This window comes from Kribbella catacumbae DSM 19601 (assembly GCF_000372465.1).
Taxonomy (GTDB): Bacteria; Actinomycetota; Actinomycetes; order Propionibacteriales; family Kribbellaceae; genus Kribbella; species Kribbella catacumbae.
Map to the genome: position 1 here is coordinate 55,391 of NZ_AQUZ01000013.1, position 54,037 is coordinate 109,427.

The window sequence follows — 54,037 nt, forward strand, 5'->3', positions numbered from 1 at the left end:
CTCGGCGACCGCGACCGCAAGATCCTGGCGCTGCGATTCTGCGGCGGTCTCACTCAGGAGGAGATCGGCAACGAACTCGGCGTCAGCCAGATGCAGGTCTCCCGCCTGCTCCGAGGAATCCTCGAACGCCTGCGGGAAGACCTGACCAAGCCAAGGGACTAGCGGCCGACGGCCTTCTCCAGTTGGGCTTTGGTCATCTTCGAGCGGCCCTTGATGTTCTTTTCCCTGGCCTCGTTGTAGAGCTGGTCCCTGGTCCGGCCCTGCGCACCGCTGTGCGACCGCAGGCCACCGCGCCGGGCCGACGAGATGTCGTGGGTGGAGCTCCGGCTATTCTGCTTCGCCTCGCCGGACCGCGCGCGTTCCTTGTTGACGGTGCGCGCCGCGATCTCCTCGGCGGTGTCCTCACTGCGACCGCTCTTCTTCAGACCGGCCTTGATGTGCTGGTACTGCCGTTCACGTTTCTTGCTGGATCCCGCGGGCATACTGAACTCCTTTCGGCCCTGGGCCGGTACCCTGCGAATCCAGCCGGAAACTACCCGTCGATCTTCAGGCGGAAGACGTCTCCGTTGCCGAGGGCATGCTGATCCGCGGTGTCGCCGGCCGTCAGGCCCGAGACGTACGTCGTGCCGCGCTGCGCCGCGACGTACAGGTTGGCCTCCGCGAACGCGTCCGCGCCGTCGTCCTCGGTGGTGCCGAACTGCCGCAGCCAGCTGCGCGTCTGGTCCGCGCCGTACCTGACCAGGACCGCGTCGAACTTGCCGACGCTGGCCTGGAGTTGCCCGTCGGTGAAGCCCGCGACGGAGAAGCCCTCGGCGTCCCGGGCGATCGCCGCGCCCTTGTCGTTGCCCGGCGTACCGAGCTGGTCCTTCCACACCACCGCACCGGTCGCGTCGACGCGGGCGACGATGAGGTCTTGATCGCCGACCAGATCAGTCGCGAAGTTGCCTGCGGTGTAGCCGGTGAGGAGCACTCCGCCAGATCCGTCGGCCGTCATCGCCCAGAACTCGTCGGCCTGCTCGGCGCCGGCCTGCTTCAGCCAGCTGCGCTTGCCATCGCTGTCGAAGCGGGCGACAAAACCATCAACGCCACCGGCCGGCTCGCCGAGAGCACCCGCGGTCATGCCGGCGAGGTAGATCCCGTCCCCACTCACCGCCAGCGCCATGCCCTTCTCCTCACCAGCGCTGCCGAACTGCCGAAGCCAGACCTGTTTGCCTTCCTGATCCAGCTTGGCGAGGAAAACGTCCTTGTCACCAGCATTCGTCCCGGCCAGAGCACCCTTGGTGTAGCCGCCGACATAGACCGACCCATCCGCGCCAGTCGCCAGCGCATAGCCCCGATCCGCCGCACTGGTCGCCAAGTGGGTGAACCACCTTTGATCCCCCTGTCCGTCGTACTGGACCACGAACGCATCATCCGAACCACTACCCGTCGAGTAGCCGACGATCGTCGGGCGCCCCTGCGCATCCAGCGAGACGCCGTACGCACGCTCGGTTCCCGGCGTACCGAATTCCCGGGTCCAGAGCCTGACGCCATCCGGCCCGTACTTCGTCAACGCGACGTCCTTGCCCCCGGCGTACGGCTGCCCCTCGACCGCACCCTCGGCGGCGATGGCCTCATAGGTGTTGCCCGCGTCGTCGACGGCGATGCCTCCGGCGCGGTCCTCGCCCGGCGTACCGGAAAGGGTGGCCTTCATCGGAGTCGCGGGTGGCCTGCCGATGAACTGGAAGACGTACTTCGCGCCCTCGGCGAACGTCGGTCCCCACACATCCCAGTCATGTCCGCCGTCGACGACGCGCAACTCACTCGCCAGCCCTGGCACCCTGACCGCCTGGTTGAAGACCACATGCGCCTCGAAGTCGAGGTCGTGCTGGTAGTCCTCGGGTTTGGGGTTCTTGTACTCATCGTCGCCCACGGCAACGAACAGATGTGACGGCATCCCCTTGGCAGCAAAGGTTTTGAAGGCTGCCGGGTAGTTCAGCCTTCGGTAGACCGCCTCGCTGAAGACCCTCCTACCCTTGCCAAAGGCACCGAACTCCCGCGCGCTGGAGTCCTTCGGCGGCTGCGGCGAATAGACCGCCGGACTGAGGACGACCGCCGCCCCGAAGATCTCCGGGTAGGTCATCGAGTAGCGCAGCGCACCCGCGCCACCCATCGAGTAGCCGGCGATCGCCCGACCAGTCCGATCGGCCATGGTCCGGTACTTCGAATCGATGTGGGGAACCAACTCGCGGATCATCGCCGTCTCGACCGGCCGCCCCGGATCCTTGCCCCGGTACGCCGAATCGACGTAGTAGCTCGCGCGACTGCTCCAGGGCGCATCGGGCATGATCGCGACCGTCGGCGGGATCTCACCGGCTGCGATCATCGCGTCGAGTCGTCCCTTCACCTGCGTCCACGCGGACATCGAGTCGCCGCGACCGTGCAGCAGGTAGAGCGCCGGGTAGCGAGCCGTAGAAGCGTCGTACCCGGCCGGCAGGTAGACGTTGTAGGCGAGATCCTCGCCGAGCGTGTTCGACCGGAAGCTCGCGGCTGTGATCGTCCCCGGCTCTGGAGCCTTAGACGGGGTCGCCGGCCCGGCTGACGGCAGCAGGAAGTTGACCAGGAGGGCGGCGGCTAGCGCCGGGACAGTCATCCGCATAAAGTGCTTTGTAATCGCTTACGTAAACGATTACAAGAGGTCGACGGTTGAGAGCGGTTCTGCGGGGCACCGGAGGCGGGTCCAGATCCACCCGCACAGAGGAGGCGAACCCCATGGGTATCGGCGACAAGGCCAAGAACGCCGTCGACGCGGCCAAGGGCAAGCTCAAGGAGAAGACCGGCGACGCGACGGACAACGAGGACCTGCAGGCGGAAGGCCAGGCCGAGAAGTCCGTGGCCGACCTCAAGCAGGCCGGCGAGAAGGCGAAGGACGCGTTCAAGGACTGATTCCGGGCCGGCACCGACCCGGCGAAGGACTGATTCCGGGCCGGTGGTCCGGTAGCGTCGGGCTGTGGACTTCGAGGAGGCGGCTGACGCGTTGTACGCGGCGCCGTCGGCCGACTTCATCACCCGGCGCAACGAACTGGCCAAGGAGCTGAAGGCAGCCGGCGACCAACTCGGCTCGACGCGACTGAAAGCGCTGCGCAAGCCGACGGTCGCCGCCTGGCTGACGAACCTGGTGGCGCGCGAGCTACCCGACGACATCGACGACCTGCTGGCACTCGGCGACGAGTTCCGCACGGCGACGGCCGATCTCGACGGCGAACGCCTCCGCGAGCTGACGCCGAAGCGGCACAAGCTGCTCGACCAGCTCACCAAGTCGGCAGCCAAGCTGGCCGACCGCGAAGGCCAGAAGGTCAGCGCGGACGTAGGCCAGAAGCTCCGCGAGACCCTCGACGCCGCGCTGGTCGACCCGGCCGCCGGTGTAGCGGTCCAGGAGGCGCGGCTGAGCAGCGCTCTGCGGCATGTCGGCTTCGGCGTCGTCGACGAGAGCGGCGAACCGTCCACCGTGACACCGCTGACCGACGAGCGCCGGCAACGGGCACAGGAACGGCGCCGGGCCAAGGGCACCGCGGCCGTCGCCGAACCATCCCCGGAGCCGGAGCCGGACGGCGAGACAGCCGCGGCGAAGGCGAAACGCGAGAAGGCCGAGCGCGAACAAGAAGAACGTGAGGCAGCCGAGAAGGCTGCTGCCAAGAAGGAATTCGAGGCTGCGGTCAAAGCGGCGGAGGCGGCCGAGGCGACCGTCGCCGATCTCGACACCCAGCTCACCGACGCCCGGGACGCCCTCATCGAGGCCCAGGAGACGGTGCACCGGATCGGCGAGGAGCTCGACGAGGCCCGAAAGGCCGCGCGGGAAGCCCAGAAGGAGAGCCGGGAAGCCCGCAAGCGGTTCAACCGCCTCTGACTCACCCCACCTGGCGAAAGGACACCGGCGATGGCGCGGGCGATCTGGAACGGCTACATCAGTTTCGGGCTGGTCTCGGTCCCGGTCGGGCTCTACAGCGCGCCCCAGGAGCACGAACTCGACTTCCACCAGTTCCAGCGCGGTACGCCGGACCGGATCCGCTACAAGCGCGTCAACGAGCGCACCGGTCGCGAGGTCGCCTACGACAAGATCGTCAAGGGCCACGACGTCGGCGGCGGCGAGTACGTGATCGTCGAGCAGGAGGAACTCGCCGACATCGCACCAGGCCGGTCCCGCTCGCTGGAGATCTCCCGGTTCGTCGACCTGGACGAGATCGACCCGATCCACTTCCAGAAGACCTACTACCTGGCGCCGGCCGATCGGGAGAACGCATCGTCGTACGGGCTGCTCCGGGACGCGCTCGCGAAGACCAACCGGGCCGGGATCGCGTCGTTCGTGATGCGCAGCAAGGAGTACCTCGCCGCGATCCGGGCCGATGGCAACGTTCTCGCCCTGGAGACCTTGTTCTTCGCCGACGAGATCCGCGATCCGGCCGACGAGCTAGGTGACCTGCCGGCCAAGAAGAGCAGCGGCAAGCAGCTCTCGATGGCGGTGGATCTGGTCGAGGCGATGAGCGGCAACTGGCGGCCGGGCGACTACAAGGACAGCTACACCGAGCGGGTGAAGAAGAAGGCCGCCTAGCCCAGCGCTTCGAGGAGGGTCGCGCGCAGGCGGCTGGCCGGACTACGCGGTCCCGCATCGGAGCGGATCGCCAGATAGCCGGTGTTGAGCGGCGGCAACTCCGGCTCGGCCAGCAACCGCAGCCCCGCCCGCCGCGAGATCCTCCCCGCACAGATACAGCGGCAACACACTCGCACCCGCCCCAGCCAGCACGGCACTCAACACACCCCGCAGATCCGGTACTACGACCGCAACGCTCCTCGTCAGCCGTACTCCGAAGACGCTTCGCCAGTACCGGCGGATGATCGGCGCCTCCTCCCCGAACGCCACCAACGGCCGCCTCGTCACCGGCCAAAACCCGGCCTCGGCCCGCAGCACGGCCGTCGCGGTCGCAGCGGTTCTCAAGGGCTAGCGGACCGCCACCACTACCGAACCCGCCCTGGCACCTCGACACGCCGAGGGGAAACGATTGCTGGCGAGGTTCGGTAGTGGTGGCCGTCCGGGGGCCCTAGGCCAAGAGGTAGGTGCTGGGGTCCGGGGGTGCGCCGGCGTCGAGCCAGCGGCGGAAGCCGTCGGGGTTGCGGCGCTCGAACTCGTCCAGGCAGATCCGGCGCACCTCGGCGACCGCCTGGCGATCCCGCAACCCGGCCCCTTGCGCCAACGTCGTGGTCGTCTCGCCCCAGACTCCGCAGAGTTCCTCGATCGAGAGCGGGCACTGGAGCGAGGCGATCAGCTTCTCGTCCTCCTCGTCCTGCTCGACCTGACTCAAACGCATCAGTCCGCCGTACTCCGGTTCGCGCCTGCGGCTCCGGCGCGGCCGCCGCTCGCGACGGCTGTCCGGCAGGGCCAGGTCGACCAGGACGAAGACGACCGCCGCGACCAACGCGGTCAACACCCCGAGCGCTCCCCAACTGAGCAGCCGGACAATTCCCGGCACGCAAAGCACCCCACCCGCGACACAGACCGCGACCAGCAACGGCGACCGGTACGGCGGCTCGTCGGCGAGGTGCTTGATCACCACGGCCAACGGCCAGACCAGCACGAACACCACGACGAGCAGGATCGACGCGGCCAGCGGCCCGAGCATGATGACCCCGGCCAGCAGCCCCGCCGTGGCGATCCCCACGCCGGCGGAGACCGCCGTACGCCGGAGCCAGGGGGAAACGTGCATGTCGCCGTACTCACTTCATCGCCGATGAAACAACCTGATATCTCAACGAACTGCCACCACTATCGGTTCCGGCCGGCATGGAAGGATGGCGCCGTGACGAGCACCGCACTCCGGCCCCGCACGGCGGCCGACCTTGACGACTGCGTCCGGCTACTCGCGGAGGTTCACAAGTCAGGCGGCTACCCGGTGAACTGGCCGGCCGACCCGGCCGCCTGGTTGACACCGGAGAACGCCCTGGGCAGCTGGGTCCTCACCCTCGACGGCGAGATCGCAGGCCACCTGATCGTCACCGCGGAAGGGCCGGATGAGGCCCTGGTCGAGCGGTTGTTCGTGGATCCGCGGCGGACTCGTGCGGGGCTCGGCCGACGACTGCTCGAACACGCCGTCGCCTTCGCCGAGAAACAAGGGCGGCAACTGGCGCTCGAGGTCGTGGACAACCACGGCGCGGCGATCAGCTTCTACCGCAACGCCGGCTGGCGCGAGTCCGGCCGTACGCCGATCGACTGGGGCGGCGATCAGGCGTCGGCACTGATCCGCTTCGAGGCGCCGTCGTCCGTCTCGTCCTGAGCGCCGGAACGCTTCGAGTAGTCCGTCTCGTCCTGAGCGCCGATCCGCGTCGAGTCGCCCGTCTCCTGAGCGGTGAGCTGGTCCGGGGCACCTTCGTCCTGAGCGATGTCCAGTGGGTTGGCGAGTTCGTCGGTGAGCATCCGGCCGAACCAGATCACCACGAAGCAGACCAGGACCGGGCCGACGCCTGCGACGATGAAGACCGCCGTCACCCCGAACAGGCTGCCCGCCGGCCCGGCCAACGCCATCGAGACCGGCATCAGCAGGAGCGAGACGAAGAAGTCCAGGCTCGCGATCCGGCCGCGCAGGTGGTCGGGCACCCGGCGCTGCAGGAGCGTCCCCCAGATCACCATCGCCGCGGACCCGGTCGCCCCAACGATCGCGGCGCCGACGGCCATCATCCACAGGTCCCTCGCGAAGCCCAGCACCATGATCGGCGCCGACCCGACGCCCCACATCAGGGTCATGATCGTCAGGTACCGCCGCGGCAGGCTCCGCGACGAGATCAGCAACGCGCCGATCGCACCACCGACCCCGAAGGCCGCGAGCACCAACCCGAAGTCGCCAGGCCCGCCACCCAGGTGATCCCGTACTGCGAACGGCAGTAGCACCTCGAGCGGCCCGAGAATCAGCAGAACGTAGGCGGTCCCGAACAGCAGCGACGCCAGCAACCACCGCGTGGCCCGGACATATCCCCAACCCTCACGCACATCCGCAACCATCGCCCGGACCCCAGTCGGCCCCTCGCTGTCGACTGCGGCACTGCCCTCCGGGCGAACCCGCATCGCCATCACACAGGCCGCGGAGAAGAAGTAGGTCAACGCCGCCACCAGAATCGCCACCCCCGGCGACAGTGCTGCGATCGCCAGCCCACCGAGCGCCGGACCGGTCGCCTGCTGAGCCAGCGGGCGCAGCGTCCCTTCCAAACCGTTCGCTGCCAGCAACTCGTCCGCGGGCAGCAGTTTCGGCACCAACGCCGTGTACGCCGGAATGAGGAACGCCTCGCCGGCCCCGATCAACACGGCGCCGACCGCAAGCTGCCAGATCTCCAGGTATCCGGTCAGCGCCAGCCCCGCGACCACCAGGAGGACAGCACCTCGCACCGTGTCCGCCGCGATGATCACTGACCGTTGCGGGAGCCGGTCGGCCGCGATGCCGCCGAACAACACACAGACGACCAGACCGATGCTGTACGCCGTCGTGACCACCGACAACTGCACGGGACCGCCGCCGAGCTCGATGACCTGCCAGGCCAGCGCCACCAGCCACAACCCACTGCCGAGCAGGGCGACGGCCAACCCGGTCCACAGCAGCCGGTAGTCGCGATGCCGCAACGGCCGCACTGCTTTCCAGCGAACTTTGTTCATTCCGCAACCCTACACAAAGCAACAGTTCACGTGTCAACTGTTTTCTAGTAGACTGAGCCGCATGCCAACGACGAAGCTGAGCGAGGATCACCTGGACGCCTGGCGGGCGCTCTACCGGGCGGACACGCTGTTGTACGCCCACCTCGACAACACCCTGCGCGCCAAAGCGGACATGCAGTACTTCGAGCATGAGGCGCTCCGAGCCTTGGATCTGGCCGGTGGACGGCTCCGGATGGCACCGCTGGCGAAGGAGCTGATGATGTCCCGCAGTGGCGTCACCAGGCTGGTCGCCAAGCTGGAGGACAAGGACGGCTGGGTGGTCCGCACCTCCGCCCCCGACGACCGCCGGGCGACCTGGGCGGAGCTGACACCGGCCGGCCGTGAGCAGCTCGAACGCGCCCGACCCGTGGTCGACGCTGTGGTTTCGACGTTCTTCGCGGATCATGTTGCGAGTGAGGATCTTCGACGCGCGGCCCGGATCCTGGAAAAGCTGGCCGACGCCAACCCAGACGACGAAGGCTTCGACTGCGGACTCTGAGCTGTGACCGCGGTCGACGAACTGTTCGCCGAGCGCGTCCGGGCACTCAAACCAGTCGCCTGTGAACACCGTGCCGACGTCCTGCTCAGCCTGTACGACGCCCAGCTCGGCAGCCGCCACGCAGACCTGGCTGCCAGGTGGCTCCAGTCGCAGGGACACGGCTACTACACGATCGGTTCCGCCGGGCACGAGGGCAACGCGGCAGTCGCCGCGGCGCTGCAGCCGACGGACCCGGCACTGCTGCACTACCGGTCCGGCGCCTTCTACCTGGCTCGCGCGGCGCAGCACCAGGACAAGGACGGGCTGCGGGACATCCTGCTCGGAGTGGCGGCCGCGACCGCCGAACCGATCTCGGGCGGGCGGCACAAGGTGTTCGGCCGGCACGACCTGGCGATCATCCCGCAGACCTCCACGATCGCCTCGCACCTGCCGCGGGCGATGGGCGTCGCCTTCTCGATCGCCCGCGCCGCCAAGCTCGGCGTACCGTCGCCGTGGCCGGCCGACGCGGTCGTGGTGACCAGTTTCGGTGACGCCTCGGCGAACCACTCGACGGCCACCGGGGCGATCAACGCGGCGTTGCACGCGTCGTACCAGGGCATCCCGATGCCGTTGCTGCTGGTCTGCGAGGACAACGGGATCGGGATCAGCGTGCGCACGCCGGACGGCTGGATCAAGCAGGCCTACGGGCAACGTCCGGGCCTGCGGTACTTCGATGCCGATGGCACCGATCTCGCTGCGACGTTGACGATGGCAACAGAAGCGGCGACCTTCGTACGGCGAAATCGGCGGCCCGCGTTCCTGCGGTTGCGGACGGTCCGGCTGATGGGCCACGCCGGGTCGGACGTCGAAGCGGCGTACCGGAGTCCGGCGGATCTGCTGGCCGACGAGGAGCGGGATCCGCTGCTCGGTACCGCGCGATTGCTGCTGGCCAACGGGTTCCAGGCTGACGACGTGATCGAGCTCTACGAAAACAAGCGGGCCGAAGTACTGGCGATCGCACGTGAGGTGGCCGGGCTGCCGCAGCTCTCGTCGACGGCAGCAGTGGTCGCACCGCTGGCCTTCCCGGACCGGGCGATCGTCGAGAAGTCGTTGCCTGGTCGCCGCATCGACGCCGGGACGACCGAGCCGCTGACGCTCGGCCAGTCGATCAATCGTGCGCTCGCGGACGTGCTCGCGTCGTACCCGGAGGCGCTTGCCTTCGGCGAGGACATCGGGCGCAAGGGCGGTGTGTACGGCGTGACTCGCGGGTTGCAGAAGTCCTTCGGGGCGGCGCGGGTCTTCGACACGCTGCTCGATGAGCAGTCGATCCTCGGGCTGGCGCTGGGCGCGGGCGTTTCGGGACTGCTGCCGTTGCCGGAGATCCAGTATCTCGCTTATCTGCACAACGCCGAGGACCAATTGCGGGGCGAGGCGGCGTCGCTGAAGTTCTTCTCGCAGGGGCAGTACCGCAATCCGATGGTGCTGCGGATCGCGGGGTACGGCTATCAGAAAGGGTTCGGTGGGCACTTCCACAACGACGACGCGATCGGCGTACTGCGGGACATCCCGGGGATCGTGATCGCGTCACCGTCACGGCCGGACGACGCCGCGGCGATGTTGCACACGTGCGCGGCGGCCGCTCGCGCGGACGGCACGGTGTCGGTGTTCCTGGAGCCGATCGCGTTGTACCACCGACGCGACCTGCACGCGGACGGCGACGAGCAGTGGCTGGCGCCGTACCCGACAACGCATGTGCCGATCGGGAGTGGGCGGGTCTATGGCGAAGGTCGAGAGCTCACCATCGTCACCTTTGGCAACGGCGTGCCGATGAGCCTTCGCGTCGCTGCCCGGCTGCCCGGCGTACGGGTCCTCGACCTGCGCTGGCTTTCACCGCTGCCGCTGGACGATCTGTTGCGCGACGCAACAACCACCGGCCGCGTGCTGATCGCCGACGAGACCCGCCGCTCCGGCGGAGTCTCCGAAGGCGTCATGGCCGCCCTCCTAGACGCCGGCTACCCAGGCACCTTGGCCCGAGTAACCAGCGAAGACTCCTTCGTCCCTCTGGGCAACGCCGCCCACCAGGTCCTCCTCAGCGAAGCCACCATCGAAACAGCAGCCCGCAAACTCCTGCAGAGCTAGAACAGTCAGCTGAAGAGGCGTTGCCAGAGGCTGCGTTTGGGGGCCGGCTCGGGCTCTGAGGGCCGGGGTGGTGGGGTTGGGCGGTTGGCCTGCCAGTGGGCGACCAGCTCTTCCTCGTCGACTGGGCCTACCGGCACGACGATGCCGGTCGCGTCGCGGATCTGGAGGAGGATTCGGCGATTGAGGTCCTGCAGGTAGTCGCGGACCTCGGGCTCGGTACGCAGTACCGCGAGCTTGTCCTGGATCGCCTGCTTCTCCTTGCGAAGCTGGACCGACGGCGGCAACAGCGCGTCGGTCTCGATCTTCTCCCGGCGGATGAAGTCCTTCACCCACCAGTCCGGATCATGCGGGTCCGCCAGCTTCGGCAGCGGCTTGCCCGCGCCGGCGAGATCATCGAACTCGCCCTGCGCCTGGGCCCGCTTGATCTGCGCCTCGACCCAGTCCTCGGTCCGCATCCCGGGCGGCTTGCGCTCGGTCATGTACGCCCCTCCAGTCAACTCCGACTTGGTTGCTGTACAGCACGTACTTTACCTACTTGTGATTGCATTCACAAGATCACCAAACACACTCGCCACCCCCCACCCCACTTTGAGCACGGGCCAGTCACCCTCCCCGGCGAAACCCGCCCACCCCGTGCCCAAAGGCGCCCTCCCCCAGCCACCCTCAACAACCTTGGGCACGGGGCAGTCACTCGACTGGGGAAGACGTGACTGGCCGGCGCTCAAGGTCGGCGACTCCTCCGCTGGCGGGCTGACGGGCGTCGCAAAGGCGCGCGGTGTCGCTCGCCGCGGTCTCCCGTCGGCGATGGGCAAATCAGTACGACGCCGAAGACCGCAGCGGCCCCGCCGCCAACCACACGCAGCTGGCTCGGCGGGCGGCGCGGCGCCTCCGAGCCACCGGCGACCTTGAGCACCGCGAAGTCGCCCACCCGGGCGAAACCCGCCCACCCCGTGCCCAAAGTCGCCCTCCCCCAGCCACGCTCAACGACTTTGGGCACGGGGTAGTCGCCCTACTGGCGGAGACGTAGCTGGCGCGTGCTCAAGGTTGGGGCGGCGGGGTGGGGGCTGGGCGCACAGGCGCGGGGTGGGGCACACGGGGTGGGGTCGGGCGCCCCAGGCGTGGGGCGCGCGGGGTGGGGTTGGGCGCGTAGGCGTGGGCGCGCGGGGTGGGGTTGGCAAGGGTGCAGGGATGGGTGAGGGTGGGGGCACCGTGGCGTTGAAGCGAGAGGAACCATCCGTGTCTTCTGTCATCTTGTCCGTGGTCAAGGGTGAGCGGGTTCAGGAACCGGTCCGGACTACTCCGTCCACCAATCCGGCCAACACCGCCGACGTGGTCGGGACCATCGGGGTCGCCGGGCCGGACGTCTTTGTTCAGGCCGCCCAGGCAGCCAAGGACGCACAGCCGGGATGGGCGGCGTTACCTGCCCCACAACGCGGGCAGGTGATCGCGAACGTCGGCCGCTTGATGTCCGCCAACAAGGACCGGTTGGCCGCCCTCGTCACGCGCGAGATCGGCAAGCCGCTCGCGGAGGCGCTCGGCGAGGTTCAGGAGATCATCGACACCTGCGACTTCTTCATCGGCGAGGGCCGCCGGCTCTACGGGCAGACCGTGCCGTCGGAGATGCCGGACAAGCAGCTGTTCACCTTCCGTCGCCCGGTCGGCGCGGTCGCGGTGATCTCGGCCGGCAACTTCCCGGTCGCCGTACCGTCGTGGTACATCGTGCCCGCGCTGCTCTGCGGCAACACGGTCGTCTGGAAGCCGGCCGAGTACTCGTCCGTCGTGTCCGAGGCGTTCTACGAGATCTTCGCGCACTCCGGCGTACCGGCGGGGGTTTTCAACCTCGTGTACGCCGACGGCCCCGACACCTTCGCCGGATTGGAGCAGGCCCTCGCGGCCGGGCTGATCGACAAGGTCGGCTTCACCGGATCGAGCGAGGTCGGCACCCGGATCGGCGAGCTCTGCGGCCGCCACCTGCAGACCCCGTGCCTCGAGCTCGGCGGCAAGAACCCGATGGTGATCACCGAGGACGCGGACCTCGATCTGGCCGTCGAGGGCGCCCTCTTCTCCGGCTTCGGTACTGCGGGCCAGCGGTGCACCTCGCTGGGCACGGTGATCGTGCACGCGTCGGTGCACGACGAGTTCGTCAGCCGCTTCAGCGAGGCCGTACTGAACGCCGCGATGGGCGACCCGACTCAGGATGTACTGTTCGGGCCGCTGCTGGACGAGAAGTTCGCGGCCGGCTTCGAGAAGTCGCTCGGCTGGATCGCCGCCCACCACACCGTGATCGGCGCGACCGGCCGGGTCTCGGCGGACAACCCGCGCAAGGGCTTTGTCGGCGATCCCGAGGCCGGGCTGTTCTACCACCCGGTCGTCGTCGACGGCGTCCGGTCTGACGACGAGCTGTTCCTGAACGAGACCTTCGGCCCGATCGTCGGCATCACCACCTACACCACCCTCGACGAAGCGATTGCTCTGGGCAACAAGTCTGGCTACGGGCTGTCCAGCTCGATCTACACGACCGATCCGAACAAGGCGTTCCGGTTCGCGCAGGGGATCTCGGCGGGCATGGTCAGCGTCAACAACTCGACCTCCGGCGCCGAGGCGCACCTGCCGTTCGGCGGGAACGGCAAGTCCGGCAACGGTTCGCGGCAGAGCGGCATCTGGGTGCTCGACCAGTTCACCCGCTGGCAGTCGCTCAACTGGGACTACTCCGGCAAGCTCCAGAAGGCGCAGATGGACACCGTCACGGTTGAGGCGGATTACACGTTCTTGCTGCCATGAGCCTGCCCGCGAAGGCCGACGTGGTGATCGTCGGCGGCGGGGTGATGGGCACGAGCATCGCCTTCCACCTCGCCGAGGCCGGCGTCACCGACGTCCAGCTGCTGGAACAGAACGAGCTCGGTTCGGGATCGACCTCGAAGGCGGCCGGCGGCGTCCGGGCGAATTTCTCCGACGAGCTGAACATCGCGCTCGGCGTGCGCAGCCTGGAGGCGTTCGCCCGGTTCGGCGAGCGTCCCGGGCAGGAGATCGACCTGCACCGCGTCGGCTATCTGTTCCTGCTGTCCACGGACGAGCAGGTCGAGTTGTTCGAGGAGAGCACCCGGCTACAGAACGCCGCCGGGCAACCGACCCGGATGCTCGACGTCGCCGAAGCCGTCCGACTCGCGCCGATCCTGTCCCCCGACGGCCTGATCGCCGCCTGCTTCTCACCCAACGACGGGCACTGTACGCCGGAGTCCGTCGTACTCGGCTATGCGACAGCCGCTCGCAAACTGGGCGCGACACTGGTCACCGGGTGCGAGGTCACCGGAATCGATGCCGTCGGCAACGAGATCCGTGGCGTCCGGACGAGTCGCGGTGAGGTCGCGACCTCGACGGTGATCTGCGCGGCCGGCGCGTGGTCCGGACCGCTCGCGGCGATGGCCGGCGTCGACCTGCCGGTGACGCCGTTGCGCCGCCAGATCGTCGTAACAGAAGCGATTCCTGGCCTGCCAGGCAACCTGCCGATGACTATCGACTTCAGCAGCACGTTCTACTTCCATGCTGAAGGACCCGGCCTGCTGGTCGGTATGTCCGATCCGGACGAGGAACCCGGCTTCCACCTGGGCCGTTCCGAAGCGTGGCTCCCCCGCCTGACCGCCGCGATGGAACAGCGCGCGCCGTCGTTGCTGGACGTCGGACTGGCGAGCGGCTGGGCCGGTCTTTACGAGAACACGCCCGACCACAACGCGCTGATCGGCGAGGCCACCGACGTGAGCCGTTTCCTCTACGCCACCGGCTTCTCCGGCCACGGCTTTCTCCAGGGCCCGGCGATCGGCGAGATCATCCGGGACCTCTACCTCGACCGCCCGCCGTTCGTCGACATCTCACCGCTGGACGCCACCCGTTTCCAGAACTCAGGACTGCGCGCCGAGCAGAACATCGTCTAGGGGCGGCTTGGCTGCTGCGGGTTTTCCGGGTCGTCGGGCCAGTTGTCCGGGTCGCACCAGGCCGGGTCCCAGCCTTGCGAGGCGCAGTACTGGGCGATCATCTCTTCACGCGTCGGCGGCCGGCTCGGGGTCGGGCGGGTCGGCGGCGCCGTCGCCGTCGGCTTGGTGCTCGGCGGCCTGGTCGGCGTCGGCTCGCGCTCCTCGCGCTCTTCCCGCTTCGTCGTCCGCGTCTTGGTCGGCTTCGGAGTTGGCTTGGTCGTCTTCTCCACCGGCGGCGGCGCTGACGTCTCGGCCGTCGTGGTCGTCTTCGGCGGCAGCGTCGGCTTCACCGGCACCGACGGCGTCGCGCTGCGGTCGTCGGTGATCGGCAGCGCCTGCGAGTTCGACGGGCCGCCGTCGAACAGGCCGATCGCGGACAACGCCCAGAAGTTCACGGCCAGGAAGAGCATCAGGCCGGCGCTGCCGAGGGCCACCACGCGCCGCGAGGGACCGCCGTACCGGCCGACGGGACCGCGGACGGCGTTGCCCTTGCCGTCGACCCAGAACTTCCAGTCGTCGGGCGCGGCCGGCCAGGACGGATCGGGGCGCCAGGTTTTCGGCGGCACCCAGCTGCGGCGGGGCGGCGTGGGCCAGCTCGGCGGTACTACGAACCGCTTCACGAATCCTCCACGTCGCCGACGAAACCCGACCCAGGTTAGTGGATCGTCAACCACTACCGACAGTCCGGCCGGTGATCTTTCACCGACCCGCACGACGTCCAACGACCCAACCAGCCGAAAAGCTACTTCCTCTTCGGCGTGTCGCCTTCTTTTTCTGGGATTCGCGGTGGGCCGCTGGTGTCCCGGACGCGCAAGGTCATCGGCAGATAGACGGGCTCCGCATCGCAGTCGTTGACCAGCAGCCGTTCCAGGATCTCCCCGGCGCGCCGGCCGAGCTCTGCGTCATCCCACCCTGGAAGTCGACCGAGATCGACGGCACGCCCAGGCTGGGGATGACCCGATTGAACAACACCATCGGATGCTTACGATCCACCAACTCGATCAGCTCCGCGCGCGGCATCCGGGGCGAGCAGAGCAGGACACCGTCGCAGCAGCGCATCAGATCCTCGACCAGCTCGTACTCGAGCGCGGGATCCTCGTCGGACTCCATCACCATCATCCGGCGGCAGCCGAGGTCCCGGACCGCGTCGTGCACTCGCTTGCCGAGCATCCTTCACCCAGCTAGTCTCCGTTGGCAAACGCTTACCGGGAGGTCTTCCATGCGGCACGGCGCCTTCGCCTACACCTGGGATCTGGTCGGCGATCCGTCGGCGGCCGCGCGGTTCGCCGCCCTGGGCATCGACACCGTGACCGTGCAGGCGGCCTACCACTCGGTGCGCGCCACGACGGCCTGGCATCCGGCGCATCGCGTGGTGCATGCCGAGCACGCGGCGGCGTACTTCCGGATCAGGCCGGAGCGTTGGCGCGGCCTGCGGCCCTTGGCACCAGCTTGGGGCGTCGACGACGAAGACCACTTCGGTACTGCGACCGCCGCGCTCGCCGCCGCCGGGCTGCGATCCGAGGCGTGGGTGGTACTGACCCATTCGTCGGTGCTCGGTCGTTCCGCTCCGGAGCTGGCCGTGCGGAATGCCTACGGCGAGGTCTTCAGCCACGCACTGTGCCCAGCGCAACCTGCCGTCCAGGACTATGCGCTGACGATCGTGCAGGAGATCTGCGAGCAGTACGACGTACCGGCGCTGGTGCTGGAGGCTTGCGGCTGGCTGGGGTTTGAGCACGCGAGCCAGCACGAGAAGACCTCGGGCGCAGACCTCTCCACCTGCGCGCGCGACCTGCTCTCGATCTGTCTATGCCCCGCCTGCGCCGCCCGGCTCACGCTGGACGTTCCCCGGCTAGCGGCCGACATCAGGACGATCGTCGATCGCGAACTCCAGCAGGGGATCCGCGCCGGCGCAACCCTGGCCGACGCGCTCGGCACCGAACGGGCCGACGCGATCTACCAGCACCGCCGCGACGTGATCACCGGTCTCGTCCGTGAGGCCGGCGCGTTGCCGGGCGAGCGCGATCTGTTGCTGATGGCAACTGATGATCCGCAGGTGACCGGGCCCGACGTCGGCGTCGAGCTGGCCGGGTTCGCGCCTGCCCCGGCCGCGTTCGTGCTGAAATGCTGGGATGACGAGGAGTCGGCGATCGCCCGGGTGAAAGCCGCGGCGGCGCGGACCGACGTACGGTTGGTTGCCAATGTCAACGCTCTCGGCGAGCGCCCGGAGGAGCTGTCTGCACTTGCTGCCGGGCTTGTGGCGGCAGGTGCCTCGGAGCTGCGGTACTACCACGCCGGATTGGCCTCGCCCGCACGCCAAGAGGCCATCCGCCTGGCCGTACAGGAGGTGAGCTGATGCTCAACGGGCTCTACGTGATGGACCTGGCCCCCTTCCCCGACGTGTACGGCGAGCAGGAACGCGCCACCCTCGAGAAGCACCTCCGCATCGTCCCTCCGCCGCTCACTCCGGCCGAGCTGACACCGGAGTTGCTCGCCGAGGTCGACGTACTCGTCACAGCCTGGGGCGGGCCACAACTGACCGCTTCGCTGCTGTCATCGGCTCCCCGACTCAAGTTGGTCCTGTACGGCGCCGGCTCGGTGCGATCGATCGTGACGCCCGAGTCGTGGGCGCGTGGTGTGCGGGTGACGACGGCCAACTCGGTGATCGCCGCTTCGGTTGCCGAGTTCACCCTCGGCCAGGTGCTGTATGCGCTGAAGCACGGCTGGCGCTACGTGCTGGGCGCGCGAGCCAGAGGAGAGTCGCTGCCCAGGGCAACCGATGAACCGGGTGCCGCCGGTTCGGTGGTGGGCTTGATGTCCCTCGGAGCTACCGGTCAGGCGACCGCGCGCTTGCTCGCGCGGCACGACCTGACCCTCCAGGCCTACGACCCGTACGTCGATCCCGCCGTGGCGTCGGCGCTCGGCGTCCGGCTCGTTTCGCTGGAAGAGTTGTTCGCCACCTCTGATGTCGTCTCGCTGCACGCTCCCGTGCTGGACGAGACGCGCAGGATCGTCAGCACGGAACTGCTTTCGTCGATGAAGCGCGACGCCACGTTGATCAACACCGCGCGGGGTGCGTTGATCGATGAGGACGCATTGGTCAGCGTGCTGCAGGAGCGCGCGGACCTGTTCGCAGTACTGGATGTGACGGACCCTGAGCCGCCGCTGCCTGGGTCGCCGTTGTTCTCGGCGGCGAACATCGTGGTGACGCCGCATCTGGCCGGCACGCTGAACACCGAGCGACGACGACATGGCCAACTGATGGCCGCGGAGCTGGCGCACTACGTCGCCGGTGAGCCACTGGAGCACGAGGTCTTCGAGTCCGGGCAGGCGAAGTCGGCATGAGCCCGACCTTGGTCCTGGTGCCACCCCAGCGAGACAGTACTGCGGACTGGCCGGCGCGACTGATGTCCGAGGTGCCGGGATTGACGGTGATCCGGCCCGCCATGGAGGACGCCGTCGCGGCCCTCAGAACTGCGGACGCGGCGTACGGCGTACTGCCGGTCGAGTTGCTGGCAGCAACTACTCGTTTGCGGTGGTTGCAGGCGCAGCAGGCTGGGCCGCCGCCTGGGTTCTACTATCCCGAGCTGGTCGCGCATCCGGTGCAGGTAACCAACATGCGCGATACGTATACCGATCATGTGGCGACGCACACGCTGGCCTTGGTGCTGGCGTTGTGCCGTGGATTGCCGCGCTACGTCCGCGAGCAGCAGACCGCGACCTGGAACCCGGACTGGGATCCGGGCGCGGTCATTTCCTTGCCCGATGCAACAGCTCTGATCGTGGGAGTCGGTGCTCTGGGCATCGAGATCGGCCGATTGCTGCACGCTTTCGGCGTCCAGGTGACGGGGATCGACGTACGACCGGAAGATCGTCCTGGTTTTGCCGAGGTACTTCCGGTGGAGGCGCTGGACGATCAGCTACCGGCCGCGGATCTGGTGATCCTGACCGTGCCGCATACGCCGGACACCGAAGGGATGATCGATGCGCGGCGACTCGGGCTACTGAAGGCCTCGGCATTCTTCGTCAACGTCGGTCGCGGCCCAACCGTCAACCTGGATGCACTCGACGCGGCTCTCGCGGCCGGGCGGTTGCGCGGCGCGGCACTCGACGTGTTCGAGACCGAGCCATTGCCTGCTGACCACCCGTTGTGGCGGCGGCCCGAAGTACTCATCACTCCGCATGTCGCCGGCGTCGGGCCGCATGAAGCGGAGCGGCGTTTCGCCGTCCTGCTGGAGAACGCCCGGAGCTTTGTCGCCGGAGACAACCTGATCAACGTCGTCGACAAGTCCAGGTGGTTCTGAGCCATAACTAGGTCGGCTGACCAGCCGGTACTACGAGGAGCCGGCCTCCGAGCGTGACCCAGGGACTCCAGCCGCTGCTGGGGAAAGCCTGGACTCGTTCGCGGAGGGTGCCATCGGGTGACAAGGCGAAGACGTGTTGCCGGCCGGTGGCATCCACGACGACTGTGGGGGTGGTGACGGCGTCGCGGGCGTCGAACACTTCGGCGCCGCTCCACTCGCCGTTCGTGTTGTTCACTTGCCACTTGTGCGTGATCTGCGCACCGCCGGGCGGGATGGTGAACAGCTCGAGCCGGCCGTCCGCGTTCACCGCGGTACGGGACGCCGCGTCGGCCCACGAGTCGATGTTCTGCCACTCGGCCCAGCCCGCGTTGGGCGCCGACTGGGTACGGCGGTAGACGCCAGCGCCGTACGGGGCCATCGCGAGGACGCTCAGCAGGCCGCTTCCGTCACGACTCACGTTGCCGAGGGCACCAGCCGGTCCGCCGAAGGTGTTGTTCCACGGACTCCAGGCACCATTCGGAGTGGTCTGCCAACGATGGGCGATGTACGAGTTGCCGGGACCGAGGGCGAAGACCTCTTGGCGGCCGTCAGCGTGGATGCCCACCACGGGTGGCGCGCCGGCTGGGCCGCCGAACGGCTCCCAGGCGGTCCATGACATTGAGCCAGGACTCGTTTGATGGCATTGCGAGATGGACGAACCACCGGGTCCGAGCAGGAAGGCATGCAGCCGCCCGTCAGCCTGTCGCGAGATCGTCGGCGCGGCCCCGGCCGGCGTTCGGCCGAACTGCTCCCAGCTCCCCCAGGTCCCGTTGGCTCGCTGGACACGATGAAGCACGGTCGCGTTGGAGCCGACAGCGAAGAGCTCCAGCCGCCCGTCCCGGTTCTTGCCGATCGTGGGGACGGCGGCGACCGGATCGCTGAACTGCGACCATGGACCCCAGCCGCCATCCACGTTCTGCACGCTGCGCTGGATCCTGCTCGATTGATCCAGCGCGAACAGTTCGAGCCGGCCGCTGTGGTTCAGGACGGCCGCCGGGTTCTCGCTCGTGTGCCAGATCGGCGGCGTACTGCGCCAGGTCAGCGGCGCGAGGTAGACGCCGTGCTGGAAGGAGCCGGTGTGGGTCGCCCACCAGTTGCCGTCGACCTCGAGGATCTCGGCCGCATGCGACGGCAGATGCCCGGCGTAGTCCTCGACGCGGAAGGAGAACGGGTCCTTGCTGCGGTACACGTCCGTGCCGACGTACCCGCTGCGTGGGCCGATGAAGAGATACCACCAGCCGTCCCGCTGGACGACGTACGGGGACTCGGTGACGGAGGCGTTCGAGTCGGTGCTCGCGTCGGTGAAGACCGTCCGCGGCTCGCTCCAGGTCAGCAGGTCGGAGCTGGTCCGGGCCGCGACGGTGTGGTGCGAACCCCAGCCGGCGATCTCGCAGTAGTACATCACCCAGGCGCCATCGATCCTGGTGACATAGGGGTCGCGGGCAACGAGCCCGCGGAACACCGGGCCGGTCGGAATTCGCCGCCAGCTGAAGAGATCTCGCGAGGTGGCCAGGTTGATCGCACAACCGGCACCACCTGCCGCGTAGTACATGTAGTACGTCCCGTCGTGCTCGATGACGTGCGGCGCCCAGAGATGCTCTTCCTTGAAGTACGCCGGATCGACGGTGAGCACGTGGGGCTGAGTGCGCCATGGGCCCTTCAGGCGTGGTGCCGTGGCGTGGTTGATGTGGATCTCTTTGGCACCATCGGGGAAGCTCCCGACCGGTGCGCAGTCGCCGATGATGCCGAAGAGGTGCCAGCTGCCGTCCTTGCCACGGATCAGGCAATGGTCGTTCATGTACTGGTACGGCGGCCCGGCCGGCGTTGGATCGTAGACGTGCTCGAACGGGCCTGCGCCGACCCAGGACAGCGGCGCCGGAGCAGCCCCCGCCGGGAGTCCGGTCATCCCGGCAGCGGCTACTCCGGCAACACCACCGAGCAGCACGGTACGACGCGTCGGGCCGGCCATCGCCATGCTGCCTCACCTCGGGCTCACGTGGAGGAAATCGATTTCTCAGGCGTGAAGCCCGAGTCTGGGGGCGACGATCCCCGGCTGTCAATGCCTGGTGTCGTCGACCTCGATCTGCTCCTTGCGGACGGTGTCCTTGACCTGCTGCTCGCCGCGCACCGTCTCGGTCTCCAGGCCGACGCGCTCCTTCGCGACCGTCTCCTTGGCGACGACCGGGCGCTCCTCGTGCAGGACGACCTCCTGCTCTTCCTCCTGGATCGAACCGGGGCGCTGCTCACCGTCGCGGACCGGCTCGCGGGTCACGTGGACCTCCTCGTGGCTGACCGGCACGGTGACCTCTTGCTCCTCGGTCACGACGTGCTTGTGCAACCGCACCCGTCCGGTCTCGACCGTCTCGGTCCCCGCCCGCAGCTCCTCCTCGGACCGGACCATCGACTCCCGGCCCGTGCCATCCATGCCACTGGCATGCCTGCCACCAGCATTCCGGTCGGCAGCATCTCGGTCGGCAGCATTTCGGTCGGCAGCGTTACGGCCAGCATTACGGCCGGCATCGCGGCCGGACGGCGCTGCCTGCAGGTGGTAGTGCCGGTAGAGCTCAGCCGCCTGGGCCTCCGTCAGCCGGCCGTTGTCGTCGATCCGCGGCGCGTCCTTGATCGCATCCTTCAGCGCGCCGACATGCAGCCCGTCCTGCTCGGTGTGCGCACCCATCAACGGCACAAAGGACTCCTTGGTCCCGAACATGCCCGTCTTGACCGTCAACCACTCCGGCTGGCCGGTCTGGTCGGAGGCGTACAACTGCGCGGCCGTCCCGACCTTCTGCCCTTCGGCGTCGTAGACCTCCTTGCCCAGGGCCCGTTCCAGCTCCCGCATGGTGCTCATCAGTCTCATCCCCGTTCACTTGTCGTAGGCAACTGCCTTCGACCGGCGGGTACCCGAAGTGACGCCACCCAAACGAAGAGTAGTCAGACTACGTGCTCCAGCAGGCGGGCGAGATCCGCTCCGAAGGGACGATCGGCTTCGATCGGTGGTACGACGTCGGCGACCGCCGCGAGGAAACCGCGCAAACGTTCGGGATTCGGACGTTTCGACAACGCAAAGGCTTGGTGGACCGCCAGGAGTTCACAGGCAATGACCTCGCGGGTCAGGCGAACCGCCTCGGCCAGTACTCCGGCCGCTTCCCAGCTGAAGCTCTGCACATCTTCTTGTCCGTTGGAGGTTTCGAGAGAACCCATTGCCGAAGGCAACGCCAACCGGCGCAGGTAGTGGCTGGTGGCAACGGCTCGCTTGTGGACGGCGACCAGTCCCGCTTGCGGACCCGGCTCAGCCGCCAACTGTGCAGGCAGACCGGTGACCGCGGGATCGAGCAGCCGGTGGATCCTGGCGGTCGACACTTCTGCCGCATGGGCCAGCGCGGCGACGAGCTGGTCGCAATGCGCGGCCAGGTCGATGCCGTGGAAGCCGGCGGTCCCGACGAAGGTGCCGTCGAGGAACGCTGGGGAGTCGGTGACACCGGTCAGTGCGCGATGGACGGCCTCGTCGAGTCGCGAGACCGAACGCCTGAGCTGCGAGATCACCTGTCCCGCCACGCGGAACGAGACCGGTGCTTGCAGCGAACGCGGTTCGCGCTCGGGACCGGCCAGCAACAAAAGCCGCTCCAGCTCGGCTGTCAGCAGCTCGTCTCCCCTTCCACACAAGGGGTTGTAGGGATCGCGATTCGCTCCGATCACCGCGATCGAGCCGGCGGCGACCAGACTCAGGTGATCGGCAAGCCGCCCAGCGATCCCGACCTGCAGCCAGGCCCGCCCGGTCGCCCCAGGAATCCCGGCCAGCAGCGAAATGCCTTCCTTCGGCCCGAGCTCGAAGGGAGGCAACGCCTCCTCGGCAGAGACGAGCCGGCCGGACGGCATCCCGCCTTCGACGGACGCCGGGGCGAGCAGGTGGCCGATGCCGACGAGCGGCCCGAAGGCATGCGCGAGCGGGATGATCTCTCCCGCCGACCCCGCTCCACCGACGGGGATCGCCGGCACCATGCCGCTGTTCAGCAGGGCGACCAACTGCAGACACAACTCCGGCGATACGCCCGCGTCGCCAAGGAGGAAGGTCTTCAAGCGAGCGATCACGACCGCACGCGCCTCAGGTGCCGGTAGCCAAGGCGCGCCACCGACGGCGCGAGCGAGGAGCAGGTTGCGCTGATGGACCCGCTGCTCAGGCTCACTCAGCCGGACCTTGCTCATGGCCCCCATCCCGGTGTTCACGCCGTAAACCGGATCGCCGGTGGCCAGCGCCGCCAGAACGGCGTACCGGCTGGTGGTGAGGCGGTCGAGCAGGTTGCGGGACAGCTCGATCGGCTCAGTGTCGAACAGTTGCCGAGGGCCCAGGTCGGCCGGGTGGTCGATCAGCATGTCAGTGGAACCTGAGCATCGTGCCGACGTCGGCCGCCTCGGCCCGCCGCAGGATCAGATGCGCGATCGCGACGTCCAGCAACGACAGTCCGCGATGCCAGAAGAGGTTGCGTTCGGCATCGTTCTCGCGGCCGGGTTTCTGGCCGGCGACGATCTGGCCGAGTTCGGCGTACAGGGTCTGCGGGGAAAGGCGACCGGTGTCGACGTGTCGGCGGAGTGCGCCGAACCGGCCGGACTGCGCCTCGCGCCAGTCGTCGACGACCACCTTGTCCATGACGTCCAGCAGATCCAGCTCGACCGCACTGACCGTGCCGTACGGGACGACGAAGGCACCGGGTTTCACCGCGGCTGTTCGCAACAAGGGCTCGGGCTCCATCAGCCGGGTCGCCTCGACGATCACGTCGGCGCCTTCGAACGCCTCCTCAGCCGTGGCAAAGACCCGCACCGGCGTGGACAGCTCGGCTGACAGGTCGGCAGCGAACTTCTCTCGCGACTCGGGTCGTCGCGACGTCACCCGGATCTCGTCCAGCTCGAAGAGGTCGTCGAGCATCGTGACGTTCCACCACGCAGTACCGCGAGCGCCCGCATGGGCAAGCACCTTGCTGTCCCGGCGCGCGAGGTATCGCGCCCCCACCGTCGTCATCGCGCCGGTCCGCGCGGCGGTGATCATCGTCGCGTCCAGCACCGCCAGCGGTACGCCGGTAGTCGGGTCGAAGAGCGTCGCCATCGCCAGCTCGCTCGGCAGCCAGAGCTGGTAGTTGGGCACGAAGTCGCCGACCACCTTCACCCCGCTGACGCCGTGCTCGCCGAGCCGGTTGAGGTGGCCGCGGAGGATGTTGAAGTGCCCGATCCCGCCGTTGTCCGGCATCAGGTGCACCCGCGGTTCGAAGCTGGTCTGCCCTTCGCCGTGATCCCGCACGGCCGCTTCGACCGCGTCGACGATCTCCAGCCGGGTCAGCCCGAGCGAGTCGATCTCGGGGCCGGACAGGAAACGGAGCCAGATGCCATCAGCCATGGACAGCATCGTGCCAGGCGCCCGTGAACCCACCCCGGAACGACCAAAGAACGGTCAGCCCGCTACCAAAGTTCGGCCGCTGGACCGCAGCTCGCGCTAATTTCAGGCCATGCGCTGGGAGCAGGAAATGAGCACGGATTCGTCCACCAAGACGGTGATCGGCCACTCGACCACCGACAAGCTGGTCCTGTACGGCGGGCTGCCGCTGCTCGGGCTGGTGCTCGGATTCTTCCTGCCCCGGATCGCCGACTGGGCGGTCGACCAGCCGTGGGTGCCGCTGCAGAAGCCGCTCGAGTTCATCGCGCAGTGGGATGGCTGGTGGGTGGTCGCGATCTGCATCGCGCTCGGCGTCATCGCCGGGATCCTGCTCGCCGCGATCGCGCTCGAGGACACCCTGAAGACGACGATCAGCAACACCGAGGTGGAATTCCTCAAGAACCAGCGGACCACCCGGGTACCGCGGGACAAGGTCGCGATCGCCTTCCTGGACGGCAAGGAGATCGTGCTGCAGGACTCCCGGTCGGCCGAGCTGGCCCGGGAGCGGCACGACCAGCTGGCCGGCGAAGCCAAGAAGATCCCCGCCGCCTTCCGCACCCACGGCTATCCGTGGTCAGACGCCGGCGACCCGCACGAGAGCAAGTTCCGCCGCTGGGTCGAGGACGACCCGGAACTGTCCCCCGCGGCGAACGCAGTACTGCGGGCTCGCTCGAAGGCGTTCGGCCAAGGCGACAAGGGCAAGGCCGACCTGCGCGAACTCCGCGACGAACTCGCCAAACTCGGCCACGTCGTCCGCGACCGGGACAAGAAGCAGTACTGGCGGTCCGTCAGCTGAACAGCTGGTTGAACGTTTGCTGATCCGGGGCACGATGGAAGGGTGATCACGGTTGAGCAGGCGCGGAGGTTGCGGAAGGCCGGTGCGTTGTGGGTGCCCGGGGCCGGTGACCGGTTCGTCGTACCGGACCGGGACATGGACGACGACGTGTTCGTGGTCAGCGACATGACCGTCGAGGTGCACGACTATCCCGGCGGCAAGGTGATCGGGTTCAACGGGACGACCGAGTGGGCCCTCGACAGCATCGAGCAGCGCGAGGTGATCTGGATGCCCCGCGAGGATCAGCTCCGTGCCCTGCTCGGCTCGCATTTCGAGCGCCTGGAAGCGGTCCCCGGCGGCTACGCCGTCGTCCTCACCGACGGCCGCTACCCAGCCGAAGACGCCGAACAGGCTTACGCCAAAGCCCTCCTGGCCCTCCTCAACGGCTGACACCAAAGCCGGCTGGCCAACGCCGGCAAGGAATCCGGCCATCGACAGGATCCGACCAGCTCGCCCCTCACCCAGTCCCGTCGTCCGGCTTCGCACCGACTTGGGGAGGTTCCTACCCCCGACGCGGGCGAGTTGGCTGGGGGGCCGGACCGCCAGCACACACCAACCTCGGCTGGTGGCACCCGGCCAGGCGTGCGCAGGCGTGGGTGGGCCTCGTTCCCGGACGCAACGGCTGGTTGGTGAGTGGTGGCGGTCCGGGGATACCGCTCACAGTCTCACCAGTTCGTGCTTCAGCCGGCAGATCGCCCCAATCAAGTCCCGAGCCAACGACCACAGCGGGACCCCGCAGGTCGGGCGGCTGGCCGGCCGTCGGACCGATAGCCGGTTGTAGGGGGCTAGCCGTCGTACAGGGCGCTAGCCGACCCCGCCGGACGTCCATCACCACCAGCCATCCCCCGGGCCGAACTCGTCCTGAACCAACTGGCGTTGGGAGCTGGTGCCTAACGGTGCACGGCCGGCCAGGTGTGGACGGCGGCCCCTCAGCAGCGTCCGTACCTGGCCGGCCGTCGCCGGTGGCACAACCCCCTCCTTTCAGTGATTCGTTCGGACTGTCTGGGAGAGAAAGCGTCTGGTCAGCGGGTCAGTGCCGCTCGGAGCTCGGCCGCGCGGTGCGCGACGCGATCGCGGGACGCGGTGCTGAACCCCTGCGCCTGAAGCTCGAGAATCGCGGTCGCCTGCAGCTGACTCACGTCGAGCAGGTCGCGGATCCGGCGTACGGCGGAGGCCCGGTCGGCGGAGGCCGCGATCGTCTCCTGCACCTCCGCGCGCCGCTCGAACGCGGTCAGCACCCCGTCGTAGATCTCCAGCTGGGTGACCGCGGACCGGTCCGGCTCGGCCGGCGCGGGCTGCTCGTCCTTCGCGGCACCCCGCACCACCTGACGCCACAGCGCCGGTACGACGAGGCGGTTGCGGCTGGCTCGCCGGGTGATCGGCTGGGCATATGTCATCGTCATCAGTTGCGCTCCTGATTCGGTGGTGGGTCAGCCGAGATCGGCGACCGCGCTAGCCTTTCGGGGAGGACACTTCTTGCCCGGCGTGGTGAGCGCCTCGAAGTGCCATGGCTCGTTGGCGTAGGGCCGGCAGATCCCGTACTCCCAGCCGTTCTTGTTCAGCCAGACCATCGCTGCCTGCGGGGCGATGTCGACGGCCTTGCCCTGCACGTGCGCGGACTTGTCCGGCGGCAGCACCCAGCGCGTCGCGGCTTCGTACGAGCCGTACTTCTGGATGGCTTCCCGCAGCAGTCGGCGCTGCTTGGCGGCACTGCGGCGGCCGGAGTTGATCCGGAGGGTGACGCCGTCGGCTCTCGCGGCGGTCATCGCCTTCTTCAGCCGGGATCTCAGCGTCGGCGACAGCCCGTCGATACTCTCCTCCGAGTACTTCGTGTCGTCGCCGGCGCGGGTGGACTTGGGCGCCTTGGTCGGCGTCTTCTTCGGCTTCGGCGTCTCGGACGGCGTCGTCTGCTTGACCGGAGTGCTCTTCCGGACGGCCGGTGGCGGCGAACCGCTCGGCCCGCCGGCGACCACCGGCTGCTTGTCGGCAGCGGAGTCGAAGGACAGCAAGTCGGCCACCTGCGAGTGCCAGATCAGCAAGGAAGCGACCAGGGCCAGACCTGTCACGGACAGCAACCGCGCTGGCACCGAGAAGGTGCGGCGCGGTCGCAGGTGGTTGGTCATGGGGTACAGCCTCTCGGTTCGGCGGGTTCGCCACATCGGTCCCAGGGACCGTCTCTGGCAGCCGGAAGTCGGACCTGGGTATGGGGTCGGACGTCTCAGCTCATCCAAAAGTTGGAGACCGCGCCCGTTCGGGCGCAGGAGCCGTAGATTGTCATGGACGACTACGCTCAGCAAAGTGACCCGTCGGCGACGTAGCTCGAGCGATGCTCGTGCCCAGGTGCGTGCATCGTGGCATTGGAGCAGTGCCCTCGATGCGGAGCATCGTGGGTGCTGGGCCAATGCCGCGAGGTGCGTGCCTGGGTGCGAGCAGCGCCGAGCTACGTCGCCGACGGGTCACTAGGGTGATGGGGTCCTGGCGTCGGCTGTCGGCCTTGCAGCAGGACGTGCTGCTGGCCGCACTGGTCGGCGTTGTCTGGTTTTCAGGGCTGGCGCTGATCAACAACAGCTGGTTGCGGCCGGCGAATCCGAGCGTCTCCGTCGTCACCGGGATGTTCCTGGTGCTGACGGTGGCGCTGGTCCGCCAGCTCCCGCGGATCACGCTGGTTTTCGTGTCGGTGCTCTATCCACTCGTCTACGCCTCGGCCGAGACCGGTCTGGCCGAGCAGCTCGGGCTCGACATCTTCCGTGCTCCCGCGATCAGCGACGCGGCGCTGCAATCGGAGCTGCACCTCGTTCCACTCCTGGTGGTCGGCTATCTCGCGGCATCGAGCGGAGTACGCCGGTTCACCTGTCTGTTCTTCACCATGGGCAGCCTGGCGGGGCTGATGATCGGTCTGCCGACCGTGGTCGCGATCGTGTTGAGCAACAGTCCTCGCGAAGTCTTCTACGGCGATCGGTACGCGAACCTCCCGCGGAGCATCTCCAGCCTCTACGACTACATCGACCTCTCGCTGTTCGTCTTCGCCGAAGCCCTGATCTGCGGCATAGTTCTGCTCGGCGCCAACGCACTCCGCCGCCGGAAGAGCCTGCTGGTCCTGGAGCAGCGCAACACGGCACTGGTCCGGCTCCGGACAATCGAGGCCGAGCGCGCGGCGGCGGCCGAGCGGACCAGGATCGCCCGTGATCTGCACGACGTCGTCTCGCACCACATGAGCGCGGTGGTGATCCGGGCGCAGGCAGCGGACCGGGTCGCCGACCAGAAACCTGAGGCACTGCGGGAGGCGGTTCGCTGGATCGCCGCCAGCGGCCGGGAGGCGCTCACCGCGATGCGCGAGACCGTGCGGGTACTGAACAGCGGGACCCCGGGCGCGGGGGCCGAGATGGCTCCGGTGCCCGACCTGGCCGCCGTCGCGCGGATGGGCGACCGGTTGAAGGCAGTGGGGATCAACGTCACCATGCAGTTGCCGACCCGCAGCCGGCAACTCACCTCCGCCACGGACCTGACCGCAGTACGGATCATCCAGGAGGCGCTGACCAACGTGATGGTGCATGCGAAGGCCACTGCCGCTCATGTGAGCTGGCAGAGTGGGCCGCAGGGCGAACTGCTCACCATCGACGACAACGGCAGTGGCGGGCCGCCGCCGGTGAACGTGCTGGAAACCGCCCGGCGGCAGGAGAGCGGCCGCGGCAACGGACTGATCGGAATGCGCGAGCGCGCGCACGCGAGCGGCGGCACACTGGCCGTCGCCGCCGGACCACTGGGTGGATGGAGAGTGCAGGCATGGTTGCCGCCGCAGAGGTGACGGAACAGATCCGGGTCCTGGTCGCCGACGACCAGGGCGTGATCAGGATGGGGCTGGCGATGATCCTCGACCACGAGCCCGATCTGACCACGGTCGCCCAGGCCGGCGACGGCGAGGAGGCGCTGCGGATGATCGCGCAGTACGACCCGGACGTCGTGCTGATGGACATCCGGATGCCGGTGATGGATGGGCTGGAGGCGACCGAGCGAATCACCAAAGCCGCCAAGGAGTCCGGCCGCGAGCGGCCCGCTGTGTTGGTGCTGACGACGTTCGACGACGAGGCGTACGTGCTGAGCGCAGTACGGGCCGGTGCGTCGGGCTTCTTGCTCAAGGACACCGATCCGGACCTGCTGGTATCAGCCGTGCGGGCGGTGCATCGGGGAGACTCGCTGGTCGACCCGGCCTCGACGCGGGTGCTGCTAGAGCGTTGTGTGGAGCTGGAGCGGCAGGTCGGCAACGGCCCGGCCGAGTCGGCACCGGCGTCCGCGGGGCGCTGGACCGGGCTGCTCGCGCAACTGAGTGAGCGCGAGCGGGAGATCCTGGTCTGGATGGCCCGCGGCCTGTCCAACCGCGACCTGGCCGCGAAGCTCTTCGTCAGCGAGACCACCGTGAAGACCCACGTCAGCAGCGTGCTGTCCAAGCTCGGGCTGTCCAGCCGGGTGCAGGCGGTCGTCGTCGCCTACGAGGCAGGAGTCGTCCGGCCGGGCGAAGCCGAGGTGCGCTGGGAGAGCTAGCTCAGCAGGTACCAGCCGCCGGCCGCGGCGGCGATGAGAAGAACGACGGTCAACAGCTGAGTACGAATCGACGCCTGGCGGCGGCGTGGCAGAAAGTCCCCGGTCATACCTTCAAGCCTGCCTGGCGAAACCTCGCTGCCCATCCTTCTCAGGAACGGTTCCCGCGTGACGCAAGTCGCCCCTGGGTAGGCCCCGAATCATCCCCAGGGATGACAACCGGTCCAGATTGTTGCTGTCGGCCCCTGTCTGGCTACTCGCCGAAGTACTCGGCGCGGACCTTCTTCGGGACGCACATCGCCCAGGCGTCGAGGATCAGCTCGCGCAGTTCGGTCTCGTCGATGGCGGCCAGGTTCACTTCGATCCACTTGTAGCGCTCGTCGGCCTTGCTCGGAGGCAGGAACTTGTCCGGGTACGTCGCCAGTGCGGCCGCACGCTCTTCCTTCGGGAAGCCGATGCCCATCGTCTGCTCGTCGCGGGACATCGCAAGGTAGACGATCTGGCCGACCCGGAACTTGATCCGGTCCCGCACCAGCACCTCGTAGCTGCGCGGCAACCCCTCGGTCACCGCCCGGATATCCGTCAGATCGACCACCCGGCGACTCTACCGCCGGACGGCGACAGGTCCTGTCAGTCCAACCCCACCTGATCATTCGCCCCTTTTTGACCCTCTGTGGATAAGGCCCGGCGTTGAGGCGTCGGTCGGGAGCGTCAAAAAGGGGCGAATGATCAGGTGGGTTGGCGGACTCCGCCAGACCAGTCTGTACCGTGGACTGATGCCCGAAGCAATGGTGAGCGCGGTCGAAGGCGCTGAGGTGGTGTTCCGCCTCAGCGACTCCGGACATGCCTTCACGGGAGTGCGGCTGTGGGAGGAGCTCGGGCTGGCCGCCGAGCAACTGGAGTTCAAACCGGTCGAGTACGGCTGGGAGCTGCGGCTGCCCCGGCCCTCGGTGCACCGGATGGAGTACATGTTCGATATCGCCGGCACCGGAATGCGGACGGACCCGACCAACCCGCGGGTCGTCGGCGGCGCGTTCGGCGAACACTCCTGGCTACCGCTACCCGGGTACGTCGAACCGGACTGGATCACGATCGATCCGATCGCGTCGAGCCTGACCCCGCTGACCGTCGACCCGACTCCGGTCGGCCCGATCGACGTCCACGTCTGGGCACCGGACGGGATCGGGCCGGGGTTCGAGTTGCCGTTGCTGCTCAGCCATGACGGGCCCGAGTTCGCGGCGTACGCCGGGCTGACCCACTACGTCGGGGCCATGGTCGCCGACGGCACGCTGCCCCCGCTGAGGCTCGCGCTGATCCGGCCGGGTTCACGCAATCTCTGGTACGCCGCCAACCCGCAGTACGCCGAAGCCCTGACGCGACACGTGCTGCCGGCGGTCACCTCGTCGTACAAGAGCAGGCGGCCGGTGCTGATGGGCGCGAGTCTTGCCGCGCTCGCCGCGCTCTATGCCGAGTGGAACCACCCGGGCACCTTCGCCGGGCTGTTCCTCCAGTCGGGGTCATTCTTCACGCTCGACACGGACCCGCAGGAGTCCAAGTTCGAGTACTACGCCGAGGTCACCGCCTTCGTGAACTCGGTGCTCGCGGCGACCACCACCCCCAGCACTCCGGCGATCGCGATGACCGCCGGGACGCCGGAGGAGAACGTGCACAACAACCGGGTGATGGCCGCCCACCTGACCAAACTCGGCCTGCGGGTGGCCTTCGACGAAACCCCCGACATGCACAACTACACCGCCTGGCGCGACGTCCTCGACCCCTGCCTGACAGAACTGTTGAACCGCGTCTGGACCTAGGGTCTGGTCGGACTCGGCGCGCTCTTGTCGATGCGCTTCACCCGGCTACCTGATCGAGCTGGAGCGCAGTACACCTCGACAGCACGCTCAGCGCTGCTCCCGCACTCGCCTCCAGCGCACCGGCTGTCTTCGCCGCAGCCGCAGCCGCCGGCCGGATCAGCGGCAACGCCCTCCTGCGCCGCGTCAAGCCGGGCCAGCTCCTAGTCGCCGGCGGCAGCGTCGCAGCTGTCGGTGCGTTCTCCAGCATCTGGTCGTTGCCCACGGCATTGGGCGGCGTCGCAGTACTGGCGGTGGTCGTCGCTGTGCTCGGTCCGGTAGCAGGACGCGCTGGGACGAGGCAGACGACGTAAAGACATGGCAGGGTGGCGAGAGAACCGGACAGGGGTGAGGCTGCATGGAGCGAGAGCAGATCGAACTGGAAGCCCCCGGGCTCGACCGGCCCGGCACACTGATCCGCTATGGCCACTACGGCCGCCCGGTGCTGGTGTTCCCGAGTGAGCAGGGCCGCGCCTGGGACTACGAGAACAACGGCATGGTCGGAGCCGTCGCCGACCTGATCGAGGCCGGCCGGGTCAAGCTGTACTGCGTCGACTCCTACGATCACGTGAGCTGGTCCGACCGCAGCATCCCGCTGGAGGAGCGTGCCCGACGGCACGAGCTCTACGAGTCGTGGATCCTCAACCAGGTCGTGCCGGCGATCGGCAGCGACACCCCTGGCGCCGCGGACATCATCACCACCGGCTGCAGCCTCGGGGCCTTCCACGCGCTCAACTTCGCGTTCAAGCGCGCCGACCTGTTCCCGATCGCGATCTGCCAGTCCGGCAACTACGACGCGGCCAGCTGGCACGCGTGGGGCGACCGCGGCGATGCGACGTACTTCAACAACCCGGCCGACTACCTGCCCAACCTGGCCGGCGATCACCTGGAGTGGTTGCGCAGCAGGCTCTTCCTGGTGCTCACGGTCGGCCAGGGCGACTGGGAGACCCACCCGACCGGTTCCCTGCCCTCGGCCCGCGCCACGGCCGCAGTACTGGCTGCCAAGGGGATCCCTCATGAGCTGGATCTGTGGGGTCACGATGTAGCCCACGACTGGCCTTGGTGGCAAAAACAACTAGCCCACCACCTGCCCCGATTCTGTTAGGAGTCCCACCGTGCCTGACCGCTCTCAGCATTTGATCGGGTTGTTGCTTGGCGCCGAGGAGGACTGGCCGCGGGCGTTCGAGGCGTTGCTGCGGCGGGTCGGACCGGTCACGGCGGGCGACCACACGCACGAGTTCGGCACCGAGCGGCTGACCATCGAGCCGTTCGACCTGAACGACCCGGTCCGCGTCGGCCTGGTGATCGACCGGCTCGCGTACTGGTACTACCACCCGCGCGAGTGGCTGAAGAAGGCCGCGCTGATGAACGGCACGTACCTGCTCAACTCGCCGTTCACCTTCCAGGCGATGGAGAAGCACAGCGCGTACTGCGCGATGCTGCGCCTCGGCCTGAAGATCCCGCGGACCGTGCTGGTGCCGTACAAGAACCCGGTCGACAACGTGCGCTGGGCCTACACCTCGGCGAAGTACAACAAGCCGTTCGACCTGGACGCGATCGCGGACGACCTCGGCTACCCGATGTACATGAAGCCGTTCGACGGCGGCGGCTGGCGCGGGGTGTCCCGGATCAACAACCGCGAGGACCTGCACACCGCCTACGACGAGTCCGGCGAGATGCTGATGCACCTGCAGGCGACGGTCGAGTACGAGAAGTTCGCCCGGGCGCTGTCGATCGGCGCCGAGACGATGGTGATGGACTTCCAGCCCGACGAGCCGATGCACAACCGGTACGCCGTCTCGCACGACTTCCTCAGCCCGTCGGCCGGGCACCAGGCGGTCGCGATCAGCCGGATCGTGAACGCCTTCTTCGGCTGGGAGTTCAACTCCTGCGAGATGCTCGTGCACGGCGACTCGGTGCACCCGATCGACTATGCGAACGCCTGTCCGGACGTCGCGATCACCTCGCTGCACTACTACTTCCCGTGGGCGATCGGCGCGCTGGTGAAGTGGTCGGTGTTCTCGCTCACGACCGGCCGCAAGACCAAGGTCGACCTGCACACCGAGCGGTACTTCGCGATCGCGGACGACGACTCGCTCGACTACGACGCCAAGCTCGAGGGCTATCTCGGGCTCGCCGACGAGTACTTCGAGACCGCGAAGTACCAGGAGTGGTGTGCCACGAACCTCCCGCACTTCGACGAGCAACTGGTCGACTGGGCCTCCGGTGAGGACTTCGACCGGATCCTGCGCGAGACGGTCGCGGCCACCTATCCCGCAGCTGAACAGGAGAAGTTCCTGGCCCACTTCCGCGGCCTGACCGGTTTGTGGGTCGCCGACCAGGCCAAGTAGTTCGTCCTTCCGGACGAGCGGGTCGTCCTTTCCGACGAGATCGGGCACTGATGTGTGCCTGATCGGGGCAGCACCGCGTCACCAGGGGTAGAGACATCCGCTCCCCCGGAGGTTCATGGTGCGCCGCGTGCTGTTACGGCTGTCCGGCTGGTCCCTCGCGCTGTTCTTCGTTCTGGTCATCACCGTCGTCGCCGCGTTTTTCATCGGCTACCAGCGCACCGAGATCCCGCAGGTGAACGAGGAGTTCCGGGCCAACACCACGATCGTGATGTATGCCGACGGCAACCATCAGCTCGGCTCGTTCTACGAGCAGAACCGCAAGTCGGTACCCCTGCAGGAGGTCCCGAAACGGGTCCAGGACGCGGTGATCGCCGCCGAGGACCGCAGCTTCTGGACCAATCCGGGGATCTCGCTGCCCGGGATGGCCCGGGCAGCGCTGGCGATTGCCCGCGGCAAGCAGTTGCAGGGTGGCTCGACGATCACCCAGCAGTACGTGAAGATCATGTACCTGAACCAGGAACGCACGATGGCCCGCAAGCTCGACGAGCTGTTCATCGCCACCAAGGTGAGCCGGACGCAGGACAAGAAGATGATCCTGGAGAACTACCTGAACACGATCTACTTCGGCGAGGGCGCCTACGGCATCCGGGCCGCCGGCCAGGTGTACTTCGGGGTCGACCATCCCAAGAACCTGTCCGTGCCGCAGGCGGCGTACCTGGCCACTGTGCTCAACAACCCGACCAGGTTCGACTCCGACGATCCGGCCGCGGCGGGCCGCACGCTCAGCCGGTACCGGTACGTGCTGGCCGGGATGGTGGAGCTGTCGACGATCACGGCTGCGGAGAACGCGCAGTACCGCAGATCCCTTCCACCGTTGAAGAAACGCCCCAAGGGCAACCGGTACGCCGGTCCGGCTGGGTACCTGCTCGACCTGGCCCGACGGGAGCTGGCGCAGTACGGGTTCGACGGCGATCGGCTCAGCGGTGGTGGATTGCGGGTGATCACGACGTTCGATCACGCCCTCCAGCAGCGGGCGATCGCGGCGGTCGAGGCTGGCTATCCGTCGGATGCCTTGGGACTGCATGTCGCGCTGGCGTCGGTCCGGCCGCGGACCGGTGAGGTGCTGGCCTTGGTCGGTGGGCGTGACTATCTCAAGAACCAGCAGAACTGGGCGACCACCAAGGCCCCGCCCGCGACTCTGCTGCGGCCTTTCGCGCTGGTGGCCGAACCGAGCGAGAAGGGCATCAACAGCACGTTCTTCGATCTGGTCGATGCGCGGCAGGGTGAGCGAATCTCGGCGGCGGCCGAGGCGGCCGGTATCCCTCGCATCCCCAGGGCTGACCGCGGCGCTCCTGGGCTGGGACCGGATCCGTTGGCCTCGCCGCTGGACCTGGCCACCGCCTACGCCACACTGGCGGCCGACGGTGCGCGCGTGCGCCCGCACGTGATCAAGGAGGTCAGGGACTCACACGGGAAGGTCCTTTGGTCTGCCGATCCCAAGCCTGTTCAAGCCATCGACAAGAAGATTGCGTGGTTCGCCTTCGACGCCCTGCTGGGAGGCAAGGGCGGCAATGCCACCGGGCTGAGTATCGAGAAGCGGCGCTTCAACAAGAAGTGCCGCTGCAAGAAGTACAACGACGGGAAGGACACGTTGGCCACCTGGTGGGTCAGCGCGGCATCCGACCTCTCGACCGCAGTGCTCTACCGGGCCGGCAAGGAGGGCGAGTCCGACCTCGCGCAGTACGGTGTCGACGAGTCGAGCCCAGGCGGTGTCTGGGCGGCGTACGTCGGCCCGCTGTCGCTCAGACGAGCAGAGCCATCAAAGCCGCTGCGATGAAAAGCTGGATGCCTCCGGAGACCGCGCGGCTGCGAGGGCGATCGGACCTGAGCCAGCTGAGGTGCGGCCAGACCCAACCGGAGTACGCGGTGGCTGCGGCCATCAGTACGAGGCCGATCAGCCAGAGCCACGGTGGCAGGGCGTGCCAGTCGGTGGTGGCGCGAGCGAAGAGCAGGAAGAGGAAGCCCGCTGCGAGGACTACCAGCAGGTCCAGGCGATCGCGGAGCTTCCGAGTGTGGAGCTGCCAGAGGGCAATCAGTGGGTAGCCGATGGCGAGGGCGACAGCGAAGTACCTCATCACTGCGACGCCAGTAGCTCAGTAGCGAATTCGTCTACGTCGGCGGCGACGTCGGAGAGGACTACCACTGCTCGCTTCCTATCCAGGTCTAGGCCGACGAAGGATCGGTAGCCGCCGGTACCGCCGTTGTGCCAGACCATCTTCCGGTCAGTGCCGGTCAGCGGGCTCGTCAGCCAGAACAAGCCGATGCGGTCGCCCTCCTCGAAGTCCCTACGCGGTGCGAGGGCGTCGACGCCTGTGCCTCGCAGTAGCGACTGCAGGAGTAGTGAGAGGTCACCTGCGCTGGAGACGATCCCACCGGCCGGGGCGTAGCCGTCTTGGATCCACGGCGCCTCCTTGCGTCCGCCGGAGCTGTAGCCCTCCGGAGCAGCCTGTGCCTCAGTGGTGGGCACGTGGGTCTCCTGCATCTCCAGTGGTTGCAGGATCCGCTCGCGCAGTAGGTTCGGGTAGCTCTTGCCGGCCTTCCGGGCCAGCGCTTGGCCGAGCAGAGCTCCACCGACATTCGAGTACGCCGGTTCGCCACGGCCGCCGGCATCCGCCTTGGCCTGGCTGATGAGCTCGTCGACGTCGTACGGGTAGGGGTTGCCGGCGTTCAGGCTGGTCAGCAGGGAGCGCGCTACGGCCAGGGGCTTAGTCGCCGTTCTCGGCAGGCCGGAGTAGTGCGTCGCGAGGTCCTCAAGAGTCGCGGTGGCCGCCTCGGCGTCACCGAGCGGCAGGAGCGTCCCGACCTGCTGGTCGAGCTTCACCTCACCGCGGCGTACCGAGTCGGCTAGCAGCAGGCCGGTGATGGCCTTGCTGACCGAGCCGATCTCAAAAGGGCTGTGCTCGTTTGCGCCGCGGCCGGCGAACGTCATCGAGTTGTCGCCGATCACCACGACTTGCAGGCGGTGCCCGGGAAGGTCGAAGTGCTGGTCGATGTACGCCTGCAGCTTGGCGTCACCTGTCCGCGCCGCCTCCAGCTCCAGCGCCCTCGGCCGCACCAGCCAACCTCCGGCCACGACGGCTAGCGCTATCAGTACGGCGATCCCAGCACTGAATGACACTTTCATGGCTTACCTCTGTAGGGCTTCCAGGATTGCCAGGAGGGCGACCACCCGTGCTGGTGGGATCGCGAACGTACCGCGAGTCGGAGTGTGGAGCCAGCCTTCGGCCGTCAACTGCCGCAGGTGGTGGTAGATCTGCCCGCTCGTCCCCAGCCCTTCGACCTCACTCAAGGCGCTGACGGTCGCTCGCCCCCGAACAATCTCCCGCAACAACGTCAGCCGCACCGGGTTGCCCAGGGCAGCCAGTTCCCCGGCGAGCCCGGCCCACCCTTCGCGCTCCTGCAACCCCCGCAGAGCCTGCTCAGCCTCTGCCGGGTCTGTGTGGGCTGTGGACAACGCAGCGGACTCGAGCGCTGTTATGCGCCTCTCCAGCTCTGCGAGCCGGTTATCCACAGCCTTCTCCACATTGTGGATAGTACGTAGTTACGTAGCTATTGCAAGTACCGGCAGACCGTAGGGTGGCGAGGTGCGTGATGACGAGGTACCTGGGTGGTGGCAGCGGCTGGGGCTCGAGGGGCTGGTGGATGTGCATGTGCACTTCCTGCCCGACCGGGTGATGGATGCCGTCTGGGGCTACTTCGACCAGGCAGCGAGCCACTACGGCACGTCCTGGCCGATCACCTACCGCACGCCAGTGGCCGAGCGACTCGAGACGCTGCGGGCTCTCGGCGTACGCCGGTTCCCCGCGCTGGTCTATCCGCACAAGCCGGACATGGCCGCCGGGCTCAACTCCTGGGCCCGGGAGTTCGCGGCGACCACACCCGGCTGCGTCTCGAGCGGCACGTTCTATCCCGAGTCCGGCGCAGCGCAGTACGTGAAAGAGGCTCTGGAGCTGGGCACGCGAATCTTCAAGGTGCACGTCCAGGTCGGCGACTACGACCCGCGTGACGACGAGTTGGACGCAGTGTGGGGCCAGCTGGCCGACGCCGGCGTACCAGTAGTCGTGCACTGCGGGTCCGGGCCGATCCCTGGACGCCACACCGGTCCCGGCCCGATGGGCGACGTACTACGCAAGCACCCGCACCTCACCGCGGTCATCGCCCACCTGGGCATGCCGGAGTACGCCGAGCACCTGCAGCTCGCCGAGACGTACCCCAACGTCCACCTGGACACCACGATGGCCTGCACGCCCTTCACCGAGGCACTCGCGCCACTCCCGCGAGACCTACTACCCCGGTACGCCGCCCTCCAGGACCGCATCGTCCTCGGCTCCGACTTCCCCAACATCCCGTACGAGTACGCAGTACAGCTGGAATCCCTGGAGCGACTGAACCTGGGCGACGCCTGGCTCCGGGCCGTCTGCTGGGAGAACGGCGTACGGCTACTCGGTGGGTAGCTGAGCGGCGAACCAGGCGAGGGTCAGCCCGGTGAGGATCGCGTCGCGGTCCAGCGACAGGTCGGCCAGTTGGGCGTTCCAGGCCAGCAGTGCCGTGCTCAGGACCAGGGCGGAGACCTGCTGGCGCTCCTTGAAAGCACTGAGGTTCTCGTCGAACCACCTCACCTCCGCCAGCTCCAACCCGTCCAGCCCGCGCTGCTCGGCCTGAGACTCGGTGACCGCCGTGTACGCCGGAGTCGCGGCCAGCCCGCTGCGGTCGTCGCCTATGCGGTAGTCGCCGTACCCGAGCCGGCCCATCAACTCGTCCCACCCGGCCGCAGTACGACGGCTCGGAGATCCCCCAGCAAGACCCGCCAGCGCCGTCCAGGCGATCGACGGGATGACCAGGTGATGGCCGCCCTGAGCTTCGTACGGGACCGCGGTGTCGAGCACGTCCATCACGCCACTCGGCCAGGAGTGGGTCAGGAGCACCGGCCTGGCGTTCGGGTCGGCCGCACGGAGATGCATGAAGTGCACGAACTGCCCGGCGATCTCGGTGGCGTAGTGGTCGTAGGTGTTGAGCCTGCACTCGTGAGCGCGCCAGTCGTAGCCGTCGACCCAGTAGTCCAGCAGGTCGTCGGCGTAGGCGGCGGGCACGATCCGGTCGAGTCCGGCCGCGATGTAGTCGCCGACGTCCCGGAACGCCCGCAACCGCTGGTACAGCGCGTTGAGGTCCGTCTGCGGCACTCGCAGCCGCAGCCGGCGAACCTCGGCCGTGCGCTCAGTAGCCACCCATGGACCTCCACAGTCTTCCCGCCTCGGCACCGTTGCGATCCAGCATGACGCCTACGGCGGGCGGATGGTGTGCCGAGATCAACCCTTGAGCACAGTTGCAGCTTCCTGCAGTCGGCAAGCCCGTTGCTTACGCTCATTCCAACGTTGTACTGTCGTCTGCGACCGCATCCCTCCAGCTCATCGGGAGCCCTCGATGCCCAGCCCTCAGCCCCGCCCCGAGCATCCCCGGCCGCAGTTCACCCGTCCCGACTGGCTCAACCTCAACGGTGAGTGGCAGTTCGAGATCGACCGCTCCGACTCCGGCCTGGAGCGCGGCCTTCGCGACCGCGACCTGGCCGAGCGGATCACCGTGCCGTTCGCGCCGGAGTCGCAACTGTCCGGCATCGAGGACGTCGACTTCCTCGAGGCGGTCTGGTACCGCACGACGGTGACCATCCCCGCCGACTGGGCCGGCAACGACGCCGTGCTGCACTTCCAGGCTGTCGACCACGACGCTACCGTCTGGGTGAACGGCGTCGAGGTGGTCCGGCACCGCGGCGGCTTCACACCGTTCAGCGCATCGCTCAGCGGAGTCGCCGCAGCGGGCGAGGACGCCACGATCGTGGTCCGCGCGCGAGACAGCCGGTACGGCGTACAGGCGCGTGGCAAGCAGTCCCAGCCGTTCTTCAATGCCGATTGCCACTACACCCGGACGACCGGGATCTGGCAGACCGTGTGGCTGGAGGCCGTCCCGTCGGTGCATCTGGACCGGCCGCGGATCACTCCTGACGTCGCGGGCTCCTGCTTCCATCTGTCGGTGCCGATCTCGGCCAACAAGCCCGGCTGGAGGGTTCGCGCCGTACTGTCCGACGCGGCCGGTGAGGTCGCGGCCGCGGCGGTTCGGGCGGACCTGGATCTGGCTCCGCGACTCGTCCTCGCAGTACCGGACGATCGCGTCCGGCTCTGGGACACCGTCGATCCTCACCTGTACGACGTGCGGGTCGAGCTGATCGATGCCGATGGCAACATCGTCGACACGGCCCACAGCTATGCCGGACTGCGGTCCGTGGCCATCAACGGCCAGGCAGTGCTGATCAACGGCAAGCACGTCTTCCAGCGGCTCGTGCTCGACCAGGGCTACTGGCCCGAGAGCCTGATGACGGCACCGTCCGAGGAGGCACTGGTTGCCGACATCGAGATGAGCCTGGCCGCCGGGTTCAACGGAGCGCGGCTGCACGAGAAGGTCTTCGAAGAGCGCTTCCTGTACCACGCGGATCGCCTTGGCTACTTGGTCTGGGGCGAATTCGGCGACTGGGGTGGATCAGTTGCCGACGGCACCCGGGACAACAACCAGCAGCCGTCCGCATCGTTCGTGACGCAATGGCTGGAAGCTGTCGAGCGCGACTACAACCACCCGTCGATCGTCGGCTGGTGCCCGCTGAACGAGACGCACCAACTGCTGCACGACCGGATCACCCAGCTCGATGACGTGACCCGGGCGATGTTCCTGGCCACCAAGGCGGCTGACGCGACCCGGCCGGTGCTGGACGCCTCGGGCTACTCGCATCGGGTGCCGGAGACGGACATCTGGGACTCGCACAACTACGAGCAGGACCCGGTCGAGTTCGGCCGGCAGATGGCCGGCCTCGCCGACGGTACGCCGTACGGGAACACCGGTGGGCCTGAAGGGCGGCCGATCTCGCAGGACTACAGCGGGCAGCCGTACTTCTGCAGCGAGTTCGGCGGGATCTGGTGGAATCCGGAAGCCGTGCAGGCTTCCGGCAAGGACAACACCCAGTCCTGGGGCTATGGGCAACGAGTGAAGGACGAGGCCGACTTCTACGACCGCTTCACCGGGCTGGTCGACGTGCTGCTCGACAACCCGTTGATGTTCGGCTATTGCTACACGCAACTGACCGACGTCTTCCAGGAAGAGAACGGTATCTACCGCTTCGACCGCGGCAACAAACTCGATGTCCCGCGGATCCAGGCCATCCAGACCCGCGCCGCGGCGTACGAGAAGTAGCCTTTCTATAGCACCAACACGGTCCCGTCGGGTGGGACCTTGACGCCCGCCGCCCGGATTCCGGCGTACTGCGAAGTCGCCGGGTCCAGGGCGGGGTTGGTGTTGTTGAGGTGCGTGTAGGCCCAGGCCGTTCCGGGCTGGACCGCGCTGAGTTTGCGGATGCGCTCCAGGCTGGCCTCGATCGGCAGGTGCCCCATCACGGTCTGCGCCTTTGCGGCAGCCTCAGCCTTGTCCGACATCTCACCGGCATCGTGAAAAGTGCCATCCAGTACTACGTACGTCGCGCCGTCCACGAACTCGTCGAAGCCATCCGGCCAAGTCGCCAGGCAGGGCGCATAGACGAGCACGCCGCCGGTCGCCGGATCCTCGAACCGGTACGCGACCACCCACGGATCGCCGGTCGTACTGGTCACGTACCTCGGTCTCTTGTTGCTGACAGCAAGCACCTTGACGCGGAAGCCGGCCAGGAGCTGGTCGGCTCCCACCGTCGACCAGGTCCAGGCGCCGTACCGGCTCACCATCGGCCGTACTGCGAAGTCGTCCCGCAACGCTTGCAGGACGGCCGGTGGCGCGTGCACCTCGAGCCCGGCGCACTCGCGCAGCATCATCAAGCCGAGCGTGTGATCCAGCTCGGCATCGGTCAGGAACACGCCCTTGATCGGTGTCTCCCGCGGCCCCGGCCCGGCGCGAAGCTCTTTGCTGGCAAGGATCTGCGCCCGGATGTCCGGTGAGGCGTTGACCAGGTACCAGTCGTTGCCGTTGGCACTGATCGCCAGGCCGTCCTGGGTGCGTGGCAACAGTCCCGGATCGGAGCAGGTCGGGCAGGCACAGTTCCATTGCGGGAAACCGCCGCCGGCGGCAGTCCCGAGCAGGATCGCCTTCATCGGCGCATCTCGAACTCGGCCGGCTTGAACTCGGCCGGCTTGACTGGCGTCCGCAGGATCAGGTCGACCAGCTCGCGGTCCGGCGACTTCCTGCAAACTGGATCGGTCGCGGCGCCGTCACCCGTCAGCAGGAACGCTTGACAGCGGCAACCACCGAAGTCGATCCCACGCCGGTCACAACTCCGGCAGGTGTCGCTCATCCAGTCCTCGCCGCGATACGCGTTGAACGACTCCGAGCCGTACCAGATCTCCTGCAACGACTTGGTGGTCGCGTTGTCGAGGTTCAGCGTCTCGATCGCGCTCGCGGCCGGGCACGGGAGCACCGTCCCGTCCGGCGCGATAGTGAGCTGGCGAGCACCCCAGCCATACATGCACGGCTTCGGATACTCCTCGTAGTAGTCGGCGACGACATAGATGACCTGCATCCGCCCTTTCAGCCGATCGATGGCCGCCCGTACCACGGGCTGCGCCGCCGCGAGTTGCTCCTTCGTCGGCATCAACTGGTCGCGGTTGCGCAGCGCCCAGCCGTAGTACTGGGTGTTGGCCAGTTCCAGTCGGTCGGCGCCCATCTGCTCGGCGAGGGCGATGATGCCTTCGAGCTGATCGTGGTTGGCGCGATGCAGGACGACGTTGACGCTCAGTGGGAGGCCGGTGCGTTTGATCAGCTCGGCGGCGACAAGCTTGTGGTGGTGGGCGCGGGTACCGGCGATCTTGTTCGCCCGCTCGGCGTCGGCTGCCTGGACCGAGAGCTGGATGTGTGCCAGACCTTTGTCGACCAGGGTGTTGAGCCGTTGCTCAGTGAGTCCGAGGCCGCTGGTGACGAGGTTGACGTAGGCGCCGAGGTCCGCGGTGTGCTCGATCAACTCGGGGAGATCAGGCCGGCCGAGCGGCTCGCCGCCGGAGAAGTGCACCTGGAGCACGCCGAGTTCGCGCGCCTGGGTGAGAATCTCCTTCCACTGCTGGGTTGTCAGCTCCTGATCGCGTTGCAGAAGCTCCAACGGATTGGAGCAGTACGGGCAATGCAGCGGGCAGCGATGGGTCAGCTCCGCCGTCAGCCCGAGAGGTGCTTCCGTCATGACCACTCCACCACCTGTCGATCGGCGAGCCGGGTGAGGACATCGACGACCTGCTGCGCCTGGACGCCGTCGTACTGGTTGCTTAAGGCAAGAGTGATCTCGTCGACGGTGGTGTCGCCGTCGCAGAGCTGGAGGATCGCGGTCGCGGTCGGGTTGGGGACGAGGACGCCTTCTGGGTAGAGGAGCACCTGCAGATCCCTGGTGTGGTCGTAGGTCAGCCGCACGCCACGCTTGAGCCGCGGCTTCATTGCTTGACTGCCGCTCGCATTCACTGCTTGGCCGCCGCTCGCTCGATCCCGTCGAGCATGGACCAGAGCACGTCGCATTTGAAGGACAGAGCGGCGATCGCGGCGACCTGCTGCTCGCGGGTGACGCAGTGCTCGACGACCAGGTCGAGCGTCGCCTGCCCTTCGCCGGACACCGCGTCGATCCGGTTGGTGAAGTAGGCCAGATCCTCGGCCCGGATCCACTCGTACGCCGTGAGCATGTCCACCACGCGTTGCTTCATCAGATGACCGGAGAACATCTCGGTCAGACCGGAGGCGACGGCTTCCACCCAGGGTTTCGTGCGCGCGAACGTCACGTAGGCGTCGACGGCGAACCGTACGCCGGGCGCGAGGTGGCGCTGGTCGAGTACCTCCTCGCGGGTCAGGCCGACCGCCTCGCACAGGCGCAACCAGCGCTCGAGTCCACCGTCCAGACCGGTCTTGCCATCGTGGTAGACGATGCGGTCGAGCCACTGGCGCCGGACGTACGGCAGCGGGCAGTTGCTGATGATCGCCGCGTCCTTCTGCGGGATCATGCTCTGGTAGTACCAGCGGTTGGCGGCCCAGAGCCGCAACTCCCGCTCGTCCAGGTCGCCGGCGTGCAGGCGCCGGTGGAACGGATGCGTTCCCCAGTACCGGTACGACAGCCCGCGTAATGCGGCGGTGAATTCGTCGGCATTCATCGTTGACACGCGCGGCCTCCGCAACCGTTTCACCCACAATGGAACGTCACAAATGGAACCCGGCGGGCAATTGTCGCCGTGTGACGGAACTCGTCAGGGGAAATCGAGGGTGGCGGAGGCCCGCTGGGGCCTCCGCCGGCGGTGTCAGTCGACTCGTGCCGCGTAGGAAGTGACCTCGGTCGGAGTCTCGAACTCCAGGAAATCAGGGGCGATCCAGGCTTCGCGCTGGGTAGTTTCCACCATGGTGTACTCCTTGCGATCGTGACGGGGGGCGCCGTCAGTCGATACCCGGCCCGGCAGGGCCGGGAATCTGCAAGATAAGACTTACGAAGGGATTTTTACCAGCCCTGTCCCGGGATTTGGTATTTCAGGTTTCTTATTTCAGAGCGTGCCGGTGAGCAGTTGCAGACCGAGGCTGCTGAGTGCTACAGACACCCACAGCAATGCCCCCAGCGCCAGCGGCCGCCAGCCGGCTTTGCGCAGCTCACCCGGCCGCATCGAGAGGCCGATGGCAACCAACGCACAGGTGATCAGATAGGTCCCGGCCAGCGACAAGCCTTCCTGCCACGCCTGCGGCACCAAGCCCACACTCCGCAGCGCGGCCGCGACCAGGAACCCGATCAGGAAGAACGGCACCATCCGCCGCCACGGCAACCTGGTCATTCGCCCCCTTTTCACCCTCGCCGCCTCGCCTGAAGGGTGAAAAGAGGGCGAATGATCACCTTGGGATCGGCGGGACTTGAGGATGACCAGGCCGATCACGATCGGGACGAGCATCAGCGAGCGGGTGAGCTTGACGACCAGCGCCTGGTCGCCGGCTTCCTGGCTGTACGTGTAGCCCGCGGCAACGACCGACGAGGAGTCGTTGATCGCAGTGCCGGCCCATAGGCCGAAGGCTTCCGGGCCGAGGCCGAGCAAGTGGCCGAGCGGGGGAAACGCGAGCACCGCGACCACGTTGAAGGTGAAGATGGTGGCCAGCGCGTACGCCACCGACGACCGCTTCGCACCGATCGCGGCGGTGGCGGCGGCAATCGCCGACGCGCCGCAGATCGCAGTACCGACTCCGATCAGCGTCTGGGTGTCGCCGCGTACTCCGAGCAGCCGGCCGAACAGCCATGCTCCGCCGAGCGCAACGGCCAGGGTCCCCAGCATCACGGGCAGCGAATCGCCACCGACCCGGACCACTTGCTGGAGGGACAGCCCAGTCCCCAGTACGACGATCGACAGCTGCAGCAGCGTCTTGGAGGCGAACTCGTAGCCCGGCCGCGACCAGCTCCCGCGCAACGCGGGGACGAGCACTCCGGCCAGGACGCCGAGCACGATCCCGAACACCGGGCCGCCGATCACCGGCACCAACCGCCCGAGCGGCACCGCCGCGGCCGCCAGCGCTAGAACCACCAATAGACCAGGGACCCGCTCAATGAAGTGCGGAGGCTCCGCAGTCACCACAGCGGGTGACCTAACCTCAACGTGCACCACAGACCCGGATCCCCTTTGACTAAAATGTGCGTACATTTAAGTTAAGAGATGACCGGACATTTGGCAAGACGGCATCGACTGGAGAGGTCCGGATGAGCGAGCGCAAGCTGGATCGCAGTGGCGGGCAGCCGCTGTGGAAGCAGCTGCAGCAGGAACTGGTACGCCGCCTGCGGGCCGGCGAGTTCGACGACCTGTTCCCCGGGGAGCTCGCGCTGGTCGAGGAGTACCAGGTCAGCCGTCACACGGTCCGCCAGGCGCTGAGCAAGCTCCGGGCCGACGGGCTGATCGTCGCCGAGCGCGGCCGCCAGCCGCGGGTCGCTACCTCTCCGGAGATCCTGCAGCCGATGGGTGCGCTCTACAGCCTCTTCTCGTCAGTAGAGGCGTCCGGCCTGGCGCAGCACAGCGTCGTACGGGCTCTGGATGTCCGGGCTGACGGGGTGATCGCCACCCGGCTGGACCTGGAGGCTTCGATCCCTCTGGTGTACCTGGAGCGACTACGGTTCGCAGGAGACGAGCCGCTGGCGCTGGACCGCGTCTGGTTGCCCGCTTCACTGGCCGAAGGACTCCTGGACGCCGACTTCAGCCACACCAGCCTCTACAACGAGCTGGCCGAGCGCACTGGGCTCCGGCTCGACCACGGCCGGGAGGACATCCGTGCGGTCAACCCGACGCCGGCAGAGCGTGCACTGCTGCACTGCCCGGCCGACGCCGCCGCCTTCTCGATCAACCGCCTTGGGCACGCCCAGGGGCGCAAGCTCGAGTGGCGCCACACCGTAGTACGGGGGGATCGGTTTGCCTTGGCTGCGGAGTTCTCCGCTCACGACGGCTACCGCCTGGCCCCGGCGACGGCCGGCAGAGGGATTACAGCGTGATCGACTGCAGGTGATCGACCACGGTGAAGGCTGAACCGGTGGCTTCGACTGAAGCGCGGAGTTTGCTCAGCCCGCCCCAGTCGACCGCGGGCTTGTCCAGTGGCTGATCGAAGTCGTCCCAGTGGGTGGCGATCACGGTCTTCACCGGCTTGATCGTCTGGAGCAGCCGGTCGGTGACGCCCGGCTCGCCGCCCGGCGCTGCGAGCACCACGTCGACCTGCAGGTCCCGCAACGAGACCGGGTCGAAACCCGCAGTACTGAGGCTGAGGATGCGCAGGCCGCCGATGGTGATCACGTAGGCGAGCGTGCCCCCCTCGACCAGGTCTGCGATCGTCCGCGGCTTCGGCGGTACGGCGCCTGGCCGCGTCCCCGGGTACGCGAACTGGTGCCGCTTGCCGCCGCAGGAGTGCACCGACCTGAAGACCTCGATGGTGAAGCCGTCGAACGGCAGGTACTCGCCGCCGCTCACCTGAGACAGCTGGTCCGCCGGTGCGCGCAGGGCCCGGAGCAGGTTGAGATGCGTCTCGTTGCCGAGCACTGTCGCCTTGGTCCTCCGCGCGATGTAGGGCACGTCGGGGAGGTGGTCGTAGTGCCCGTGGTGCACGAGGATCGCGTCGGCCTGGCTCACATACCGATCGATCACCTCGGGTTGGCTGACCACCTTCGTCGCCGGATCAGCGCCCGCGGGCGTGTAGGTCCCGGTCTTGAACCGCGTCAACCAGGGATCAGTCAGTACGACGTACTTGCCACACCTGATCTCCCACGCGTGATTCCCCCACCAGGTCATCACCACTGGCTTCCGGTCGACCGCCACCGTCCGGTCGGCATCGGTGGCGGCGCCGGCTGCCCGCAAGCTCACCACGCCTGCGGCGCCTGCAGCAGTCGCCGCAGCCCCCACCAGCAGCCCGCGCCGCCCCACACTCCCTACCGCTTTGCCACGACCTTGAGTCACGCCTTCTCCTTCGTTCGATCCTTCCGGACCATCAGTCAAGGCGAGGCGGCTCTGCTATGTCGAATATGCTCTTACACATGTGGCGATCCCCTGGTGATATCGGTGCAGGTCAGCTGGGTCATGCTGACTGAGCGCTATCTGCAGATCTTTGTCACGCTGGCCGACGAGCAGCACTTCGGCGACGCGGCCCGGGTCATCGGCATCACCCAGCCGCCGCTCTCGCAAGGCCTCCGGCGGCTGGAGGCGATGGTCGGCGCCAAGCTGTTCGAGCGCGGCCTCGGGCGCGTCGAGCTCACCCCAGCCGGCGTCGCCCTGCTCCCCTACGCCCGTCGCGCCCTGAGCGCTATCGACGAGTTCCACGACGCCGCCATCGCCCAGGACCCCGACGGCCCGGAGATCCGCCTCGGGCTGGCGCCTGAGGTCCCTGCGTCCGTCGGCGCCGCAGTGGCCGCCGCCTGTGGTGAAGCTGTCCACGGCAGCCGGGTCACCGTCACCTCCGCACCGACCAGCTCCCTAGTCGGCCAGGTCTCCAGCGGCCGCCTCGGGTTGGCCGTAGTACTGCATCCGGCCGTACTGGACGGGCTCCAGGCGGGGCCGGTGACTCTCCTCAGGAGCTGGGCACTGGTGCCGACGTCCCTCCACCCCGACGACGGCCAGCCACTGCCTCTCCGCAAGCTCGACGGGCTTCCAGTAGCCGTGCGGCCGCGTGCGGAAGCTCCTGCGGCCAGAGACCTGTTCCTAGACACGCTGGGCCTCCATAGACCCGGCGGCGGCACAGTGGTCGTCACCGACGACAGAGCTGGCCTAGCCATGGCTGCTGCTGGGCAGGCGATCGTCGTGACTCCAGACGACTCATTGCAGGCCGCAGGCGTCGGCAGACATCGCCTGATAGACGACCCACTCCCAGTGCGCCTACGACTCGTCTGGCCTCAGCCCCGTACTCCGAACGCGCTCCCGCCCGAGGTCATGGCGCAGCTAACCGAAGCACTGGCGGAACCGTGAGCGCCCGCATCCGCGCGACCTTCGACGACGCCGGCGCCCGCGGCTGGCTCCACGCGGTCTCACTGGACCACCCGGACCAGACAGTCGCCCTGGACCCAGACGTCGTCGTACCGATCGCCTCTGTCTACAAGCTGCCGCTGCTGGCCGCCTTTTGCCACCTGATCGACACGCAGGAGCTCAACCCTCGCGAGCAGGTCACCCTGGCCCCGGAGGACCGCATCCCAGGCGCAACCGGGCTGTCGATCCTCCAAGACCCGGTCACGATGTCGCTCCGCGATCTGGCCGTGTCGATGATGACTGTGTCCGACAACGCCGCCGCGGACGCCTTGCTCAACAGGGTCGGTGTGGATCGCCTGGCCCAGCTACTGCAGTCGTTCGGCTTGGAGCACACGCGAGTACGCCGTGGGGCCGCGGGCAACCTCAGCGAGTTGCGGCGGCGTACAGGTACGAGCGACGTCGACGCTGCGTTCGCAGTACTGGCTGACAACGACCAGACGGATCCAGTAGGCATGTACGACGCTGCCGGGATGTCTGCGAGCTCCGCCAGAGACATGACCACGCTACTGGCGTCGCTGTGGTCTGGGCGGCTGCTGTCGGAGGAGCAGACGGCATTCGCCCAGAGGCTCATGCAGCAGCAGGTGTTCTCGCAACGACTCGCCTCGGGCTTCCCGTACGACGGCGTGCGCGTCGCGGGCAAGACCGGGACCTTTGGCGCATTGCGGCACGAGGTCGGGGTGGTTGTGATGCCCGGCGGCGACGCGTACGCCGTCGCTGTCTTCGCCCACGCCGCACGAGGCGACTACCGCCTCCCCCGCGTCGACGCCGCCATCGGCGAGGCGGCCCGCCTCGCCGTCGACCAACTGCGCTAGACGACCGCGTAGGCCTCGATCTCGATCAGGGCCTCGGGGCGGAACAGCGCGACCACCTGGACCGCAGTACTGGCGGGTGGGCTCGCGGTGTCGATGTATGCGTCCCGTGCGGCCCGGACCTCCGGCAGGAAAGCGATGTCGGTGACGTAGAAGTTGAGCTTCACCACGTCGGCGAAGGTCGCCCCGGCCGCGGCCAGGCAGCGCTCGAGATTGGCGAAGACCTGCCGCGCCTGCGCACCGGCGTCATCCACACCGACCAGGTTGCCATCGGCATCGAATGCGACCTGCCCAGCGATCGCGACCCACCGACCGGGCCCGGTCACGACATGGCTGTATCCGTTACCCGGAGCGACACCTTCAGGATTCAGGTGAGAGAGCTGACTCAAGACTTTCCTCCTCGGAATGAGCCTCCATCCTCACCCCCGGCCGGCCATCGCACCAGCGCATACTCCGCAGCCCTGCCATGCGTCACGGGTATACCTTGCGAGGATGGAACTGACTCCGCTGCGAGCCTTCCGCGAGGTCTGCCGCCTCGGCTCGATCAGCGCCGCCGCCGAGCACCTCGGCTATACGCAGTCGGCGGTCTCACGGCAACTCGCCGGGCTGGAGACGCAGCTCGGGCGGCCACTGCTCCGGCGGCACGCGCGCGGCGTCGAGCCGACCGCGGCTGGGGAGATCCTGGTCACCCACGCGATCGGCATCCTCGCCCAGGTCGACCGGGCCGTCGCCGATGTCGAATCCGCCGAGAGCTGGCCGGGGCCGCTGCGCGTGGGCGCGGTACCGACCGCGAGCGCGAAGCTGTTGCCGTCTGCGCTGGCTGCCTTCACCCTCGAGCGACCGAACGCTCGGGTGACCTTCACCGAAGACGTCACTCCGCATCTGATCCCCCGGCTGACCGATGGCACGATCGACCTCGCGGTGATCACCGACTATCCGCCTGGCCTCCCCGCCGCGGATGGGCTCACCGTGACCCACCTGCTCGACGACCAGCTCCACGTCGCGCTTCCGGCCGATCACCGGCTGGCCGACAGTCCGGTGATCGAGCTTGCCGAGCTTGCGAAGGACAGCTGGGTCGAGGACTACGCGGGCGCGGCCGCAGTACTGACGAGCGTTTGCGCCAAGGCCGGGTTCGCGCCACGGATCGACATCGAATGCGGCAGCTGGCTCGGCAAGCAGGCTTTCGTCGCCGCCGGGTACGGCGTGATGCTGGTCCCGGGGCTCGTCGTCCCCGCCCTACGCGCCGACCTCGTCGTCCGAGACCTGGCCGATCCGCCGACCCGAACCGTGTACGCCGCAACACGAACCGACGACGAACCATGCGGCGCGATCACCACGTTCATCGAAGCACTCCATCAGTCGACTTAGGAGTTTCAGTGCGAAAGCTCTCACCTAGTTGCGCACCGAGACCGAAGTAGTGGCGGAAGTTGTAGATCAACGGCGACCACCGCGCCGGATCGACGTACGAGGTCCCCGGTACGACGATGCGCGCGTCGGCGTGCACCCGGAGTACTCGCGCCTCGACGACGAAGAAGTTGCCACCAGCATCTAATCGGATGTCAGCGGCAACGGCCTCGAACTGCAATGGACATTCGGCGACGCGCGGTGGGCCGACCAGCTCGGACGGCACCGGAGTCAGCCCAGCCGCCTCGAACTTGGCCGGCTCGTAGCGGAACCGATCACCCTTGTGGTCCGGAACGGGGTGGCGACCGGTCAGCCCGGCGATGCGCTCGACGGCGGGCCAGAGATCCGGCGAGGGGAAGTTGATCACCAGCTCCGGCCGGTGCTGCAGGTTGTGCGCTGTCTGGCCGACCGCACCGAAGCCGAGTACCACGATGTCGCCGAGAGCCCAGGCGGACGACATTGGTGCGAGATTGAAGGTGCCGTCCTCGTTCTCCGTACTGACCAGCTCGACCGGCGTTCCGACGTACAGGATGGACGGTTCGATCGTCAGATGCGTCATGAAGCCGACCCTAGGAACGGGTTGATTAGGTGGGCGCCGAAGTGTCGGCGAGGCAAGATGTCGGTGTGAACACGTCGATGGAAGGCCACGAGCTGGCCGCGTGGGCCAAGATGCTGGCTGACGCCACCAGGGCGACGGTGTGCCTCGCGCTGCTCGACGGGCGCGCGTGGACAGCGACCGAACTCGCCAAGCGGGCTGGGGTTTCGCGGCCGACGATCAGCGAACATCTCAACCTGCTGGTCGATGGCGGACTGCTGACCGAGGTGCGACAGGGACGCCACCGGTACGTGAAACTCGCCGGCCCGGACACTGCCGAGTTGCTGGAAGACCTTGCTGCATTGGCTCCTCGCCGGACAGAAGACGTGACCAACCTGTCCGGCGCGTCGAAGCGGGGCGCGTTCGCCCGCGCTCGCACGTGTTACGACCACTTCGCCGGGCGGCTCGGAGTCGCACTGACGGATGCGATGACGGACCGTGGTCTGCTGGACTGGTCGAGTGGAGTCGCCCTCACCCCCGCAGGCGTCAATTGGCTCGATGAGCTTGGCGTTGTGGTCGAAGCGCGACGTGGGCGGCCCGCAGTACGGTCATGTCTTGATGTGACCGAGCGGCGGCCTCATCTGGCCGGCGCGACCGGCGCGGCTTTGTGCACACATGCTTTGCGGCAAGGGTGGGTGACGCGAATCCCTGGCGGGCGGGCGCTCAAGGTGACTGGTTCGATGGAAGGTTTCGGTCTGCCTGCGGGTGTGATGCTGGACCTACTCTCCAGATCGTGAGACCGGAACACGCCTTCGATCTGCAATTGTCGGTGAAACCGCCTAGCCTTCGGCCATGACTGAGTTCGAGCCCGACACCGAGCTGGTGTCTCGTCTCTCGTTGCCCAGCCACGTGATCGTCCGGGTGGACGAGCAGTGGCGGCGCGGCTGGTTGATCGGCCGCGAGCACGAGGAGACGGGATGGATCGGCGTGGTGCAGTACGAGGGCGACGACGGCATCGAGCGGACGGAACGCCTGCCGGCGGACCGGATCGCGCTGCCGGAGTCGGACCGACCGGCTGGGCGAGCGTCGTAGGTAACTAGGAGAGGAAGCACGAAGGCCCCCGGGAGCATCCGGGGGCTTTCGTCTGTAACGACGTCGGGGCGCCTCGAGCGACAGACGAGAACCCCGCTCCAGGCCCTTCGGGCGGTTGACCTGGAGCGGGATCCTCAGTGGCGTTACACAGGGTGTATCGTTCGTCACCCTCGTGGCGTTACAGATTTGCGGAAATTCCTCGGCCTATGCCCGGAATGCGGCAGCCCCAGCGCACATGGCTGAACGCCGGGGCCTAGATTGACCAGCCTCTCGAGCGACCAATCACTCATGCGTCACCGGTGCCCTTTCGCTCCGTGGTCAATCAAAAGCTGACGGCCAGCAGTACCCGGCCCGACTCGGCTCCCCGGATATCCAGGCCCTTGATCTGGTTGCGATGCAGCTTGGTCGTCGTGGCCGGCTTCACCGTCGTACCGGGTGCCGCCGTCCAGCTCGCCAGCAGTGTCGCCTTACCGGACTCGTCAGTCACGTAAAGCTCATAGCCGCGGGCCCGCTCGCTCGGCGTCGCCAGTTCCTCGTACCTGCAGCTGATCTCGATCGTCGTACCCCATGGCTCGTCCACCAGCCGAGCGTCGGCAGTCAGCTTGCTCGCCACCGTCTGCGCGAGCACCACGGTGTCGCTGGTCGGCTCCTCCTGCCCCAGAGTGCCGGACACGACCACACCAGCCACGGCTGCGGTGGCGGCGACACCCGCCACCACCGCAGCCAGCCGATATCGCTTGCGCCGCCGGTGGTGTTGCACAGTGCGCGCCAGGCCCGGCAGGAGGTTCGGCGGCGGAGCGGTGATCGTCGCCAGCGCCCGGTCCTCCGGCAGTACCGCCAGAGTCCCGGGTACGCCGGCCAGCGACGCCACCTCCGCCGAACAGTCCGGGCAGGTACGCAAGTGCTCCTCGTAGGCGCGCCGATCGCTCGCCGACAAGGCCCCGAGCAGGTACGCCGCGTCCCATTCCCGGTACGGGTCACTCATTCCTTCGTCACCCCCCTCTCCTGCAGCGCGAGCTTCAACGCCCGCAGCCCGTAGTGCAGCCGCGACTTCACCGTGCCGGCCGGGATGTCGAGTTCCTCGGCGATGTCGGTGACTGTGCGCCGGCCGTAGTACGCGCGCACGATCACCTGCCGATGATCATGCGACAACTGAGCCAGCGAGTCCGCCACCAACCACGCGTCCAGTACTGCGTTCGCATGGTCGGCGCTCGGCCTTTCCGGCAGCTCGTCGCTGGCCACCTCCCGGGTGACCCGGGCGCTGCGCCGGTCGTCGATGACGAGATTGCGCGCCACCGTGAACAGCCACGCCCGTGCACCCGCCTCGTCCTCGGTCAGGATCTGCGGGCGCCGCCACGCCCGAAGCAGGGTCTCCTGAACGACATCCTCGGCGAACCGGTCATCCCCGGTCAGCCGGACGACGAACCGCCACAACGAAGGCGCATGCACGTCGTGCAGCTCCCGCAGCAGCGCCGCGCGGTCGTCGGCCATCGGCACTCCTGTCGACTCGTTGGGGTGATCATCCTCCGGCTCCCCAGGGGTCACTCAGTCGCAGTTGCCAACTGCCGCGCCTCCTGCTGCTTGAACACCGGCAGCCGCTCCAGCGCCCAGGCCCCAGAACCGAGGAACGCGATCAACAGGAACGCGAACGAGAACAACGCCGCCTTCTCCCCACCGTTCTGCACCGGCAACAACGCGTCGGCCTGGTGCACCGTGAAATAGGCGTAGGCCATCGACCCCGAGCACAGCAGAGCGGCGTACCGGGTCCCGAACCCGAGCATCACGAACGCCCCACCGACAAACTGAATCGCCGCAGCCCACCAACCAGGCCACGCCAGCGCCTCTGGCTGCTTCGCCCCCAACACCCCGAACAACGCGGCGGCCCCATGGGTGGCGAACAGAAACCCCACCACAATCCTGAAAACGGCCAGTACCTGATCCTGCCAGCGCTCCAACACACTCATCACTTGCTCCTCACGGTGAACGGGACGGGTTCACGCACC

General features: G+C 67.7%; 60 protein-coding genes (1 of these 60 only partly in view). 28 read left to right on the forward strand and 32 right to left on the reverse strand.

Going from position 1 to position 54,037, the window contains the following annotated elements:
- A protein-coding gene (locus A3ES_RS0115685; protein ID WP_157630541.1) for a sigma-70 family RNA polymerase sigma factor crosses the window boundary here: on the forward strand, nucleotides 1–162 show its final stretch. 627 nt of this gene lie to the left of the window's left edge; the window shows 162 of its 789 coding nt (coding positions 628–789); the start codon falls outside the window, past its left edge; the stop codon is at nucleotides 160–162.
- On the opposite strand, the gene A3ES_RS0115690 is transcribed toward A3ES_RS0115685, so the two are convergent.
- Together A3ES_RS0115690 and A3ES_RS0115695 are read right to left on the reverse strand one after the other, a co-directional pair.
- A complete protein-coding gene (locus A3ES_RS0115690) occupies nucleotides 159–482 on the reverse strand; it encodes a hypothetical protein (RefSeq protein WP_020387786.1) in 324 nt (107 codons plus the stop codon). The two genes, A3ES_RS0115685 and A3ES_RS0115690, sit on opposite strands and share 4 nt — an antisense overlap.
- A gap of 50 nt (nucleotides 483–532) precedes the next feature.
- A complete protein-coding gene (locus tag A3ES_RS0115695) occupies nucleotides 533–2,632 on the reverse strand; it encodes an alpha/beta hydrolase-fold protein (protein ID WP_169501775.1) in 2,100 nt (699 codons plus the stop codon).
- A 119-nt stretch (nucleotides 2,633–2,751) separates the two neighbouring features.
- Between A3ES_RS0115695 and A3ES_RS47315 the strand changes: the two genes are divergently transcribed.
- The 3 genes from A3ES_RS47315 (at nucleotide 2,752) to ku (ending at nucleotide 4,588) form a co-directional block, all read left to right on the forward strand.
- The gene (locus A3ES_RS47315; RefSeq protein WP_020387788.1) at nucleotides 2,752–2,925 is read left to right on the forward strand and encodes a CsbD family protein; all 174 of its coding nucleotides are present in this window, start codon (nucleotides 2,752–2,754) and stop codon (nucleotides 2,923–2,925) included.
- Between the two features lie 64 nt (nucleotides 2,926–2,989).
- Entirely contained in the window at nucleotides 2,990–3,886 is an 897-nt protein-coding gene (locus tag A3ES_RS0115705; protein ID WP_020387789.1) for a hypothetical protein, read from the forward strand.
- A gap of 30 nt (nucleotides 3,887–3,916) precedes the next feature.
- Nucleotides 3,917–4,588, forward strand: coding sequence for a non-homologous end joining protein Ku (ku, locus tag A3ES_RS0115710; protein WP_020387790.1), 672 nt, complete (start codon nucleotides 3,917–3,919; stop codon nucleotides 4,586–4,588).
- Here the strand turns inward: ku and A3ES_RS55495 are convergent.
- Complete coding sequence (locus A3ES_RS55495) at nucleotides 4,585–4,785, reverse strand: hypothetical protein (protein WP_202806518.1); 201 nt, start codon at nucleotides 4,783–4,785, stop codon at nucleotides 4,585–4,587. The two genes, ku and A3ES_RS55495, sit on opposite strands and share 4 nt — an antisense overlap.
- A 290-nt stretch (nucleotides 4,786–5,075) precedes the next feature.
- Nucleotides 5,076–5,738: a hypothetical protein gene (locus tag A3ES_RS0115725; protein ID WP_020387793.1), complete on the reverse strand. Its 663-nt coding sequence runs from the start codon at nucleotides 5,736–5,738 to the stop codon at nucleotides 5,076–5,078.
- 93 nt (nucleotides 5,739–5,831) lie between these two features.
- Between A3ES_RS0115725 and A3ES_RS47320 the strand changes: the two genes are divergently transcribed.
- A complete protein-coding gene (locus tag A3ES_RS47320) occupies nucleotides 5,832–6,305 on the forward strand; it encodes a GNAT family N-acetyltransferase (RefSeq protein WP_020387794.1) in 474 nt (157 codons plus the stop codon).
- Here the strand turns inward: A3ES_RS47320 and A3ES_RS0115735 are convergent.
- Nucleotides 6,254–7,672: an MFS transporter gene (locus tag A3ES_RS0115735; protein ID WP_051084726.1), complete on the reverse strand. Its 1,419-nt coding sequence runs from the start codon at nucleotides 7,670–7,672 to the stop codon at nucleotides 6,254–6,256. The genes A3ES_RS47320 and A3ES_RS0115735 overlap by 52 nt on opposite strands.
- 61 nt (nucleotides 7,673–7,733) lie before the next feature.
- Between A3ES_RS0115735 and A3ES_RS0115740 the strand changes: the two genes are divergently transcribed.
- On the forward strand, nucleotides 7,734–8,210 hold the full coding sequence (locus A3ES_RS0115740) for a MarR family winged helix-turn-helix transcriptional regulator (protein WP_020387796.1): 477 nt from the start codon (nucleotides 7,734–7,736) through the stop codon (nucleotides 8,208–8,210).
- A 3-nt stretch (nucleotides 8,211–8,213) separates the two neighbouring features.
- Complete coding sequence (locus tag A3ES_RS0115745; RefSeq protein WP_020387797.1) at nucleotides 8,214–10,328, forward strand: thiamine pyrophosphate-dependent enzyme; 2,115 nt, start codon at nucleotides 8,214–8,216, stop codon at nucleotides 10,326–10,328.
- 5 nt (nucleotides 10,329–10,333) lie between these two features.
- On the opposite strand, the gene A3ES_RS0115750 is transcribed toward A3ES_RS0115745, so the two are convergent.
- A complete protein-coding gene (locus A3ES_RS0115750) occupies nucleotides 10,334–10,807 on the reverse strand; it encodes a DnaJ family domain-containing protein (protein WP_020387798.1) in 474 nt (157 codons plus the stop codon).
- Between the two features lie 757 nt (nucleotides 10,808–11,564).
- Between A3ES_RS0115750 and A3ES_RS0115755 the strand changes: the two genes are divergently transcribed.
- Nucleotides 11,565–13,109 (forward strand): aldehyde dehydrogenase family protein, encoded by a 1,545-nt coding sequence (locus A3ES_RS0115755; RefSeq protein ID WP_237744969.1) that lies wholly within the window; start codon nucleotides 11,565–11,567, stop codon nucleotides 13,107–13,109.
- On the forward strand, nucleotides 13,106–14,257 hold the full coding sequence (locus A3ES_RS0115760) for an NAD(P)/FAD-dependent oxidoreductase (RefSeq protein WP_020387800.1): 1,152 nt from the start codon (nucleotides 13,106–13,108) through the stop codon (nucleotides 14,255–14,257). Before A3ES_RS0115755 ends, A3ES_RS0115760 begins: the two co-directional genes overlap by 4 nt.
- Here A3ES_RS0115760 and A3ES_RS51265 read toward each other — a convergent pair.
- Entirely contained in the window at nucleotides 14,254–14,916 is a 663-nt protein-coding gene (locus A3ES_RS51265) for a hypothetical protein (RefSeq protein ID WP_026162903.1), read from the reverse strand. The two genes, A3ES_RS0115760 and A3ES_RS51265, sit on opposite strands and share 4 nt — an antisense overlap.
- Before the next feature lie 196 nt (nucleotides 14,917–15,112).
- Nucleotides 15,113–15,466, reverse strand: coding sequence for a type 1 periplasmic-binding domain-containing protein (locus A3ES_RS0115770; RefSeq protein ID WP_020387801.1), 354 nt, complete (start codon nucleotides 15,464–15,466; stop codon nucleotides 15,113–15,115).
- Nucleotides 15,467–15,515: 49 nt separating this feature from the next.
- On the opposite strand from A3ES_RS0115770, the gene A3ES_RS0115775 reads away from it, so the two are divergent.
- The 3 genes from A3ES_RS0115775 to A3ES_RS0115785 are packed head-to-tail and all read left to right on the forward strand — an operon-like array spanning nucleotide 15,516 to nucleotide 18,597.
- Nucleotides 15,516–16,649 carry a hypothetical protein gene (locus A3ES_RS0115775; protein WP_020387802.1) on the forward strand — a complete coding sequence of 378 codons (1,134 nt, stop codon included), beginning with the start codon at nucleotides 15,516–15,518 and terminating at the stop codon, nucleotides 16,647–16,649.
- Entirely contained in the window at nucleotides 16,649–17,638 is a 990-nt protein-coding gene (locus A3ES_RS0115780; protein ID WP_020387803.1) for a hydroxyacid dehydrogenase, read from the forward strand. The genes A3ES_RS0115775 and A3ES_RS0115780 overlap by 1 nt, the downstream gene beginning before the upstream one ends.
- Nucleotides 17,635–18,597, forward strand: a complete 963-nt coding sequence (locus A3ES_RS0115785) for a D-2-hydroxyacid dehydrogenase (RefSeq protein WP_020387804.1) — start codon at nucleotides 17,635–17,637, stop codon at nucleotides 18,595–18,597. Before A3ES_RS0115780 ends, A3ES_RS0115785 begins: the two co-directional genes overlap by 4 nt.
- Nucleotides 18,598–18,604: 7 nt before the next feature.
- Here the strand turns inward: A3ES_RS0115785 and A3ES_RS0115790 are convergent, their stop codons facing one another.
- The 4 genes from A3ES_RS0115790 to A3ES_RS0115805 form a co-directional block, all read right to left on the reverse strand.
- Nucleotides 18,605–20,611: a DUF8189 domain-containing protein gene (locus A3ES_RS0115790; protein ID WP_020387805.1), complete on the reverse strand. Its 2,007-nt coding sequence runs from the start codon at nucleotides 20,609–20,611 to the stop codon at nucleotides 18,605–18,607.
- An 81-nt stretch (nucleotides 20,612–20,692) separates the two neighbouring features.
- Nucleotides 20,693–21,484, reverse strand: coding sequence for a DUF2382 domain-containing protein (locus tag A3ES_RS0115795; protein ID WP_020387806.1), 792 nt, complete (start codon nucleotides 21,482–21,484; stop codon nucleotides 20,693–20,695).
- An 83-nt stretch (nucleotides 21,485–21,567) separates the two neighbouring features.
- A complete protein-coding gene (locus tag A3ES_RS0115800; protein WP_020387807.1) occupies nucleotides 21,568–23,007 on the reverse strand; it encodes an aromatic amino acid lyase in 1,440 nt (479 codons plus the stop codon).
- Nucleotide 23,008: 1 nt separating this feature from the next.
- Nucleotides 23,009–24,022, reverse strand: a complete 1,014-nt coding sequence (locus A3ES_RS0115805) for an ornithine cyclodeaminase family protein (protein ID WP_020387808.1) — start codon at nucleotides 24,020–24,022, stop codon at nucleotides 23,009–23,011.
- Between the two features lie 127 nt (nucleotides 24,023–24,149).
- Here A3ES_RS0115805 and A3ES_RS0115810 point away from each other — a divergent pair, with 127 nt between their 5' ends.
- Both A3ES_RS0115810 and A3ES_RS0115815 read left to right on the forward strand, forming a co-directional pair.
- A complete protein-coding gene (locus tag A3ES_RS0115810; protein WP_020387809.1) occupies nucleotides 24,150–24,854 on the forward strand; it encodes a YqeB family protein in 705 nt (234 codons plus the stop codon).
- Nucleotides 24,855–24,896: 42 nt separating this feature from the next.
- Nucleotides 24,897–25,283, forward strand: a complete 387-nt coding sequence (locus A3ES_RS0115815; protein ID WP_020387810.1) for a hypothetical protein — start codon at nucleotides 24,897–24,899, stop codon at nucleotides 25,281–25,283.
- A gap of 632 nt (nucleotides 25,284–25,915) precedes the next feature.
- Here A3ES_RS0115815 and A3ES_RS0115820 read toward each other — a convergent pair.
- The gene (locus A3ES_RS0115820) at nucleotides 25,916–26,296 is read right to left on the reverse strand and encodes a hypothetical protein (protein WP_020387811.1); all 381 of its coding nucleotides are present in this window, start codon (nucleotides 26,294–26,296) and stop codon (nucleotides 25,916–25,918) included.
- 27 nt (nucleotides 26,297–26,323) lie between these two features.
- Nucleotides 26,324–27,016 carry a M15 family metallopeptidase gene (locus A3ES_RS0115825; protein ID WP_020387812.1) on the reverse strand — a complete coding sequence of 231 codons (693 nt, stop codon included), beginning with the start codon at nucleotides 27,014–27,016 and terminating at the stop codon, nucleotides 26,324–26,326.
- Between the two features lie 344 nt (nucleotides 27,017–27,360).
- On the opposite strand from A3ES_RS0115825, the gene A3ES_RS0115830 reads away from it, so the two are divergent.
- A complete protein-coding gene (locus A3ES_RS0115830) occupies nucleotides 27,361–28,698 on the forward strand; it encodes a sensor histidine kinase (protein WP_020387813.1) in 1,338 nt (445 codons plus the stop codon).
- Nucleotides 28,695–29,432 carry a response regulator gene (locus A3ES_RS0115835; protein WP_237744973.1) on the forward strand — a complete coding sequence of 246 codons (738 nt, stop codon included), beginning with the start codon at nucleotides 28,695–28,697 and terminating at the stop codon, nucleotides 29,430–29,432. The genes A3ES_RS0115830 and A3ES_RS0115835 overlap by 4 nt, the downstream gene beginning before the upstream one ends.
- Before the next feature lie 250 nt (nucleotides 29,433–29,682).
- Here the strand turns inward: A3ES_RS0115835 and A3ES_RS0115845 are convergent, their stop codons facing one another.
- Complete coding sequence (locus tag A3ES_RS0115845) at nucleotides 29,683–30,024, reverse strand: MmcQ/YjbR family DNA-binding protein (protein WP_020387816.1); 342 nt, start codon at nucleotides 30,022–30,024, stop codon at nucleotides 29,683–29,685.
- A 181-nt stretch (nucleotides 30,025–30,205) separates the two neighbouring features.
- On the opposite strand from A3ES_RS0115845, the gene A3ES_RS0115850 reads away from it, so the two are divergent.
- Nucleotides 30,206–31,243, forward strand: a complete 1,038-nt coding sequence (locus tag A3ES_RS0115850; protein WP_040454805.1) for an alpha/beta hydrolase — start codon at nucleotides 30,206–30,208, stop codon at nucleotides 31,241–31,243.
- Nucleotides 31,244–31,280: 37 nt separating this feature from the next.
- Here the strand turns inward: A3ES_RS0115850 and A3ES_RS54040 are convergent, their stop codons facing one another.
- The gene (locus tag A3ES_RS54040) at nucleotides 31,281–31,430 is read right to left on the reverse strand and encodes a hypothetical protein (protein WP_157630543.1); all 150 of its coding nucleotides are present in this window, start codon (nucleotides 31,428–31,430) and stop codon (nucleotides 31,281–31,283) included.
- 207 nt (nucleotides 31,431–31,637) lie between these two features.
- Here A3ES_RS54040 and A3ES_RS0115855 point away from each other — a divergent pair, with 207 nt between their 5' ends.
- From A3ES_RS0115855 to A3ES_RS47330, 3 genes are all read left to right on the forward strand, one after another.
- Nucleotides 31,638–32,384: an esterase family protein gene (locus A3ES_RS0115855; protein ID WP_020387819.1), complete on the forward strand. Its 747-nt coding sequence runs from the start codon at nucleotides 31,638–31,640 to the stop codon at nucleotides 32,382–32,384.
- Between the two features lie 10 nt (nucleotides 32,385–32,394).
- Complete coding sequence (locus A3ES_RS0115860) at nucleotides 32,395–33,630, forward strand: ATP-grasp domain-containing protein (protein ID WP_026162906.1); 1,236 nt, start codon at nucleotides 32,395–32,397, stop codon at nucleotides 33,628–33,630.
- Nucleotides 33,631–33,757: 127 nt separating this feature from the next.
- Nucleotides 33,758–35,467, forward strand: a complete 1,710-nt coding sequence (locus A3ES_RS47330; protein ID WP_169501776.1) for a transglycosylase domain-containing protein — start codon at nucleotides 33,758–33,760, stop codon at nucleotides 35,465–35,467.
- Here A3ES_RS47330 and A3ES_RS0115870 read toward each other — a convergent pair.
- From A3ES_RS0115870 to A3ES_RS0115880, 3 genes are read right to left on the reverse strand one after another with little or no spacing between them, the layout of a single operon-like run.
- The gene (locus tag A3ES_RS0115870) at nucleotides 35,433–35,765 is read right to left on the reverse strand and encodes a hypothetical protein (protein ID WP_020387822.1); all 333 of its coding nucleotides are present in this window, start codon (nucleotides 35,763–35,765) and stop codon (nucleotides 35,433–35,435) included. The genes A3ES_RS47330 and A3ES_RS0115870 overlap by 35 nt on opposite strands.
- Complete coding sequence (locus tag A3ES_RS0115875) at nucleotides 35,765–36,814, reverse strand: serine hydrolase domain-containing protein (RefSeq protein ID WP_020387823.1); 1,050 nt, start codon at nucleotides 36,812–36,814, stop codon at nucleotides 35,765–35,767. The genes A3ES_RS0115870 and A3ES_RS0115875 overlap by 1 nt, the downstream gene beginning before the upstream one ends.
- 3 nt (nucleotides 36,815–36,817) lie before the next feature.
- Nucleotides 36,818–37,213, reverse strand: a complete 396-nt coding sequence (locus A3ES_RS0115880) for an ArsR/SmtB family transcription factor (RefSeq protein ID WP_157630544.1) — start codon at nucleotides 37,211–37,213, stop codon at nucleotides 36,818–36,820.
- A 61-nt stretch (nucleotides 37,214–37,274) separates the two neighbouring features.
- Between A3ES_RS0115880 and A3ES_RS0115885 the strand changes: the two genes are divergently transcribed.
- Entirely contained in the window at nucleotides 37,275–38,144 is an 870-nt protein-coding gene (locus A3ES_RS0115885; protein WP_026162907.1) for an amidohydrolase family protein, read from the forward strand.
- On the opposite strand, the gene A3ES_RS0115890 is transcribed toward A3ES_RS0115885, so the two are convergent.
- Nucleotides 38,130–38,915, reverse strand: a complete 786-nt coding sequence (locus tag A3ES_RS0115890) for an epoxide hydrolase N-terminal domain-containing protein (RefSeq protein WP_020387826.1) — start codon at nucleotides 38,913–38,915, stop codon at nucleotides 38,130–38,132. The genes A3ES_RS0115885 and A3ES_RS0115890 overlap by 15 nt on opposite strands.
- A 196-nt stretch (nucleotides 38,916–39,111) precedes the next feature.
- Here A3ES_RS0115890 and A3ES_RS0115895 point away from each other — a divergent pair, with 196 nt between their 5' ends.
- A complete protein-coding gene (locus tag A3ES_RS0115895) occupies nucleotides 39,112–40,923 on the forward strand; it encodes a glycoside hydrolase family 2 protein (protein ID WP_020387827.1) in 1,812 nt (603 codons plus the stop codon).
- A gap of 5 nt (nucleotides 40,924–40,928) precedes the next feature.
- Here the strand turns inward: A3ES_RS0115895 and pqqB are convergent, their stop codons facing one another.
- From pqqB to A3ES_RS0115925, 6 genes are all read right to left on the reverse strand, one after another.
- Nucleotides 40,929–41,807 (reverse strand): pyrroloquinoline quinone biosynthesis protein PqqB, encoded by an 879-nt coding sequence (pqqB, locus tag A3ES_RS0115900; RefSeq protein ID WP_020387828.1) that lies wholly within the window; start codon nucleotides 41,805–41,807, stop codon nucleotides 40,929–40,931.
- Nucleotides 41,804–42,883 (reverse strand): pyrroloquinoline quinone biosynthesis protein PqqE, encoded by a 1,080-nt coding sequence (gene pqqE / locus A3ES_RS0115905; protein WP_020387829.1) that lies wholly within the window; start codon nucleotides 42,881–42,883, stop codon nucleotides 41,804–41,806. Before pqqE ends, pqqB begins: the two co-directional genes overlap by 4 nt.
- Nucleotides 42,880–43,131, reverse strand: coding sequence for a pyrroloquinoline quinone biosynthesis peptide chaperone PqqD (pqqD, locus tag A3ES_RS0115910; RefSeq protein WP_020387830.1), 252 nt, complete (start codon nucleotides 43,129–43,131; stop codon nucleotides 42,880–42,882). Before pqqD ends, pqqE begins: the two co-directional genes overlap by 4 nt.
- A 20-nt stretch (nucleotides 43,132–43,151) precedes the next feature.
- The gene (pqqC, locus tag A3ES_RS0115915; RefSeq protein WP_020387831.1) at nucleotides 43,152–43,832 is read right to left on the reverse strand and encodes a pyrroloquinoline-quinone synthase PqqC; all 681 of its coding nucleotides are present in this window, start codon (nucleotides 43,830–43,832) and stop codon (nucleotides 43,152–43,154) included.
- A gap of 144 nt (nucleotides 43,833–43,976) precedes the next feature.
- Nucleotides 43,977–44,075 (reverse strand): pyrroloquinoline quinone precursor peptide PqqA, encoded by a 99-nt coding sequence (gene pqqA / locus A3ES_RS0115920; RefSeq protein WP_020387832.1) that lies wholly within the window; start codon nucleotides 44,073–44,075, stop codon nucleotides 43,977–43,979.
- A 138-nt stretch (nucleotides 44,076–44,213) separates the two neighbouring features.
- A complete protein-coding gene (locus tag A3ES_RS0115925) occupies nucleotides 44,214–45,278 on the reverse strand; it encodes a YeiH family protein (protein WP_237744970.1) in 1,065 nt (354 codons plus the stop codon).
- 125 nt (nucleotides 45,279–45,403) lie between these two features.
- Between A3ES_RS0115925 and A3ES_RS0115930 the strand changes: the two genes are divergently transcribed.
- The gene (locus A3ES_RS0115930; RefSeq protein ID WP_020387834.1) at nucleotides 45,404–46,183 is read left to right on the forward strand and encodes a GntR family transcriptional regulator; all 780 of its coding nucleotides are present in this window, start codon (nucleotides 45,404–45,406) and stop codon (nucleotides 46,181–46,183) included.
- Here A3ES_RS0115930 and A3ES_RS0115935 read toward each other — a convergent pair.
- A complete protein-coding gene (locus tag A3ES_RS0115935) occupies nucleotides 46,173–47,135 on the reverse strand; it encodes an MBL fold metallo-hydrolase (protein ID WP_157630545.1) in 963 nt (320 codons plus the stop codon). The two genes, A3ES_RS0115930 and A3ES_RS0115935, sit on opposite strands and share 11 nt — an antisense overlap.
- Nucleotides 47,136–47,255: 120 nt before the next feature.
- Here A3ES_RS0115935 and A3ES_RS0115940 point away from each other — a divergent pair, with 120 nt between their 5' ends.
- Together A3ES_RS0115940 and A3ES_RS0115945 are read left to right on the forward strand one after the other, a co-directional pair.
- The gene (locus A3ES_RS0115940) at nucleotides 47,256–48,137 is read left to right on the forward strand and encodes a LysR family transcriptional regulator (RefSeq protein ID WP_026162909.1); all 882 of its coding nucleotides are present in this window, start codon (nucleotides 47,256–47,258) and stop codon (nucleotides 48,135–48,137) included.
- Entirely contained in the window at nucleotides 48,134–49,006 is an 873-nt protein-coding gene (locus tag A3ES_RS0115945) for a serine hydrolase (protein WP_020387837.1), read from the forward strand. The genes A3ES_RS0115940 and A3ES_RS0115945 overlap by 4 nt, the downstream gene beginning before the upstream one ends.
- On the opposite strand, the gene A3ES_RS0115950 is transcribed toward A3ES_RS0115945, so the two are convergent.
- On the reverse strand, nucleotides 49,003–49,392 hold the full coding sequence (locus A3ES_RS0115950; RefSeq protein WP_026162910.1) for a RidA family protein: 390 nt from the start codon (nucleotides 49,390–49,392) through the stop codon (nucleotides 49,003–49,005). The two genes, A3ES_RS0115945 and A3ES_RS0115950, sit on opposite strands and share 4 nt — an antisense overlap.
- Before the next feature lie 103 nt (nucleotides 49,393–49,495).
- On the opposite strand from A3ES_RS0115950, the gene A3ES_RS0115955 reads away from it, so the two are divergent.
- Nucleotides 49,496–50,371 (forward strand): LysR family transcriptional regulator, encoded by an 876-nt coding sequence (locus A3ES_RS0115955; protein WP_020387839.1) that lies wholly within the window; start codon nucleotides 49,496–49,498, stop codon nucleotides 50,369–50,371.
- Here the strand turns inward: A3ES_RS0115955 and A3ES_RS0115960 are convergent.
- Complete coding sequence (locus A3ES_RS0115960; RefSeq protein WP_020387840.1) at nucleotides 50,343–50,966, reverse strand: flavin reductase family protein; 624 nt, start codon at nucleotides 50,964–50,966, stop codon at nucleotides 50,343–50,345. The genes A3ES_RS0115955 and A3ES_RS0115960 overlap by 29 nt on opposite strands.
- A gap of 65 nt (nucleotides 50,967–51,031) precedes the next feature.
- On the opposite strand from A3ES_RS0115960, the gene A3ES_RS0115965 reads away from it, so the two are divergent.
- Both A3ES_RS0115965 and A3ES_RS0115970 read left to right on the forward strand, forming a co-directional pair.
- Nucleotides 51,032–51,739, forward strand: coding sequence for an ArsR/SmtB family transcription factor (locus tag A3ES_RS0115965; protein ID WP_051084730.1), 708 nt, complete (start codon nucleotides 51,032–51,034; stop codon nucleotides 51,737–51,739).
- A 55-nt stretch (nucleotides 51,740–51,794) separates the two neighbouring features.
- Nucleotides 51,795–52,034: a hypothetical protein gene (locus A3ES_RS0115970; protein ID WP_020387842.1), complete on the forward strand. Its 240-nt coding sequence runs from the start codon at nucleotides 51,795–51,797 to the stop codon at nucleotides 52,032–52,034.
- Between the two features lie 322 nt (nucleotides 52,035–52,356).
- On the opposite strand, the gene A3ES_RS0115975 is transcribed toward A3ES_RS0115970, so the two are convergent.
- Genes A3ES_RS0115975 through A3ES_RS0115985 form a run of 3 tightly spaced genes read right to left on the reverse strand, consistent with a single transcriptional unit; the run spans nucleotide 52,357 to nucleotide 53,998 of the window.
- Nucleotides 52,357–53,019, reverse strand: coding sequence for an anti-sigma factor family protein (locus tag A3ES_RS0115975; RefSeq protein ID WP_020387843.1), 663 nt, complete (start codon nucleotides 53,017–53,019; stop codon nucleotides 52,357–52,359).
- Complete coding sequence (locus tag A3ES_RS0115980; protein WP_020387844.1) at nucleotides 53,016–53,525, reverse strand: sigma-70 family RNA polymerase sigma factor; 510 nt, start codon at nucleotides 53,523–53,525, stop codon at nucleotides 53,016–53,018. The genes A3ES_RS0115975 and A3ES_RS0115980 overlap by 4 nt, the downstream gene beginning before the upstream one ends.
- A gap of 50 nt (nucleotides 53,526–53,575) precedes the next feature.
- Nucleotides 53,576–53,998, reverse strand: a complete 423-nt coding sequence (locus tag A3ES_RS0115985; RefSeq protein WP_020387845.1) for a DoxX family protein — start codon at nucleotides 53,996–53,998, stop codon at nucleotides 53,576–53,578.
- Nucleotides 53,999–54,037: the final 39 nt, after the last annotated feature.

What these genes read in the sequence shown, in the direction of transcription:
- A3ES_RS0115985 (WP_020387845.1), bottom strand. Translation starts at nt 53,998, where the DNA reads ATGAGTGTGTTGGAGCGCTGGCAGGATCAGGTACTGGCCGTTTTCAGG.
- A3ES_RS0115820 (WP_020387811.1), bottom strand. Translation starts at nt 26,296, where the DNA reads ATGACGATGACATATGCCCAGCCGATCACCCGGCGAGCCAGCCGCAAC.
- A3ES_RS47315 (WP_020387788.1), top strand. Translation starts at nt 2,752, where the DNA reads ATGGGTATCGGCGACAAGGCCAAGAACGCCGTCGACGCGGCCAAGGGC.
- A3ES_RS0115760 (WP_020387800.1), top strand. Translation starts at nt 13,106, where the DNA reads ATGAGCCTGCCCGCGAAGGCCGACGTGGTGATCGTCGGCGGCGGGGTG.
- A3ES_RS0115855 (WP_020387819.1), top strand. Translation starts at nt 31,638, where the DNA reads ATGGAGCGAGAGCAGATCGAACTGGAAGCCCCCGGGCTCGACCGGCCC.
- A3ES_RS0115970 (WP_020387842.1), top strand. Translation starts at nt 51,795, where the DNA reads ATGACTGAGTTCGAGCCCGACACCGAGCTGGTGTCTCGTCTCTCGTTG.
- A3ES_RS0115770 (WP_020387801.1), bottom strand. Translation starts at nt 15,466, where the DNA reads ATGCTCGGCAAGCGAGTGCACGACGCGGTCCGGGACCTCGGCTGCCGC.
- A3ES_RS0115785 (WP_020387804.1), top strand. Translation starts at nt 17,635, where the DNA reads ATGAGCCCGACCTTGGTCCTGGTGCCACCCCAGCGAGACAGTACTGCG.
- A3ES_RS0115955 (WP_020387839.1), top strand. Translation starts at nt 49,496, where the DNA reads ATGGAACTGACTCCGCTGCGAGCCTTCCGCGAGGTCTGCCGCCTCGGC.
- A3ES_RS0115830 (WP_020387813.1), top strand. Translation starts at nt 27,361, where the DNA reads ATGGGGTCCTGGCGTCGGCTGTCGGCCTTGCAGCAGGACGTGCTGCTG.
- A3ES_RS0115875 (WP_020387823.1), bottom strand. Translation starts at nt 36,814, where the DNA reads ATGAAAGTGTCATTCAGTGCTGGGATCGCCGTACTGATAGCGCTAGCC.
- A3ES_RS0115740 (WP_020387796.1), top strand. Translation starts at nt 7,734, where the DNA reads ATGCCAACGACGAAGCTGAGCGAGGATCACCTGGACGCCTGGCGGGCG.
- A3ES_RS0115780 (WP_020387803.1), top strand. Translation starts at nt 16,649, where the DNA reads ATGCTCAACGGGCTCTACGTGATGGACCTGGCCCCCTTCCCCGACGTG.
- A3ES_RS0115795 (WP_020387806.1), bottom strand. Translation starts at nt 21,484, where the DNA reads ATGAGCACCATGCGGGAGCTGGAACGGGCCCTGGGCAAGGAGGTCTAC.
- pqqB (WP_020387828.1), bottom strand. Translation starts at nt 41,807, where the DNA reads ATGAAGGCGATCCTGCTCGGGACTGCCGCCGGCGGCGGTTTCCCGCAA.
- A3ES_RS0115775 (WP_020387802.1), top strand. Translation starts at nt 15,516, where the DNA reads ATGCGGCACGGCGCCTTCGCCTACACCTGGGATCTGGTCGGCGATCCG.
- A3ES_RS0115805 (WP_020387808.1), bottom strand. Translation starts at nt 24,022, where the DNA reads ATGGCTGATGGCATCTGGCTCCGTTTCCTGTCCGGCCCCGAGATCGAC.
- A3ES_RS0115975 (WP_020387843.1), bottom strand. Translation starts at nt 53,019, where the DNA reads ATGAGTGACCCGTACCGGGAATGGGACGCGGCGTACCTGCTCGGGGCC.
- A3ES_RS0115750 (WP_020387798.1), bottom strand. Translation starts at nt 10,807, where the DNA reads ATGACCGAGCGCAAGCCGCCCGGGATGCGGACCGAGGACTGGGTCGAG.
- A3ES_RS0115790 (WP_020387805.1), bottom strand. Translation starts at nt 20,611, where the DNA reads ATGGCGATGGCCGGCCCGACGCGTCGTACCGTGCTGCTCGGTGGTGTT.
- A3ES_RS0115980 (WP_020387844.1), bottom strand. Translation starts at nt 53,525, where the DNA reads ATGGCCGACGACCGCGCGGCGCTGCTGCGGGAGCTGCACGACGTGCAT.
- A3ES_RS0115695 (WP_169501775.1), bottom strand. Translation starts at nt 2,632, where the DNA reads ATGACTGTCCCGGCGCTAGCCGCCGCCCTCCTGGTCAACTTCCTGCTG.
- A3ES_RS0115725 (WP_020387793.1), bottom strand. Translation starts at nt 5,738, where the DNA reads ATGCACGTTTCCCCCTGGCTCCGGCGTACGGCGGTCTCCGCCGGCGTG.
- ku (WP_020387790.1), top strand. Translation starts at nt 3,917, where the DNA reads ATGGCGCGGGCGATCTGGAACGGCTACATCAGTTTCGGGCTGGTCTCG.
- A3ES_RS0115825 (WP_020387812.1), bottom strand. Translation starts at nt 27,016, where the DNA reads ATGACCAACCACCTGCGACCGCGCCGCACCTTCTCGGTGCCAGCGCGG.
- pqqE (WP_020387829.1), bottom strand. Translation starts at nt 42,883, where the DNA reads ATGACGGAAGCACCTCTCGGGCTGACGGCGGAGCTGACCCATCGCTGC.
- pqqD (WP_020387830.1), bottom strand. Translation starts at nt 43,131, where the DNA reads ATGAAGCCGCGGCTCAAGCGTGGCGTGCGGCTGACCTACGACCACACC.
- A3ES_RS0115735 (WP_051084726.1), bottom strand. Translation starts at nt 7,672, where the DNA reads ATGAACAAAGTTCGCTGGAAAGCAGTGCGGCCGTTGCGGCATCGCGAC.
- pqqA (WP_020387832.1), bottom strand. Translation starts at nt 44,075, where the DNA reads ATGGTGGAAACTACCCAGCGCGAAGCCTGGATCGCCCCTGATTTCCTG.
- A3ES_RS0115810 (WP_020387809.1), top strand. Translation starts at nt 24,150, where the DNA reads ATGAGCACGGATTCGTCCACCAAGACGGTGATCGGCCACTCGACCACC.
- A3ES_RS0115895 (WP_020387827.1), top strand. Translation starts at nt 39,112, where the DNA reads ATGCCCAGCCCTCAGCCCCGCCCCGAGCATCCCCGGCCGCAGTTCACC.
- A3ES_RS0115960 (WP_020387840.1), bottom strand. Translation starts at nt 50,966, where the DNA reads ATGACGCATCTGACGATCGAACCGTCCATCCTGTACGTCGGAACGCCG.
- A3ES_RS0115930 (WP_020387834.1), top strand. Translation starts at nt 45,404, where the DNA reads ATGAGCGAGCGCAAGCTGGATCGCAGTGGCGGGCAGCCGCTGTGGAAG.
- A3ES_RS0115870 (WP_020387822.1), bottom strand. Translation starts at nt 35,765, where the DNA reads ATGAGGTACTTCGCTGTCGCCCTCGCCATCGGCTACCCACTGATTGCC.
- A3ES_RS0115800 (WP_020387807.1), bottom strand. Translation starts at nt 23,007, where the DNA reads ATGCTGATCGACCACCCGGCCGACCTGGGCCCTCGGCAACTGTTCGAC.
- A3ES_RS0115690 (WP_020387786.1), bottom strand. Translation starts at nt 482, where the DNA reads ATGCCCGCGGGATCCAGCAAGAAACGTGAACGGCAGTACCAGCACATC.
- A3ES_RS0115940 (WP_026162909.1), top strand. Translation starts at nt 47,256, where the DNA reads ATGCTGACTGAGCGCTATCTGCAGATCTTTGTCACGCTGGCCGACGAG.
- pqqC (WP_020387831.1), bottom strand. Translation starts at nt 43,832, where the DNA reads ATGAATGCCGACGAATTCACCGCCGCATTACGCGGGCTGTCGTACCGG.
- A3ES_RS0115850 (WP_040454805.1), top strand. Translation starts at nt 30,206, where the DNA reads ATGCCCGAAGCAATGGTGAGCGCGGTCGAAGGCGCTGAGGTGGTGTTC.